We start from the raw sequence: 57,671 nt of genomic DNA on the forward strand, positions 1-57,671 counted from the left end.
CCGAACACCGTGTCGACCCCGACCTGCTCCAGCGCCCGCACGAGGGCCTGGGCACCTGTCATTTTCTCGGTCATCGGCTCGTTCCTTGTGGCTGAACCTGCATGGCAGTGACTGCGGGGGGAGAAATCCGGCGGTCGTGACCGCCGGGCCCCTCAGTCTCCCCGGCGAGCTTGCGAGGCGCATGGGGCGGCTTGCGGTGGCTTGCCGACCACCTCGCCCGACGCCCGCAAGTTCGCGGCAGCTCGTTTTGCGTGCCCTCGCCTGGCTTGAGATCCGTACGCCCCCGGCCTCTCCGAGCGACGCGGTCCTCGCGGTCCCCTGGAGCCTGTACGAAGAGTCCGGGACGACCAGGGGAGCCGGGTCGAGGTGGCGCCCGCGCGCAGACCGGAGGCGGGCGTCCAACCCCGCCCAACGCCCGGAAGGTGGCCCGCGGTCAACGCCGTGCGGCCCAAGCCGGGTTCAGGGCTTCGCGGCGGTGACCGGCTCGGCGGGGACGTCGTGACCGGCCGTACGGCCCGCCGGGCGTGCGGGGAGCGCCATGGTCACGGCGGCGGCGGCGAGGGCGGCGGCGCAGCCGATCAGCATCCCGGCGCGGAAGCCGCCCTCCGACGGCAGGACGTGCCCGCCCAGCCGGACGGTCATCTGCGACAGGACGACACCGACCACCGCGGCCGAGACGGTGGTGCCGATGGAGCGCATCAGCGTGTTGAAGCTGTTGGCGGCGGCGGTCTCGGAGCGGGGGACCGCGCCCATGATCAGGGCGGGCATCGCCCCGTAGGCCAGGCCGACGCCGACGTTGCAGACGCAGGTGACGACCAGCAGGCCCCAGGTGGAGCCCAGCAGGGCCGTCGAGGAGCCGTACCCGAGCGCCATGACCAGGCTGCCGGCGATCAGGGTGACCTTGGGGCCGCGGGCGGCCGACAGGCGGGCGCCCAGCGGCGAGACGGCCATCATCACCAGGCCGGAAGGGGCCATCCACAGGCCGGCCGCCAGCATCGACTGGCCCAGGCCATAGCCGGTGGCCGCGGGGAGCTGCAGGATCTGCATCACGATCAGCGCCTGGGCGTACATCGAGAAACCGACCACGATCGAGGCCAGGTTGGTCAGCAGCACCTGCCGCCGCGCGGTGACGCGCAGGTCGACCAGCGGGTCCTTGACGCGCAGCTCCCACCAGCCCCACAGCAGCAGGACGACCGGTGCGGCGGCCAGCAGGCCGAGCGTGGTGCCGCTCGCCCAGCCCCAGTCGGCGCCCTTGGAGACGCCCAGCAGCAGGCACACCAGTCCCGCGCCCAGGCCCAGCACACCGGCGACGTCGATCCGGCCGGAAGCCCGGGTGGGCGTGGCCGGGACCAGCAGCCAGATCAGCACCCCGACCAGCACGCTCAGCACAGCCGAGCCCCAGAACAGCACTCGCCAGCTCGCGTACTCGGCGACCGCGGCCGCGATCGGCAGGCCGAGCGCGCCGCCGATCCCCATGGACGAGCTCAGCAGCGCGATGGAGGGGCCGAGCCGCTCGGGCGGCAGCAGGTCGCGCAGGGCGCTGATGCCCAGGGGGATCATGCCCATGCCCATGCCCTGCAGGCCCCTTCCGATGATCATCGGTGTCACCGAGCCTGCCACCGCGCAGACGGCGCAGCCGGCGATCAGCGGCACCGCGCAGGCCAGCATCATGCGGCGCTTGCCGTACAGGTCGCCGAGCCGGCCGGTGACCGGAGTGGTGACCGCTCCCGCGAGCAGCGTGACGGTGATCACCCATGAGGCGTTCGACGCGGTGGTGTGCAGCAGGTTCGGCAGCTCGCCGACCAGCGGCACCACCAGGGTCTGCATGAGCGAGGCGACGATGCCGGCCACCGCCATCACGCTGACGATGCCGCCGGGGCGAGCGGCGGACGTGGAGCCTCCCACGTGGGTCTCCCTCAGGTCGATGGTCAAAGCGATGTGCACCATACACACCATGTGTTACACCCACAATTCGTGTAGGGTGCACACATCTGTACGAGAAGGAAGCAGCATGGACAAGCCCACGCATCTCATCGAGTTCGAGACCATGCTGCTCGGGCGGCACCGGCACCTCGACCGCAGCGCCTACCTGCTGCTCAATCGCATCCACGTCACGGGCCCGATGTCCATCGGCCAGCTCAGTGACGCCTTCGGGCTGGACGTGTCCACCCTCAACCGGCACACCTCGGCCCTGCTGCGCGCCGGGCTGGTCGTACGCATCCCCGACCCCGACGGCGGCATCGCCCGCAAGTTCCGCCTGACCGGGGAGGGCGAACGGTGGCTCGGCGAGGAGCGCGAGAAGAACATCCTCGGCCTGGAGAAGGTGCTGTCCGACTGGACGGCCGAGGAAGTCGCGGCCTTCGCCGCCTACCTGAGACGGTTCAACACCGACATCGAACGCCTCGCCGGACGGCCCTGGCCCCGTCCTTAGCAGCGAATACCCGTGCGGCGGATTCGCCGACGGCGGTCTCACTCACCAGGGAAGCCGGTCAGTTCTGCGACCGCCGTGTCCAGCGACCTGTCGACGCCCTGGGCGACCATCTTCCGGTACGCCGGGTCGCCCTCCGCCGCGAGACGCCGGATGCCGTCGGCGGAGGCGCCGGCCCGTTCCCGGACGATCTCGATGAACCGCCCGGCCGGGCCGTCCCAGCCGTAGGCGTCGAGGAACAGCCGCAGCCTCCGGGGCCGGTCGGCGAACGCGGTGAACCCTTCGGCCGCCACGACATGACGGGCGTGCAGCGGCACCCAGGAGAAGGCGGCGAAGGCGAGGTCCCACTCCGGTGTGACCGGGCCTGCGAAGTCCCAGTCGAAGAAACCGACGAGGCGACCGCCGGCCCACGCCGCGTTGTACGGCGCCGCGTCGTTGTGGCCGACGACCAGGCCGGGCCGCCAGGTCCCTCCCTCGCGCCAGACCGCGTCCGGCGGAGGGACGAAACTCGCCACCGCTGTGTGGAAGTTCCGCAGCCAGCCGGCCACCTGACGGAGCGCGTCGTCACTGTGCACCCACGCGGGCCACGGCCGCGCCGCCCCGACCACCTCTCCCGGAAGGTACGTGAGGACCTCCCGGCCCTGGTCGTCGAACCCCCGGGCGTGCGGGGCCCCGTCGAAGCCGGTGTCCTCCAGATGCCGGAGCAGTGCGTGCACCGCAGGCGTCCACGGACCGGGGACGCGGCGGACCGTGTCGCCGACCCGGACCGCTCCGTTCGTGTTCCCGCCGGGAAGGCGTCGTTCTTCGATCATGCGTCCCATCGTGGCCTCCTGGGCACCGTCCACGAGATCGTGTGAGCGGATACCGTGACGCCAGACTGCGGCCTGGGCGGTGCAACCTCGCCTCATCACAGCGACGACCCGGCAATCCGGACATCATCCACCAGGGTGAACGAGGGGCGGCACAATGGCTGGCATGACGACAGATCTTGCAGACCTGCTGGGAGACCGGGAGAGCACCGTCCTGGGGTTCAAGCAGTCCGCGTCCAGCCGGGACAAAATCGGGCAGGCCATCTGCGCGTTCGCCAACGACCTGTGTGGACGTGGCGGCGGAGACCTTCTCATCGGAGTGGACGACAAGGGCGAGCCCGTCTTGAACGTCAAGGCCGGTGATGAGGAGCTGCGAAGATTGACCGACTTTCGGGACAGCGGGCAGATCCTCGATCGTCCATCGATGACGGTGGAGACGGGCACCTTCAAGGGCAGAACTGTGATCCGAATCAATGTCAAAGCCTCGAAGACCCCTCCCGTCCGGTACGACGGCGTCGTCTGGGTTCGCCCGGGACCTACGACCCGGAAAGCGACCCGAGAGGATGAGCGGGTGCTGGCGGAGCGTCGCCGTGCGTTCGACGGACCCTTTGACGGCCGCAGCATTCCCGGGAGCACACTGGGCGATCTCGATTTGGGCCTATTTCGTTCGACCTATCTGCCGTCCGTGGTTTCCGCTGAGGTGATAGAGGAGAACGGACGGCCGGAAGAGCTCAAGCTTGCGAGCCTCCGCATCACTGATCTTGTGGGCATTCCTACCGTCCTTGGCCTGCTGGTCCTAGGTCTTGACCCGAGTGCCTTCATCCCAGGGGCATACCTGCAGTTCGTAAGGTATGACGGCACTGGTCATGACGCGCCGATTGCGGATGACCAGGAACTTCGGGCCAATATCGTCGATCTCGCTGGGCGGCTTGACGCGCTGCTGCGCGGGCATCTGCACACTCAGGTGGTTGAAGAGGAGGGATTCCGGGAGCGACACCGGCCGGATTATCCGCTCGCCGCTCTGCGCGAGGTCTGCATGAACGCCGTGATGCACCGTAACTACGAGACTTCCTACGCACCGACTCGTATTGCCTGGTTTGCCGACCGAATCGAGGTGACTAATCCGGGCGGACCCTACGGTCAGGTGCGCCGGGACAACTTCGACCGGGTCAACGACTACAGGAATCCCTCGCTTGCCGCTGCCATGAAGTCACTTGGGTATGTGAACAGGTTCGGGCGGGGGATCGGCCGGATCCAGGCGGCGCTTGCGGAGAACGGCAACCCTCTCGCGGAGTTCTTCATCGATGACCTGTCATGGTCGGTGACCCTGCGGAGGGCGGCATGATCTCGGTAGCCCTTTTCAACAACAAGGGCGGCGTCGGAAAGACGACGCTGACCTATCACCTGGCCCACATGTTTCAACGACTTGGCCGGAGGGTGCTCGCGGTCGATCTCGATCCGCAGGCCAACCTGACGTCGGCCTTCCTCGATGAGGACGATCTCGCCATACTGTGGGCGGAGCCGGAGAGCCCGGCATGGGGAGCGGCGCAACTCACCCTTTTCGGCCCGCTGGCCAGGAGAATCACCAGGCAATCCGGGACTGTGGCCGCCTCGGTTCGGCCGATTATGGAAGGGCTTGGAGACGTCAGGTTCTATCCACCTACGGAAATTGCCGACGGGCTGTGGCTGGTCCCGGGCGACCTGGAGTTGAGCGCGTTCGAGGACAAGCTCTCCGAGGCCTGGCCTCGGTGCCTGATGGGGGCACCGGACGCGCTCCGTACCACCACGGCCTTCTACCGGATCATCAAGGACGCCGCGCAACGTGTTGAGGCCGACGTCGTGCTTATCGACGTGGGGCCCAATCTCGGTGCGATCAACCGCGCGGCGTTGCTCGCCGCAGACACGGTTCTCATGCCGCTCGCCGCCGACCTGTTCTCACTCCGCGGCCTCAGGAATCTCGGGCCGGCGCTTCGTGAATGGCGGGGAATCTGGCGGACCGGTGTGCTCGACAAGGTGCCCGCTTCCATTCCCGCCCCTTCCGGAACGATGACTCCGCTGGGTTACGTGATCATGCAGCCGACCATGCGGCTGGACCGGCCCGTCAAGGCATACGAGCGCTGGCTGGAGCGCATCCCCTATGTTTTCGCCGACTCGGTCTTGGGTGAGTCCCGGAAGCCGGGAGACCGGTCGTACGAGATCGCGACATTGCGTAACTATCAGAGCCTGATGCCGCTCGCACATGACGCTCGTAAGCCCATGTTCGACTTGAAGGCCGCGGACGGCGCTCTCGGGAGCACGCAGACCTTCGTGCAGAGATGCCGCAGTGACTTTCAGCACCTCGCGGAGAAGGTGCTCGAACGGCTCACTGAGGTGCGCGATGAGCAGGCCGTACCTGACGGAAGAAGGGAGTCATGAGGGGGGTCACCCCGGACAACCTCGTGCTGCGCGCCGATGCCACGGTGAAGGTGGTCGACCGAACGACCGCTGTCGGAACTCATGGAGGGGGCGGAGGCGAGGCGGCGCTTCACAGGTGACGACGTCTCCTGCTTCCGGGCATTCATCAGAAGAGGGTGCCGTCGTGGTCGGAGCGCACTGGCGGCTTCGTCGCCCAGGACGGTGCGGGTAAGAGGCGAGCGGTCGTGAGATCGGCCGTCGTGATCAGAGGGCCATCGAGGACTTGATCGAGGAGGGCCTCCTGTAATGGGTGGAGGTCGGAGAGGAGCGTCAGGACCTGAACGAGATCGAGAAGCTCCTCGGTGAACCGTGTGGTCCAGCGGTCGTCCCGGATGTCGTCGAGCCGAGAAGAGGCGGTGCGCGTACCGGGGCGAGTGCACTGATGATAGGAGAACCAGGTTTTGTTGACGGGCTTGCCGCCGACGTCATAGGCGTAGGCACGAGGGTCGACCGGCGCGATGGCGCCGTCGCCAAGACGGAGCGTGCGCGTCGACGGGTCGTAGGAGATTTCGTCCGGCATGTTGTCCACGTCGTCCGGTACGGACACAACTCGTCGTGGCCGCCGGTCCGGGGGCAGCCGAGGCAGGCCAGGTGGCCGGCCGTGCCGGAAACGAGTTCCGAAGGTGTGGAGCCGTCCGGCCCAGGTCTGCCCGTGTCCGCGACGGATCGGATGATTTCGATGAGGAACGTGCCGGTTCCCATCGCCGGGTCCAGGGCGCTCCCAGGGGTCAGAGCTCTTCATTCACCATGAACGCGCCTGTCCCCGTGTCAACACTCGCGCAAGGGACTTCTGTATTCATGACACGCGGCGCCTGCCGGAACGACTGGGGAAAACGCCGGTAAGCGGTGACGGGGTCAGCAGCCGGGATACTTGCCGGAGATGAGGCGGCCGCCGGTGAACTGGGTGGTGAAGTCGCCGGCGAGCTCGATGACGGTGTCCCTGCCCTCCAGCCGGGACACCCAGCGGCGGGGGAGGGCCGTGTCGCCGTACACCGCGCCGAGGAGGTTGCCGCAGAGGGAGCCGGTGGAGTCGCTGTCGCCGGAGTGGTTGACCGCGAGCAGCAGCGCCCGCTCGATGTCGTCACCGCTCACCAGCGCGCAGTAGACCGCGATGGCGAGCGCCTCCTCGGCCACCCACCCGCCGCCGAGCGTCTCGACCGCCTCGGGCGACGGCTCCGCCGCGCCGGCCAGGGCGAGCGCCGCCTCGATCGCGGCGGTCGTCTCCTCGTGCGCGGGCCGCTCGCCGAGCAGGCCGAGGGTGTCGTGTACGGCCTCCGCGAGCGGCGCGCCCTGGACCAGGAAGCAGACCAGCGCGGCGAAGGCCCCGGCCGCCAGATAACCGGTGGGGTGCCCGTGCGTGATCTGGGCGCACTGGGCCGCGAGCGTGAAGGCGGCCCGCGGGTCGCGGGTGGCCAGCCCGAACGGGGCGGACCGCATGACGGTGCCGCAGCCCTTGGAACCGGGGTTGACGGGCCCGGGCAGGCCGGGGGCGGCGAGCGGGCCGAGGGCGGCGCGCAGCCCGGACAGGCAGGCGTTGCCCGGTGCGCGACGGGAGTACAGCCAGGTCTGCTCGCGGAGCCGGCCGGTGCGGACGAGGTCGTCCGCGGGCGGCGGATCACGATGCTCCTGCGTGTCCAGCCAGCGCAGGTAGGCGTGGCGGACCACCTGCACCTCGCCGCCGCCGATGCCCCTCTCCCTGACGCGTACGTCGGCGCGGATCAGCCCTTCGACGGTGAACAGCGTCATCTGGGTGTCGTCGGTGACCAGGCCGGTCTTGCCGCGCCAGTCGGGCGCGAGGTCGGTCAGCCCCGCCTTGCCGTGGTCACGGCGGATGACGGCGATCGAGTCGAACTCGACGGGCGCGCCGAGGGCGTCGCCGACGGCCCCGCCGAGCAGGCAGCCGTGCACCCGTGCCCCGAACGGAATGTCGCCCGTTTCGGCATGGCTCACGATGATCCCCTTTCCTCCTGTACTGAACCGTATCCCTCTTGTCGCCAGGTCGCCGATCGGATAGAAACGGGCTCACCCTGAGTAGGAAACTTTCCGACCTACTCGGATCGGGACGCGAGGTGAGCGTGAGCGGGAACTACCTGGCCGGGCCGCAGGGCCTGCTCTGGTCGATCAACGCCCGCGCCGTGCTCGACGTCATCGACCGCGAGGGGCCGCTGGGCCGACCGGAGATCACCAGGGCCACGGGCCTGTCCAAGACCACCGTCGCCCAGGCGCTGCGCGAGCTCGTCGCGCGCCGGGTCGTCGAGGAGGCGGGCGCCGACACCACCCGTCGCGGGCCCGCCGCGACCCTCTACCGGGTCGCCCCCCGCTGCGCGCTCGGGCTCGGCGTCGACATCGGCCACCTGCGCATCCGCGCCGTCCTCGTCGACGCGGTGGGGAAGACGCTCGCCCAGGCGGAGACCCGGGCGCCGCGCCGCAGGGTGGCCGACACGGCGGCGGCGGTGGCCGCGCTCGCCGCCGAATGCGCCGGACGTGCCGGCACCGATCCGGGCGCCATCGGCCAGGCCGTCGTCGGCGTCCCCGCGGTCGTGGCGCGCGACGGCCGCACGGTCAGGCGGGCCTACGGGCTGCCGCAGGGCGGCCGCGGCCTGGCCGAGGAGATCGAGCGCGACCTGCCCGTGCCCCTTCTCCTGGAGAACGACGTCAACCTCGCCGCCGTCGCCGAGCAGCGGTTCGGCGCGTGCGCCGACGTCGCCGACTTCGTCCTGCTCGGTGTCGGGGTCGGCCTCGGCGCCGGGATCGTGCTCGGCGGCCGTCTGCACCGGGGGTTCGCCGGGGGAGCGGGCGAGGTCGGGTTCCTGCCCCACCCCGCGACCGAACTCGGCACGGAGGTGCTCGGCGCCCGCCGCATCGCCGAACAGGCCAGGCAGGCCGGCATCGAGGGCACGCCGTCCCCGCGGGAGATCTTCGAAAGCGCCAGGGGCGGCGACGAGAGGGCGCTCGCCGTCGTCGACGCGACCGCTCGCAGGATCGCCCATGTCGCGGCCTCCATCGCCCTGGTGATCGAGCCGGAGCTGTTCGTGCTCGGCGGCGCGTTCGGCGCCAGCGCCGACCTGCTGCTGGGCCGCATCCGCCGCCACCTGGCCAGGGACGCCGCGCCGCTCCCGATCAGGATCATCGCGAGCGGCGTCCCCGAGGACGCGGTGTTGCGTGGCGCGGCCTGGCTCGCCCGCCATCGCGCGCGGGAACGCGCCTTCGCCGGCGTCGTGGGCGGGCCGCCGTACGACACCACGACCGGGAGGCCGTACGACGCGGACCTCGCCGGGTCAGGGAAAGGGGACATCACGTGAACCTCGCGCAACGGCTCGGCGCCGGGCCGGACGACCGGCTGCTGATCGTGAACGCCGACGACTACGGCATGTGCCGGGCGGCCAACACCGGCATCACCTCACTGCTGGCCGCCCGCGCCATCAGCTCGGCGACGGTCATGACGCCGTGCCCGTGGCCCCCGACGCGGTCCGTACGGCCGTCGCGGGCGGCTACGACGTGGGCGTCCACCTGACGTTCACCAGCGAGTGGGAGGGATACCGGTGGGGACCGGTGACCCGCGACCGGGCGGTGTCCTCGCTCGTGGACGACGCCGGCTACTTCCCCGCCGACTGCCGCACCGTGGAGGAGCGGGCCGACCCCGAGGAGGTCCGCGCGGAGATCGACGCGCAGATCCGCAGGGCCGTCGCCCTCGGCCTCGACCCGTCGCACGCCGACAACCACATGGGGAGCCTGTACGGCCTGGTCACCGGCCGTGACTTCCTCGACGTCGTCTTCAAGGCGTGCGCCGAGCACGGCCTGCCGTTCCGGCTGCCCCGGACCCTGGACGGCATGGGCCTGCCCGAGGAGCTGGAGCCGTTCGCGCAGGCAAGGGCCGAGGCCGCCGACGCGGCGGGCGTGGTGATCCTCGACCGGCTGTGGACGCTGCCCTTCGAACTGGCCGAGGGGGAGACGTACGAGAGCGTCAGAAGTGACATGATCGGGCTGATCCGGGCGCTGCGCCCCGGCGTCACCGAGATCTACATCCACCCGTTCGAGGAGACCGGCGAGCTCCGGCAGATCATGCCGCACCACGCGAAACGGGGTATGGAGCTGCGCCTGTTCACCGATCCGGAGGTCCGCCGCGCCATCGCGGAGGAGGGCGTCCGGCTCATCGGCTGGTCGGACCTGCGCACGGCCCAGAGGGCCCGATGAAGCGGGGCCGGATGCTGGCCTACGGGTCGGGCAACCTGTCGGTCAACCTGCTCAGCCAGGCGTTCGCGACCTTCGCCACCTTCTACTACGTGGACCACCTGGGCGTCGACCCGTCGCTCATCGGCGTCGCCATGGTGATCCACGGCATCGTCAACGCGGTGCTCAACCCGCTCGTGGGGCACGTCTCCGACCGGACCCGCACGCGCTGGGGCAGACGGGTGCCGTACATCGCGATCGGCATGGCGCCGCTGGCCGCGGCGTTCACCATGATCTGGATTCCGCTCGTGGACGGCGCGACCGCGAGGTTCTGGTACTTCCTGGTCGTGGTCCTCGTCTACGACGTCCTGTTCGTCGTCGTGGTGCTGAACTACGTGGCGCTGTTCCCCGAGATGTTCACCACCATCGTGGAGCGGGCCGCCGCCGCGTCGTGGCGGCAGATGTTCGCCATCGTCGGCATGATCGTCGGCGTCGCCGCGGCGCCCCTGCTGTACGGCGCCATCGGGTGGGCCGCCATGGGCGTGTCCTTCGGCGTCGTGGCACTGGCCTTCTTCGCGCTGTCGCTGCGCGGCTCGGCCGAGCGGGCCAGGGGAGAGCACGCGGAGCGCGAGAGCTTCGGGTTCCTCGCCGCGCTCCGTCACACGCTCGCCAACCGCGCCTTCGTCACGTACGTCACGGGCAGCTTCCTGCTGCAGCTGACCTTCGCCCTGCTGCAGGCGGGGATCCCGTTCTTCACCAAGTACGCCCTGGGCGAGCCCGACTCCGCCAACACCGTCATCCTGGGCGCGGTGTTCGTCACCGCGATCCCGATGGTCTACGTGTGGAGCCGGGTCACCACCCGGATCGGCCCGCGCCGCGCCGTCCTCGTCGCGATCGTCGTGTACGGCGCGGCGCTCGTGCCGTTCCTGCTCGTCGGGAACCTCGTCCTCGCGGCGGTCACCGGGGCCGCGGTCGGCGTCGGGATCGCCGGCATGCTGGTGCTCCTGGAGATCCTGCTCGCCGAGGTGATCGACGACGACGAGCGCAGGACGGGCGCCCGCCGCGAGGGGATGTATTTCGGGATGAACGGGTTCATCGTCCGCTGGGCGGTGTCCCTGCAGGCGGTGGTCATCACCGTCGTGCTGTCCCGATCGGGCTACCACAACGGGGCGGCGGTCCAGCCGGACTCCGTCGTGACCGGCGTCCGGCTGATGATGGGCGTGGTGCCCCTGGCCGTGCTGGCGGTGGCCTTCGGCTGCTTCCTCCTCTACCCGCTGCGGGCGGGCGCCGGCCGGAGCGACGGGAGCACCCCCGTGCCCGCCGTGAACTGACCGGCGACGCGGCCCGCCGTCATTCGGTCACGAGCGCCGTGGCCGAACGAGGGGTCCCCGTCTCGCCGGGCTCGGCGCCGCGAGAGGTCGCGGCGGGAATGAGCAGCGCCACGACGGCCGCGGCCGAGACGATGACGGCGCCCGTCCACAGCGCGGCCCGCAGCCCGGACACGAACGCCTGAGCCGAGCCGTACCCGCCCGCGGTGGCGAACACCCCGGACAGGACGGCGACGCCCATCACGATGCCGATCTGCCGCATCGCGTTGTTGACACCCGAGGCCACACCGTGCTCGGCGGCCGAGACGAAGTCCATCGTCTGCCGGATGCCGAGCGCGAAGAACAGGCCCATGCCGACGCCGGCGGCGACCAGGCCGGGCAGCAGTTCGAGGTACGGCACGGCGGAGCCGGCGACGATGGCGAACCACGCCAGCGCCGCCGCCTGCATGACGGCGGCGGCGACGAGCAGGCGGCGCACGCCCAGCCGCTCGCCGAACGCCCCCGCGAGCGGGGCCACCAGGACCGGCATGAGCGTGCAGGGCAGGGTACGCAGCCCGGCGTCGAGCGGCGGGTAGCCGAGCACGTTCTGCAGGAACTGAACGAACAGGAAGACGGCCCCCATCATGCCGCCCTGAAGGAGCAGGGCGAGCAGATTGGACAGCGCGAAGCCCCGTTTGCGGAACAGGTGCGGCGGCAGGACGGGGTGGGCCGCCCGGCGCTCCCACCGTGCGAACCACACGAGCAGCAGCACGCCGGCGGCGACCGGGCCGCCGACCTCGGGATGAGCCCAGCCCACCGAGGCCGCGCGGATCAGCCCGAACACGATGCCGAACAGCCCGGCCACGACGAGGAGCAGGCCTCGCACGTCCAGCTTCGCGTAGGGGCCGTGGCTCTCCGCGAGGAGGCGTACGGCGAGCGGCGTCAGCACCAGCCCGATCGGGACGTTGATCCAGAAGATGCCCTGCCAGTTGCCGTAGAGGATCACCGAAAGCGCCGCGGCGGCGGACGCCGCGGTGAACAGGACGAGTCCGGTGAGGAAGACGCGCCGCCGGCCGAACCGGTCGCCGATAACGGCGGCGGCGAGGAGGCAGACGGCGTAGACGAGCGTGTAGGCGTTCACCGTCCACTCCAGGCTCTCCAAGGAGGCGGAGAGTTCGGCGCGGATGGTGGGCAGAGCGGTGGTGATGACGAGAGTGTCGAGCGCGGCCATGAAGGCCGCCGTGCCGGCGATCAGGAAGGCGGCGGTGCCGCCCCCGCGCTTGCTCATCGAAAGCTCCTCGAGAAGTCGGCTGTCCTTCATGCGGCACGCGGCGGTCGCGAGAGCCGGAACGGCGTCAGCGCGGACCCGCCGGCGATCCGGAGGAGGCGGCGCCGGAACCGTCCGCGAGCGCGTTGTACTTGTTGACCGCGTCGATCCGGGAGACCGCGCCCAGCTTGCCGAAGATGTTGCGCAGGTGCCGCTTCACGGTGCCCTCCGTCACCGAGAGGCGGTTTGAATGCGGGAGGCCGGAGCCGCGCGAACGGCGTCCCGCGAATCGCCGGCGCACGCAGACGCGCGTGATTTCCGGTGGCGGCGAAATATGAGTGGCATTTAATGCTGAATGGCAGAACTGGAACGTTACCGGCCCGGCCCGGGGAACCCGGGGCCGGGCCGTGCTCCGTGGTCAGGCCGGAACGGTGGGGGTGGCCGGCGCCGGTGCCGGGCCGCTGCTCTCCTCGGGCAGCCCGTGCCGCCGCCACCATCGGGCCAGCGGCGCGGGCGACCACCAGGCCCATCGTCCGAGCAGCCGCATCGCCGCCGGAACCAGCAGGCCCCGCACGATGGTGGCGTCCACCACGAGGGCGACCACGACGCCGACGCCGACCATCTGCAGGACGGTGACGTCGATGGTGACGAAGGCCCCGACCACCACGCCGAGCAGCAGCGCGGCGGCCGTGACGATCCGTGCCGTGTGCTGCACGCCGAGGGCGACCGACTCGACCGTGTCTCCGGTGCGCAGGTACTCCTCCCGGATCCGGGCCAGCATGAACACCTCGTAGTCCATGGCGAGTCCGAACGTGATGGCAGCGATCATCAGTGGCATGTTCGCGTCGAGAAAGCCCGGCGCCGTGAACCCGAGCAACCCGGACAGGAACCCGTCCTGGAAGATCAGCACCATGGCGCCGAAGGCCGCCGACAGCGACAGCAGGTTCATGACGATGGTCTTGATCGGCAGCGTGATCGAGCCGAAGGCCATGAACAGCACCACGAACGTCACCAGCGAGATGATGAGGAGCATCCTCGGAAGACCGTCGGCGAACATGGACAGCATGTCCACGATCGCGGCGGGGCGGTTGGCGAACAGGGCGGTGGCCCCCGGCGGCGGCTCCTCGGCGCGCAGCTTGCGCACCACATCCCGGATCTCGGCGCCGTACGGGCTCATCGAGTAGCCCAGGGTGATCCGCGCCAGGTCGCCTCTGGTGCCGGTGACCTCCGCGCGGTCGATGCCGTCGATCCGGTCGAGCCGCTGGGCGAAGGCGTCGAGCTGGGCCTTGGCCTCCGGCGTGTCCGCCGGGCCGGGCATCCGGACCACCGTGGTGATCACTTTGGTCGGGTCGTAGGCGAACTCTTCGGCGAGCTGCTTGGTCACCACGACGCTGTCGGTGCCGGAGGGAAGCGCCCACTCGGCGGGACGCGACCACACCGCGCTGAGCAGCGGCGCGCCGAGCGCGAGGAGCAGCGCGCCGATCACCAGCACCGTGGCCACCGGACGCCGCATGACCGCGTGAGCCGTGCGGTACCAGCGGGTTCCGGTGGCGTGCCGGCCCCACGGCAGCGGGATGCGCAGCGCGTCGACCCGGTGGCCCACCTGGCGCAGCAGGGCGGGCAGCACGAACAGGGCGCTGACCACCGCGAACAGCACCACGCTCACACCGGAGTAGGCGATCGAAGGGAGGAAGCGGGACGGGAAGACGACCAGGCCGCCGAGAGTCACCGCGACCGTGACGGCGGAGACGGCCACCGTGCGGCCGGCGGTGGCGGTCGCACGGACGACGGCGTCCTCCACGGGCAGCCTCGCGGCCAGTTCTTCCCGGAACCTGTTGGCGATCAGCAACGCGTAGTCGGTGGCGAGCCCCAGACCGAGGATCACCACGACGTTGACGGCGGCGGTGGACAGGTCGACGAGGCCGCCGACCACGCGCAGCACCCCGAGCGAGCCGACCGCCACGACGATGGCGACGACCAGCGGCAGCGACGCGGCCACCACGCTGCGGAACACGATGAGCAGCAGGATGAGCAGCAGGGGGAAGGAGATCAGCTCCGCCCTCGACAGGCCGCGGTTGCTGATCTCGTTGAACTGCACGCCGACCGCGGTCAGCCCGCCGAAGCGCTCGGTCAGTCCCGGCGCGTCGAGCAGCGGGACCATCGACCGGTAGACGCCGACCTGTTCCTCCTCGACGGCGCCGGGGAGTTGCATGGCCACATAGGTCTTGTGCCGGTCCTTCGAGACGTAGTCCGCCGAGCCGGTGGACCAGTACGTCTTCAGCCAGGCGTAGCTGTTCTTGGGGAGCCGTGCGGTGGCCTGCTCGACGCTCTGCCGGAACCGCGGGTCGTCGACCGTCATCGTGTCGCTCTCGTAGACGACGACCACGTCCGCGACGTTCCGCCCGAGCGTGTCGGCCAGGATGCGGTTCGCCTGGGACGACTCACCGTAGGGATTGTCGAGGCCGGCTCCGCCGCCGAGGATGCCGCCGGCGCCGGAGCCCCACACGCCGCCGATGATTACGAACAGCACCGCGGCGACGAACACCCAGAAGCGTCGCCTGGCGCTGAACCGCCCAATTGCCGTGAACATCTCCATCTCCCTGGGAGTGGCGTGGAACGGATGTCACTCTCGGCCGGTGTCGGGTGGTTCTGGGGCTAACATCGGCAAGGTGAAGTGAATAGTGGTTGGTGCCACTATCTATAATCGGCACGCGGACGTCGCTGATCGCCATGACTTCCTCGTGAGGTGGGGGATCGGCCGCGGGGTCTAGCGGCGCCGCAGGGACGGGTCCGTCAGTGAGAGCGGCCGCCAGCCCGCGTCCGCCGGGTTGATCGTCAGGCCCGGCGGCACGATCTCGTCGATGCGGTCGAGCACGTCGTCGCCGAGCCGGACGTCGGCGGCAGGGAGGTGGCTCTCCAGGTGTTCCATGGTGCGGGGGCCGATGATGGCCGAGGTCACGGCGGGGTGCCGGATCACGAAGGCGAGGGCCATGTCGATCAGCGGGATCCCGCTCTCCTCGGCCAGCAGGGCGAGCGACTCGGTCGCGGCCAGCTTGCGCTCGTTCTCCGGCCGCGACATGTCGTACCGGTCGGCCACCAGCACGCTGCGCCGGCTCTGCGGCAGGTCCGCGCCCTGCCGGTAGGCGCCGCTGAGCCAGCCGCCCGCGAGCGGGCTCCAGGCGAGCACCCCCAGGCCGTACTGCAGGCAGACGGGGAGCAGGTCGGCCTCCACGCCGCGGGCGAGCAGGGAGTACGGCGGCTGCTCGGCCGCGAACCGCTCCCTGCCCCGGCGCTCGGCGACCCACTGGGCCTCCACGACCTGATGGGCCGGGAAGGTCGAGGTGCCGACGTAGCGTACCTTGCCGGCGCGGACCAGGTCGGTCAGGGCGCCCAGCGTCTCGTCGATGTCGACGGCGGGGTCGGGGCGGTGGACCTGGTAGAGGTCGATCCAGTCGGTGCGCAGCCGGCGCAGGCTGTCGTCGACCGCACGGGTGATCCACCGGCGGCTGTTGCCGCCCTGGTTGGGGTCGTCGCCCATGACGCCGTGCACCTTCGTGGCGAGGAAGACGTTGTCGCGCGTGCCGCTGTCGGCGAGGAACCTGCCGATCAGCTCCTCCGACTCGCCGCCGGAGTACACGTCGGCGGTGTCGATGAAGTTGATCCCGGCGTCGAGCGCGCGCTGAATGATCTTCGCGGTCTCCCCGTAGTCGTTCTCGCCCCACCAGCCGAACATCATTCCGCCCAGGCAGAGCGGGCTGACCTTCACCCCGGTCCGTCCGAACAGGCGATACTCCATGGGCGACTCCCCCCTTCGAGAAATGGATATAGGAACTTTCTACTATCCCCTTGTTAGACTGGCAAGATACCCGGAGGAGGAATGCATGCGGATCGCCGAGCTGAGCCGGCGTGCCGACGTGTCGGTGCCGACCATCAAGTTCTATCTGCGTGAGGGCCTGCTCTTTCCGGGGGAACGCACCAGCTACAACCAGGCGCAGTACACCGAGGCGCACGTACGCAGGCTCAAGGTGATCAGGGCGCTGATCGAGGTCGGCGGGCTCAGCGTCGCGGCGACCCGAGACGTCCTGGAGAAGATGTACGCCCCGGGGATGAGCGTCATCGACTCGGCGGGCAAGGCGCAGTTCGCCCTGACCACGCCGCGTCCCGTGATCGAGGACGAGGCGTGGGAGCGGGCGCTCAAGGAGACCGAGGCGCTGCTCGACCGGCTCGGCTGGCAGGTCCGCGCGAGCAACCCGGCCAGGCAGGCTCTGGCCTCGGCCGTCGCCACCCTGTTCCGGCTGGGGCAGACCTCGCAGCTCAAGTTGCTCGACGAGTACGCGGCGTCGGCCCGGCGCGTCGCCGAGGCCGAGCTGGCCCTGCTGGTGACGGAGACCGATCCGGACGCGCTGGTGGAGACCGCCGTCATCTGGACCGTTCTCGGGGACGTGGTCTTCAGCGCGCTGCGCCGGTTCGCCCACGAGGACGTCGCCTACCGCTCTCCGGGCGACGGCGGAGAGCACGGCGAGGAGGACGCGGCCGCGGGGCCCGGCGCGGCGGACGCCGCCGGGCCCGCCTGCTCCGGCCGGTGATCGCGGCGCGACGCCCCCGGGGCCGGCCGGGTCCTGTCCGCGGCCGTCGGGGCGGACGCCACGTTCACGGCCGAGGCGCTGATGGCCTTCCACGACCTGCGCGAGCTCCTCGACGAGGAGCTCGGTCTGGAACCCTCCGCGGACGCCCGTCGCCTGCAGCACAGGATCCTCGCGTCGGACGCCGCGGTCGCCGTGCCCCGTGTCCCGGAGGCGCCGCGTGTCCCGGAGGCGCCGCGTGTCCCGGAGGTGCTCGGCGCCCGGTGCTCGGCCTGAAAGTTTCACGATCCGCACGGCGGCCTTGACGGGCTCTCCGGGACTTCCGGAGCCAGGTGAGGACGCCGCGGGGACGAACGGAGGGAATGCCGGGGCCGTACGCCGATACGAAATGCGTTGACTTGTCCGCCACGTGTGAGTTGGCTCCACTGACGGTTCGCGACGACCGTACGTGAACAGGGCGGCATCCGGGATCGCCGGCGACGGCCTCACCGGCACGGGGGTCATGCATGACAGACGCTCGCATGGGCGCCTTCGGAGATCGCGTGGGCGGCCTCGCGTACGGCGGGGACTACAACCCCGAGCAGTGGGATCCGGCGGTGTGGCGGGAGGACGTCCGGCTCATGCGCGAGGCGGGGGTGAACGTCGTGTCGCTCGGCGTCTTCGCGTGGGCCTCGCTCGAACCGGAGCCGGGCACGTACGAGTTCGGCTGGCTCGACGAGGTCATGGACCTGCTCCACGAGAACGGCATCGCGGTCAACCTGGCCACCCCCACCGCCGCGCCGCCCGCCTGGCTGACCCACCGGCACCCCGAGGTCCTCCCGGTCATGGCCGACGGCGAGCGGTTCGGCTTCGGCAACCGCCTGCACTACGACCCCTCGTCCCCGATCTATCGGGAGCACGCGGCGAACATCACCAGGCGGCTCGCCGAGCGTTACTCCTTCCACCCCGCCCTGGCCATGTGGCACATCAGCAACGAGTACGGCCCCACGGCGTACAACGAGGCCGCCTCTGCCGGCTTCCGGCGCTGGCTCAGGCGCAGGTACGGCGACCTGGCGACCCTCAACGAGGCCTGGACCACCCGCTTCTGGGGGCAGGTCTACACCGACTGGGAGCAGGTCGAGGCGCCGGGCATCCCCCGCACCTGGATGAACCCCGGCCGCATCCTGGACTTCAAGCGCTTCACCTCCGACGCGCTGCTGGAGTGCTTCGCCGCCGAGCGCGACATCGTCCGCTCCTTCCGCGACGACATCCCGATCGTCACCAACTTCATGCGCTTCTACCGGAACGCCGACTACTGGAGGTGGGCGCCGGAGGAGGACGCGGTGGCCCTGGACATCTATCCCGACCCGGCCGAGCCGGACTCGCACGTGTCGTCGGCCTTCCAGTTCGACCTGTTCCGCTCGCTCAGGGGCGGGCAGCCGTGGCTGCTGATGGAGCAGGCGGCGAGCGCGGTCAGCCAGTGGAGGCTCAACGTCGTCAAGGAGCCGGGGCGGATGCGCCTCGGCTCGCTCCAGGCGGTCTCCCGCGGCGCCGACTCGGTGATGTTCTTCCAGTGGCGGGCGAGCCGGGGCGGGCACGAGCGCTTCCACTCGGCGATGCTTCCGCACTCCGGCCCGGACTCGCGCACCTTCCGCGAGGTCGCCGCGCTCGGCCGGGAGGTCGGGCTGCTCTCACCCGTCGCGGGAACCACCACGCGTGCCGAGGTCGCCGTCCTGTTCGACTGGCACGGCTGGTGGGGGCTGGAGGAGCTGTGGGGCCTGCCCCGCAACGACTTCAGCTACGTGGACACTGTCATGCGGCACTACCGGCCGCTGTGGGAGCACCACTACGCGGTCGACGTCGTGTCGCCCCACAGCGATCTCGCGCGATACAAGGTGCTGGTCGTGCCCAACGCGTACCTGATGGACGACGAGGGCGTCGAGGCCGTCACCGAGTTCGCCCGCAGTGGTGGGACGGTCGTCATGTCCTTCTTCTCGGGCGTAGTGGACCAGTGCAACCGCGTCCGGCCGGACGGCTACCCGGGCGCGTTCCGCCGCCTCATCGGCGCGAAGATCGACGAGTACTGGCCGGCGCGTCCCGGCGAGCGGTTCGCCGTCGAGTTCGCCGACGGCCGTACGGCGACGGCGGACTGGTGGCGCGAGGACATCCACCTCGAAACAGGGACGGCGCTGGCGACCTACGCGGACGGACTGCTGCGGGGACGGGCGGCGGTCGTCGCGAACGACTTCGGAGCCGGCCGGGCCGTCTACTTCGCCACCCTCCTGGAACAGGAGGCCTTCGACCGGGTGCTGATCGGGGAGCTGAGAGCGGCGGGTGTGGAGAACCGCTTCGACGGCCTCCCCGCTTATCTGGAGTGCGCCGTCCGCGAGGACGAGCGGCACGAGCACCTCTTCCTCCTCAACCACGACCCCGGGACGTCCGTCACCGTTCCTCTCGGCGACGAGGGTGTGGACCTGCTCACCGGCCTGCCGGCGTCAGGGGAGATCACCCTGCCTCCCCTCGGAGCGGCGGTCATCCGCCGGGCGCGGCGGGCGTGACCGTGGCCCGTCCCCGGGCGGCGCCGTGCTCTCGCGTACGACGAGCTCGTTCGCGAGGTCGATCCGGTTCGTGGCCACCTCCACGCCGCGGGCCAGGTCGAGCAGCATCTGGGTGGCGACCGTCGCCATGTCGCACAGCGGCTGGTCGACCGTGGTGAGGGCGGGCTCGACCCAGCCGGCGACCGGCACGTTGTCATAGCCGACCACCGACAGCTCCCCGGGAACGTCGAGGCCGAGCCGCCGGGCCGCGCGCAGGACGCCGAGCGCCTGCAGGTCCGACCCGGCGAAGATCGCGGTCGGCCGGTTCGGGCGCGTCAACAGGTCCATCGCGTGCTCGTATCCGGCGTCCACGTAGAAGTTGCCGTACCTGACCATGTCGGGATCGACGGCGAGCCCCGCCTCGTCGTGGGCGACCCGGAAACCGGCGACCCGTGCCCTGCTGCACAGCACGTCCTTCGGGCCGGAGACGACCGCGATGCGGCGGTGGCCCAGCTCCAGGAGGTGACGCGTGGCGAGCAGGCCGCCGTCCCAGTTGTTCGAGCCGACCACCGGCACGGACTCGGCGATCTCGCCGTCGGTGTCGACGACGACGAACGGGACCTGCGCCCGCCGCAGCTTCTGCTGCTGCGACTGGGACGGGCCGCACAGGACGAACAGCACGCCGAGAGGCCGGTGGTCGAGCACGTGGTCCAGCCACTCCTCCGGCGGCCGGTGCGCTCCTTTCAGCTGGGACAGGACGACCTCGATCCGCGCGGCGGCGGCGACGGCGTCGACCCCGCGGATGATCTCCATCGACCACATGGAGTTCATCTGGTGGAAGACGAGGTCGATCTGCCCCTTGAGCGGCCTGCGCCGGAGGCGGCGGCGGTACTGGTGGCGGGTGAGGCCGGCCTCGACGCGTTCTCGTGTGCCGGGGGCCACGTCGGGGCGGCCGTTGAGGACCTTGGAGACCGTGGTCACCGAGACGCCGAGCTCCGCGGCGATGGAGGCGATCGTCGCGGGGCGAGGGCGGCGGGCTGGAGAAGGGCTGGTCATCGTTCCGCTCGTTGTTTCCGAAACTTTCGCGAAACTCTAGCACCGAACTTTGCCGGGCATAAGCCGAGACCAGGTTGGGCACAGCTCATTCAATCCGGTGTGACAGCGGTTGACTACCCTCTTGACGGGGCTCTGGCCTGAGCCTATATTTCCGCAATATTACTGAGGATCACCGAAAATTTCCGTCGCGTCACCCTGGCGTATTCCGTCGGCGGGCGTGGGGTGACACGGCGGTGCCGCAGCCCCTCGCGGCCCCGGGCGCGGGGCCGGCCACGAGCGGTGGCCGCGGCCGTCGGCGTGATCCGCCGGAGTGATCCGTCGGAAGGCACCGGAGGCACAGGATGAGCACGACCAGAACGATCGACGTGTCACCGGACGCCGGGGATCCCGGCCGCGCGAGACCCGGCCCCTCCCGTGCGAACCGCCCGCCCGGCCGCACCTGGCGTCAGGCGCTGCGCCGTGACTGGCAGCTGTACTCGCTGGCGATCCTTCCGCTGCTGTTCTTCGTGATCTTCCGGTACCTGCCGATGATCGGCAACGTCATCGCCTTCCGGAAGTTCCAGCCCGGCGGCAGCGTGCTGGGCGAGGAGTGGGTCGGCCTGCGTTACGTGCGCATGTTCCTCGACGACCCGTCGTTCTGGCAGGTGTTCGCCAACACGGTGATCATCGGGGGGCTGACCCTGCTGTTCTGCTTTCCGACGCCGATCGTGCTCGCCCTGCTGATCAACGAGCTGCGCGGCCGGCGGGTCAAGCGGTTCGTCCAGTCGGTGTCCTATCTGCCCCACTTCCTGTCGATGGTGGTGGTGGCAGGGCTGGTCATGGAGATGCTGTCGGTGGACGGGCCGGTCAACCAGCTCCTGCGCGCGATGGGAAACGATCCCGTCGCGTTCCTGCAGGAGGCGGGATGGTTCCGGACGATCTACGTCTCCTCGGAGATGTGGCAGACGGTCGGCTGGGGGACGATCATCTACCTCGCCGCGCTCACGACCATCGACGAGCAGTTGTACGAGGCGGCCAGGATCGACGGCGCGAGCCGGTGGCGGCAGGTCTGGCACGTGACCCTCCCCGGCATCCGGCCGACCGCGGTCACCCTGCTGATCCTCAACATCGGCACATTCATGGCGGTCGGCTTCGAGAAGATCCTGCTGCTCTACAACCCGCTGACGTATCCCACCGCCGACGTGATCTCCACGTACCTCTACCGGATGGGCATCGTCTCCAACAGCTTCAGCTACGCCGCGGCGATCGGCCTGTTCGAGGCCGTGATCGGGCTGGCCCTGGTCATGTCGGCGAACCTCATCTCCCGGCGCACGGTGGGGACGAGCCTGTGGTGACCGTCGGCAGGACCCGGGGCCACCGGGTGTTCCGGGTGGTCAACGCGGTCATCCTGACCGGCGTCGTGGTCGTGACCCTCTACCCCTTCGTCAACATCGTGGCCCGGTCGCTCAGCGACGAGTTCGCCATCCGCGCCGGCAAGGTCAACCTCGTCCCCGTCGGGTTCACCTTCCGTACGTACGAGTTCGTGGCCTCCGACCCGACGTTCTGGATCAACTACCGCAACACGGTGGTCTACACGGTCGTCGCCACGGCCATCGCGATGGTCATGACCACCTGCTACGCGTACGTCCTGTCGAAGAAGCACCTCAAGGGCCGGACATTCCTGATCGGGATCGCGGTCTTCACGATGTTCTTCTCCGGCGGGCTCATCCCCAACTACATCCTCATCTCCAGCCTCGGGCTGAAGGACAGCATCTGGGCCATCGTGCTGCCGAACGCGGTCAGCGTCTTCAACCTCCTGGTGATGAAGGCGTTCTTCGAGGGCCTGCCGGCCGAGCTGGAGGAGGCCGCCGCGATCGACGGCATGAGCACCTACGGCATCCTGCTCCGGATCGTGCTGCCGCTGTCGAAGGCGGTGCTCGCGACGATGGTGCTGTTCTACGCCGTGTCGTTCTGGAACTCGTGGTTCGCGGCCTTCCTCTACATGAGCCAAAGCGACCTGTTCCCGGTGACCGTCTACCTGCGCAACCTCATCGCCGGCGCCACCACGGGCACCTCCGTCGGCGCCGACGCCACCGACATGACGGTGGCCACCAACATCAAGTCCGTGACGATGGTGCTCACCGTCATCCCGATCCTGGTGGTCTACCCCTTCGTCCAGCGGTACTTCGTCAAGGGCGTCATGCTCGGCGCGGTCAAGGGATAGCCCTTTCGTTCGCTATTCACCCAGCCCGTTACCAGCCCGTTCCCAGCCCGTTCGTAGCCCGTTCCCCAGCCCATTCACCAGGGAAAGGACCCCCCTTTCATGCATGAGATCAACCGGCGTCAGGCGATGGTCGCCGTGGGAGCCTTCCTCGCGCTCGCCGCCTGCAGCGGCGACGGCGATTCCGGCGGCAAGAAGAGCGGTGACGACTTCGCGGCGAACCGGGACGGCGCGATGGCCGACTACGCCTCCGGCAGGCAGTTCAAGGCCACTGTTCCCTTGTCGTTCAGCATTCTCTACAACAACCACCCGTTCTATCCGATCAAGAACGACTGGCTGTTCTGGTCGGAGCTGACGAAGCGCACCAACGTGACGCTGCAGCCGAACGTGGTGCCGTTGAGCGACTACGAGAACAAGCGCAGCCTGCTGATCGGCGCCGGCGACGCCCCCATGATCATTCCGAAGACCTATCCCGGTCAGGAGACCCCCTTCGTCGCCTCGGGCGCCGTCCTCCCGGTCAGCGACTACCTCGACCTGATGCCGAACTTCAAGGAGAAGATCGCCAAGTGGAACCTCCAGCCCGACCTTGACACGCTCCGGCAGTCCGACGGCCGCTTCTACGTGCTCCCCGGCCTCCACGAGGACTACTGGGTGGACTACACCATGGCCATCCGCGCCGACGTCCTCGACAAGCTCGGTCTGCAGATCCCGCAGACCTGGGACGACGTGCACTCCGTGCTGAAGGCGATCAAGGAGGAGCACCCGGACTCCTACCCCTTCTCCGACCGGTGGGGGACCGTCTCCACGACGGGCGGCGCCCTGATGAACTACCTCGGCACGGGCTACGGCGCCCCCTGGGGGTGGGGCTACACGAGCGGTGGTCTCCTATGGGACTCCACCGCGCAGAAGTTCGCCTACGCGGGCGCCATGGACCAGTTCAAGCAGGCGCTGCAGTTCCTCAACACACTCGTGGCGGAGAAGCTGCTCGACCCGGAGAGCTTCACGCAGCAGGACGAGCAGGCGATCCAGAAGCTGGTGTCCGGCAAGTCCTTCGCGATCAGCACCAACGCGCAGACACTGGTCAACGAGTACCGGCCACCGCTGAAGAAGGCGGACCCGAAGGCCAGGCTGGTCAAGATCCCGGTGCCCATCGGGCCGCTCGGCCCGATCAAGGCGGGGCCCAGCACCACCCGGCTGGAGAACGGCATCATGATCTCCAAGAAGGCCCGCGACAGCAAGAACTTCGTCGCGATGATGCAGTTCATCGACTGGCTCTGGTACTCCGACGAGGGCCAGGTGTTCGCCAAGTGGGGCATCGAGGGGACGACGTACACCAAGGACGCCTCCGGCAGGTTCCAGCTGGCGAAGGACGTCGACTTCGTCGGGCTCAACCCTGGCGCGCCCAAGCACCTGCAGAAGGACTTCGGTTTCTCCAACGGCGTGTTCGCCTACGGCGGCAGCACCGAGCTGCTCCAGTCGACCTTCTCCGACGAGGAGATCGAGTTCCAGAAGGTGATGAACGCCAGGAAGGCGATGCCGGTGGCGCCTCCCCATCCGCTCAGCGACGAGGAGCGCGAGCAGGCCTCACTGTGGGAGACGCCGCTCAAGGACCACGTCAGCCAGAACATGCTCAACTTCATCCTGGGCAAGCGGAGCTTCGACGAGTGGGACGCCTACGTCAAGGAGCTCGAGGCGAAGAACATGACGTCCTACGTCAACCTCGTGAACAACGCGTACGACCGCTACAAGAAGGAGCACGGCTGATGGGCCCGGGCCGGCCGTGCCTGTCCCACGGCCGGCGCGTGCTGTTCGGAACGGCGAGCGAAGGACGATGATGCGCGACCTTGTCCCCGGCATGCCGGACGAGACCCCGAGCCGGCTGCCGGACGCCTGGCGGTTCTGCGTCGGCACCGGCCGCTTCGACCTGGCCCTGCGCCGGGACTACCAGGAGTCGCTGGCGCTGGTCCAGCGGGAGATCGGCTTCCGGCACATCCGGGGGCACGGGCTGCTGAGCGACGGCGTCGGCGTCCACCGGCCGTACGAGTACGGGGGGAGACGGCACGTACGGCACGCGTTCACCTACGTGGACCAGGTGATCGACGCCTACCTCGACCTCGGGATCACGCCGTTCCTGGAGCTGGGCTTCATGCCCTCCGGGCTCGCCTCGGGCGACCAGACCGTGTTCTGGTGGCGCGGCAACATCACCCCGCCCCGGGACTGGCGGGAGTGGGCCGCGCTGGTGCGGGCCACGGTGACGCACCTGATCGACCGGTATGGGCTCGACCAGGTGCGCACCTGGCCGATCGAGGTGTGGAACGAGCCCAACCTCAAGGAGTTCTGGCTCGACGCGGACCAGGACGCCTACCACCGCCTGTACGAGGTGACCGCGACCACCGTCAAGGACGTCGACGCCGCGCTCCAGGTCGGCGGACCGGCCATCTCTCCCGGCTCCGACGACTGGCTGGTGCGCTTCGCCGACTTCGTCATCGGACGATCCCTGCCGATCGACTTCGTCAGCCGGCACGCCTACACCTCCGGTCCGGCCCGGCACGTGCCGTTCGGCGTGCACCAGACGCTGGCGCCGCCGTCGCGGCTGCTGGAGCAGTTCGCCACCCCCCGGCGGCAGCTGCGGGGCGGTCCGCTGGCGGACCTGCCCGTGCACATCACCGAGTTCAACTCCTCCTACCGGCCCGACAACCCGATCCACGACACGGCGTTCCACGCCGCGTACCTCGCTCCGGTGCTGGCCGCCGGGGGAGACCTGGCCGACTCCTTCTCCTACTGGACCTTCTGCGACGTGTTCGAGGAGGCGGGGGTGCCGACGTCGCTGTTCCACGGCGGCTTCGGCCTGCTGACCCACCGTCAGATCAAGAAGCCGGCCTATCACCTGTACGCCTTCATGGCGCGCATGGGCGAGGAGATCCTGGCGCGCGGCCAGGACCACCTGGTCACGCGGGACGACGCCGGCCGGGTCACCGCGCTGGCCTGGGCGCCGGTGGACGTCACCGGCGGCCCGCCGGTCGACGGGCACACCGTGCGGCTGTCGGTTCCGGTCAGCTCCCCGTCCGGGAGAGCCTTCCTGCTGCGCTCGTCGGTGAGCGAGGAGAAGGGCAACGCCTGGAGGGCGTGGCGCGAGATGGGCCGCCCGGCCTCGCCCCGGCCCCGGCAGTTCGACGCGCTCCGGGAGGCGGCGGAGCCCGTCCGCAGCCATCGCGGCCTGCCGATCGAGGACGGGCAGGTCGGCCTCGACATCACCCTCGACCGCCACGAGGTCACCCTGCTGGAGATCACGCCCGTGGTGGACGAGACCCCGCCTTGGGGGCACTCGTGGGACGACGGCCGCCTGCTCGGCCTGGACGCGCTCGCCCTGGACGAGGGAGCCGCGCCATGACCGAGACGACGATGCGGCGGTTCGGCCAGGGACCGCTCTCGCGCGCCTCCGCGCTGGTCTACACCCTGCTCGTGGTCGAGCTCCTGTTCCTGGCCACCACCGTGCCCGGCCTGATCGGGCTCGTCCTGCTCGACCGCGACGCCGCCAACGTCCCGCTGGCCGCGGCCTGCGCGCTCCCGGCCGGCCCGGCGCTGTCCGCCGCGCTGTACGCGGTGCACCACCGCCGCCTGGACCTTACGGATCTCCACCCGGCGGCGGCGTTCTCGCGCGGCTACCGGATGAACGTCCGCGGCGTGGTGAAGCTCTGGGTTCCGTGGCTGGCGTGGCTGACCGTCGTCGGATCGACGCTCGCGAACTTCGGCGCCGCCGGCGTCCCGGGATGGTGGGCGATCCTGCTGGTCCTCCTCGTGGTGGCGGCGGCCCTCTGGGGCGCGAACGCGCTCGTGATCACATCGCTGTTCGCGTTCCGGGCGAGGGACGTCGCCCGCCTGGCCGTGTACTTCCTCTTCTCCTCGCCCCGGGTCGCGCTGGGCGACGCCTGCCTGCTCGTCGTCGCGGCCGGTGTCACGCTGGTCGCCTCCGAGGCCGCGACGGCGCTGCTGGCCTCGGTGTTCGCGGCGGCGCTGCTGCTGAACAGCCGGCCGCTGATCGCCGAGGTCACGGCGAGGTTCACCACACAGGGCGATCCCGCGGAGGGGCCTCGTGACGACTCCTGATCCCGTCCATCCGGCGTGGCTGCCGCCGGAGGCGTTCCGGGCGATCGGTTCGCGCCGCACGCTCGTGCTCGGCGACGGACTCCTCGCCGGGACCGTGCACGACGAGGTGGCGCGGGCCTGCGCCCGGTACGGCGGACGTGTGCGTCGCGGCGCCGAAGACGGGCCGCACGATCTGGTGCTCGCGCTCACCACCGCGGAGCCGCTGCCGGGCCTCGCCGAGGCGGTCCTGGCCGACTTCCGGCGGGAGGCCGGCCTGACCGAACGCGCGATCGGCGCCGAGGGATACCTGGTCGCGCGGCGCGGCGGCGTCACGGTCGTGCTCGCCGACGATCCCGCCGGGCTGCTCTACGGCCTGTTCCACGTCGTGCGGCTCGGCGAGCGGGCGTTCGCCGCCGAACCGCTCCTTGTCCCGCGACGGGGGGCCGAGCATCACCGGCCCGCGATGCGGCGGCGCATGCTCGACCACTGGGACAACGTCGACGTCCACCCGGTGATGGGCCAGGTCGAACGCGGCTACGCGGGCGGCTCGATCTTCTGGCACGACGGCGCGCCGCGCGGCGACCTGACCCGGGTGCGCTCCTACGCGCGGCTGCTGGCCGCCTGCGGCGTGAACGCGATCTCGGTGAACAACGTGAACGTGCACGCCACCGAGGCCCGCCTGCTGACGGACCGGCTCGGCGACGTCGCCGCGATCGCGGACGTGCTGCGGCCGTACGGGATCAGGGTCCACCTGTCGGTCGGCTTCGCCTCGCCCGTCGTCCTCGGGGGGCTGCCGACCGCCGACCCGCTGGACGAGGACGTGCGCACGTGGTGGGCGTGCGTCACCCAGCGGGTGTACGACACGATCCCCAACTTCGGCGGCTACGTCGTGAAGGCCGACTCCGAGGGGCAGCCCGGCCCGTTCGCGTACGGGCGCGACCACGCCGACGGCGCGAACCTGCTGGCCGAGGCGCTGGAGCCGTTCGGCGGGGTCGTGCACTGGCGCGCCTTCGTCTACAACCACAGGCAGGACTGGCGCGACCGGACGACCGACCGGGCCCGCGCCGCGTACGACCACTTCGCCCCGCTCGACGGGCGGTTCCGCGACAACGTGATCGTGCAGGTCAAGCACGGCCCGATCGACTTCCAGGTGCGCGAGCCGGTGTCGCCGGTGATCGCGGCCATGCCCGCCACCCGCCTGGCCGTGGAACTGCAGGTGACGCAGGAGTACACCGGCCAGCAGCGGCACGTCTGCTACCTCGCCCCGATGTGGCGCGAGGTGCTGGGCTTCCGCCCCTGGGGTCCGGACGGAGCCGCCGTGGCCGACGTCGCCGCGGGAGCGGCGGGCGGCGACGGGGGGCCGCACGGCAGGGCGCCGGACGGCGGCGGGCTCGTCGGGGTCTCCAACGTGGGCGACGACCCCTACTGGACCGGCCACCCGCTCGCGCAGGCCAACCTCTACGCCTTCGGCAGGCTCGCCTGGGCGCCGTGGACGGACCCGGCGGCCATCCTCGACGAGTGGATCGACCTCACGTTCATGCCCGTCGCGACCGGGGATGCCGAGCGGCTGCGACGCACCCTGCATGCGATCATGGACGGCTCCTGGCGCACCTACGAGCGGTACACCGCACCGCTGGGCGTCGGATTCATGGTCCGTCCCGGGCATCACTACGGGCCTGACGTGGACGGATACGAGTACACCCCCTGGGGCACCTATCACTTCGCCGACCGGGACGGCGTCGGTGTGGACCGCACCCGCGCCACCGGGACCGGCTTCACCGGCCAGTACCCGCCGCCGTGGTCGGAGGTGTACGAGTCGCTCGACCGGTGCCCCGACGAGCTGCTGCTGTTCTTCCACCATGTCCCGTACGGGCACGTGCTGCGGGCCGGTTCGACCGTCATCCAGCACGTCTACGACACCCACTTCGACGGGGTCGAGCAGGTGGCCGAGGCCAGGCGACGGTGGGAGGAGGCCGCGGGACTGTTCGACCCGTCCCTGCACGCCCGGGTGAAAGACCTCCTCGATGAGCAGGTCCGCTGCGCGGTGGAGTGGCGTGACCAGATCAACGCCTACTTCTTCCGCAAGTCGGGCGTGCCCGACGCCCGCGGCCGCCGGATCCCATGACGGAACCAGGACGCCCAGGACGCCCAGGACGTCACGGCGTGCCCGGAGCCCCCGTGGTTCCAGGAACCGACGGGCACTGGGTCGCCACCTGGACGGCGATGCCGCAGGCCGCCGAGCCGGAGAACATGCCGCCTGCGCCGTTCACCCGGGAGAACCTCGTTCTGGCCGACACGACGTTGCGGCAGACGGTGCGGGTGTCGGTGGGCGGGCGGCAGACGCGCCTGCGGTTGTCGAACGCCTTCGGCGGTGCGGCGCTGCCCGTCACGAAGGCGACCGTGGCGCTGCCGGCGGGCGGGCGGGCCGGGGTGAGCGCGGTGCAGGCGGGAACCGTGCGGCCGGTGACCTTCCACGGCCGCCCGTCGACGACGATCCCCGCCGGGGCGCAGGCGGTCTCCGACCCGCTGAACGTCGAGATCGTGCCCCGGTCGAACCTGACGGTGACGGTGTATCTGGCCGAGGGGCAGCGCTCGGCCTCCATCACCTCGCATCCGGGCTCGCGGACCACCTCCTATCTGCTGGCCGGCGACCACGCCGACGCCGCGGACCTCCCGGATGCGACGGCGGTGGACCACTGGTACTTCCTGAGCGGGGTGGAGGTGTGGGCCAGGTCGTCGGTCGCGGCGGTGGCGGTGGTGGGCGACTCGCTGTCCGACGGCCGGGGCTCGACCACCAACGGCAACGACCGCTGGCCGGACCGCTTGCTTGATCGCCTGCAGTCGCAGCGGGCCACCTCCGATGTGGCGGTGGTCAACCAGGCGGCCGGCGGCAACCGGGTGCTCAACGACGGGCTGGGGCCCAGCGTGCTGGCCCGGCTGGACCGCGACGTGCTCGCCCACAGCGGGGTGGCCTGGCAGATCCTGTTCGAGGGCGTCAACGACATCGGCACCGCCGAGGCGAGCCAGGCCGCCCAGCGGCAGGTGACCGACGACCTGATCGCCGCCTACGACCAGATCGTCACGCGGGCCCACGCGCGGGGCATCCGCGTGTACGGCGCGACGCTGACGCCGTTCGGCGGCAACGTCTCCTATGACGACGCGCAGGGCTATCGGGAGGCGGCCCGGCAGGCGGTCAACCGGTGGATCCGCACCAGCCGCCGGTTCGACGCGGTGATCGACTTCGACCGCGCCGCCCGTGACCCGGCCGACCCCCGCCGGCTGCTCGCGGCCTACGATGTGGGCGACCACCTGCATCTGAACCCCGCGGGTTACCAGGCCCTCGCCGACGCCGTACCCGCCCGCCTGTTCCGCCGGGAGCCGCTGCCCCCGGGCTTCGGATTCCGCTGAATCGGCGGCGGCTAGAGTGGCGTCCTGCCGCGGTTGCGCGAGCACCCATGTCCCCGAGCAGCGAGGTCCCCGAGCACCGATGTCCCCGAGCACGTCCTGGCACCGATGGATGAACGAGCGTGATGAGAATCGTCGAGGATGACCTGTCCGGCCCGCAGATCGCCGAGTTCCTGCGGGAACACGTGCGCGAGATGCGGTCCATCACGCCGCTGGAGAGCAAGCACGCCCTCGATCTCGACGGTCTGCGCACGCCCGACGTCACGTTCTGGTCGGTGATGGACGGCGACACCGTCGTGGGCTGCGGCGCGATCAAGAGGCTCGACCCCGCGCACGCCGAGCTGAAGTCGATGCGCACCGCGGTGGCGCGCAAACGCAGTGGGATCGCGTCCCTGCTCCTGGGGCACATCATCACCGAGGCCGGGCGGATGGGCTTCAGCCGGCTGAGCCTGGAGACCGGCTCGGCCGACTTCTTCCTGCCCGCCAGGAGGCTGTACGAAAAGTTCGGGTTCGGCTACTGCGAACCCTTCGCTGATTACCGGCCCGATCCCCACAGCGTGTTCATGACCAGGCTGCTCTGACGACCTCGTCAGTACGCGTCGGGACGCAGGGCCCGCGCGCACACGGTGAGGCCCTCCCTGAGGGTCTCGCGCGTCGCGTCGTCGACCTTCGCGAGCATGACCGCCTCGATGTCGTCGAGCGAGCTGTCGCATCGCCGCAGCACGGACGCCCCCTCGGGAGTGAGGCGGGCGCACAGTGTGCGACCGCCGTCCGGGTGCGGGTCGCGGCGGATCAGGCCGCGCCGTTCCAGGTCGCGGATGACGAGGTTCATCGCCTGCGGCGTGACGAAGGCGATGCGGGCCAGTTCCGCCGACGACACCCCGTCGCGCGTGCGCAGCTCGCTGAGCGCCATGTATTCCGTCGTGGTGACGCCGTGCCGGGCGAGCGCGTCGTCCAGGCGGGCGCGGATGCGGCGCTCCAGGCGGAACACGAGGTAGCTGAGGCGCGCCGCGGGCGCGGACGGCGGGGCGGCGGGACGGGAACGGCGGGCGGTCACCGGACGACGATACCGCGCGATCCAGAAGATGTAAGTTTCGTGGTTCTGTATCAATGCACTTGATAGCAAGTGGCTTGATATGCAGGCGAAACTGATATTCGATCTCCATGCCCCTCCCGGCCTGTCTTGACCGCGGGCGGTGCCGCCCGTATACCGGCTGAACGTCACGACTTCCGAGCGGGCGGCGATTCCGGAACGTGCGCGGAAAAGGCCCACAGAAAGGCGTACGGGAAAGAGGAGACCGCCGCCGCCTGAAAAAAGGAGGAGCGGATGAAGCGATTACTCACGGCGCTCGCCGGCGCCGTCACCGCGGTGCTGTGCGCCGCCGCGGCCCTGGTGTCGGTGACGGTGTCCGCGCACCCCGCCGCCGCGGCCACGCTGACCGAGGTGACGAACTTCGGCGCCAACCCCGGCAACCTGCGCATGTACGTGTACGTGCCGAACAGCGCCCAGCAGAACCCGGCGATCGTGCTGGCCATGCACACCTGCGGCGGCTCGGGACCGGGCTTCTACTCGTCCACCGAGTTCGCGTCGCTGGCCGACCGGTACGGCTTCATCGTGATCTACCCGTCGGCGTCGAAGAAGATGAACTGCTTCGACAACTGGTCCGACGCGTCCAAGGTGCGCGGCGGCCAGACCGACCCGGTGTCGCTCATGTCGATGGTGACCTACGTCGAACAGCAGTACCACGGCGACCCGAACCGGGTGTTCGCGACCGGCGCCTCCTCGGGCGCCATGATGACCAACGCCATGCTCGCCCTGTATCCCGAGGTCTTCAAGGCGGGCGCGGCGTTCATGGGCGTGCCGTTCACGTGCTTCCCCAACGAGGCGGCCTACAACCCCGGGGGCAACTCCGCCCCGTGCGTGGGCAGGACCGCGCAGCAGTGGGGCGACGCGGTCCGCAACGCGAACCCCGGCTACCGGGGGCCGTGGCCGCGGATGCAGCTGTGGCACGGCACCGCCGACAACGTCGTCGCGTACGCCGAGCTGGAGGAGGAGGTCAAGCAGTGGACGAACGTGCACGGCCTGAGCCAGACGCCGACCGCCACCGACACGCCGCAGTCCGGCTGGAGCCGCCGCCGCTACGCGGACGCCTCCGGCACGGTACGGGTCGAGGCGTACAGCATCCAGGGCGCGGGCCACAGCCTTCCGGCGAGCGGCATGGCCGCCGTCGCCATCCAGTTCTTCGGCCTCACCGGTAGCGGCCCGAGCCCGAGCCCGAGCGCCACCGTCAGCCCGTCCGTCAGTCCGTCCGTGAGCCCGTCGCCGTCTCCAAGCCCCTCGCCGTCCGCGAGCCCGTCGAACCCGCAGCAGGGCGCCTCCTGCCGGATCGCCTACAGGGCCAATTCCTGGAACAACGGCTTCACCGCGGACGTCACGATCACGAACACCGGCACCGCTCCCGTCAACGGCTGGACCGTCACCTGGACGTGGCCGGGCAACCAGCAGATCACCAACGCGTGGAACGCCGGCGTGACCCAGTCCGGCGCCCAGGTCACCGCGCGCAACGTCGCCTACAACCCCGCCATCCCTGCCGGAGGCGGCACGAGCTTCGGCTTCCAGGCCTCCTACAGCGGCAGCAACACCGCACCGGCCGGTTTCGCCCTCAACGGCACGGCCTGCACCACCGCCTGACCGGCCCCGGGTCCGCCCGGCCGCGCCGCGTCGAGCCGTAAGGGGCCGGCTGGCGCGGCCGGGTGTCAGACGGCCAGCGTGTCCAGGACGGTGGCCGCCACCTCGGCGGCGGGCGGCTCGTACCTCTGCGCGAGCGTCTGGAAGGTCCGCTCGGCCTGGATCGCCGGCCAGTCCCCGGGCAGGTGCTCGGCCGGCAGGTGCGGATCCTGGCGGACGAGCTGCAGCCAGTCGGTGTGCAACAGCAACTGCCGCGCCAGGTCGTCGGGCGCGCCGGGAGCCGGCCGGGGGACGTCCCACTGGGCGAGGAAGGCCCGGTAGCGCGCGGCGATCTGCTCGATGTCGAACGCCTTGCCGACGAGGTCGGCCGCCTCGGTCGGCTTGAACGCCCTGGCGTTCAGCACGGTCACGTGGTCACCCAGATCGAGAGGGGCGAGGACGTCGGTGACGTCCTTGGCGCCCGGCGCGATCCACAGCCCGCTCTGCAGCAGGCCGAATCCGTTCCAGATGAGCCGGGACCGCAGGTCGTGCCGGGTGCTGCGGCGGCTGTCCGGGATCGAGAAGCCGACGAGCGTCCAGCTGCCGTCCCAGTCCCGGTTCACCGCGCCGGTCTCCCACACCCGTCTGCGCCCGTCCTCCAGGACCTCCACGGCATGCGGGGTGAGCCCGAAATACACCTTCCGTCCCCGCCGATGCCGTGCCAGCAGGTTCCGCTTCACCATCCGTGCGAGCGTCGACCGTACGGCCTCCTCGGAGACGCCGAGGCGGGCGAAGACGTCGATGACGCTCCCGGAGTAGACGGAGATGCCGCGATGCAGCACGTAGATGCCGAGGAAGCTGAACATCAGGGACTGCGGGCGCAGGGATGGCGCCGTCTGGTCGTCTTCGCCGCCGAGGGTCACATCAGCAGGGTAGACCGTTCCCCACGTCATGCAAATCTTTGACGGCCGTCACATTGCTGCCATGCATTCGACGATGCACCACGCTGCTGCCTCCCTCCTGGCCGGTTTGTTCTCATCCACAAACCACCCGCCGACTCTCCGTTGATGCGCCAATTGCCGGTTTAGTCCGTTTGCGTGCAGACTTGCCGATCCATAAGCCTCTGACCTGGGGCTTCGGGGTGGAGAGAAAGGATCAGGTATGACCGTGCCTCGGGGGCCCGTCGATTCCTCACGGGTTCCGCGGTTCGCCGGACCGGCCACGTTCGCGCGGCTGCCGCGGCTGGACGAGGTCGGGCACGCCGATGTGGTGGTGGTGGGCGTGCCGTTCGACAGCGGGGTGTCCTACCGCCCCGGCGCCCGGTTCGGCCCCTCGGCCGTCCGCGAGGCCAGCCGCCTGCTCCGGCCGTACCACCCGGGCCTGGACGTCTCGCCGTTCGCGGCGATTCAGGTGGCGGACGCGGGCGACATCGCGTGCAACCCGTTCGACATCCGCGAGGCGGTCGAGACCGTCGAGGAGGCGGCCTCCGGGCTGATGGAGGGCGGCACCCGGCTGGTCACGATCGGCGGCGACCACACGATCGCGCTGCCGCTGCTGCGGGCGGCCGCCCGGCGGCACGGCCCGGTCGCGCTGCTGCACTTCGACGCGCACCTCGACACCTGGGACACCTACTTCGGGGCGGAGTACACGCACGGCACGCCGTTTCGCCGGGCGGTCGAGGAGGGCATCCTCGACACCGAGGCGGTGTGCCACGTCGGCACCCGCGGCCCGCTGTACGGCAAGAAGGACCTCGACGACGACCGCCGGCTGGGTTTCGGCATCGTCACCAGCGCCGACGTGATGCGCCGGGGCGTGGACGAGGTCGCCGACGCGCTGCGGCAGCGGATCGGGGGCCGGCCGCTCTACGTCTCGGTCGACATCGACGTGCTCGACCCGGCGCACGCGCCCGGCACCGGCACCCCCGAGGCCGGGGGGCTGACCAGCCGGGAACTGCTGGAGATCCTGCGCGGCCTCGCGGGCGCCGGCCTGGTCGGCGCCGACGTCGTGGAGGTCTCGCCCGCCTACGACCACGCCGAGATCACCTCCGTCGCGGCCTCCCATGTGGCCTACGACCTGATCAGCCTGCTCGCACTCAAGGAGGAGCAGTGAGCGACACGAACGCTGCGAAGGGGCTTCCCGCCGCCTTCGCATGGTCCCCGAAGGGCTGGCCCTCGGAGCGTGCGTTCAGCACACCGGACGCGGCCGAGGTGTGGTGCTACACCGACCGGTTCTCGTACTTCCCGGGGGAGACCGTCCGCTTCCATCTCAGCGCGAGCGTCCCGTCCTTCGAGCTGGAGGTGGTCCGCGACGGGCTGGAGCCGCGCGTCGTCTGGTCGCGCGAGGGGCTGTCGGCGGGCCGGTTCGAGGCGCCGGCCGACGCCCACGCGGCGGGCTGCGGCTGGCCGGTGGGGCTGGAGCTGGAGATCCCCGACGACTGGCGGAGCGGCTTCTACATCGTCACCGTGCGCGCGGTCACGCCGTCCGGCGAACTGTGGGAGCGGGAGCACTTCTTCGTCGTCAAGGCGCCGGCCGGGCGGCGCGCCCCCGCCGCGCTCGTGCTGACCACCAGCACGATGCTGGCCTACAACGACTGGGGCGGCGCCAACCACTACCGCGGCCTGGGCGACGACCCGCGTTCCGACAACGGATCGCCGCTGGCCTCGACGCAGCGCCCGATCGCCCGCGGAATGATCCGCAAGCCGGCGGGCGCGCCGCGGGAGGCCAACCCCGGCACGCTGCCGATCAACGGCGCCCCCCGCTACCCCTCGTACGAGTGGGCGCGCCTGTTCGGGTACAGCCGCCACCACGCCGACGCGTTCTGGGCGACCTACGAGCGGCACTTCGCGGTGTGGGCCGAGCGCAACGGCTACGAGATCGACTACCTGACCCAGCACGACCTGCACTTCGACCCCCACGCGCTGGACGGGTACTCCTGCGCGATCGTCGTCGGGCACGACGAGTACTGGTCGTGGCGGATGCGCGACACGGTCGACGCGTTCGTCGACGCCGGCGGCAACCTGGCCAGGTTCGGCGGCAACTACCAGTGGCAGGTGCGGCTCGGCGACGACGGGACCACGCAGTACTGCTACCGGCTGCCGTCGCTGGACCCCGAGGCGGCCACGACGCCGCACCTGGCCACCACCGTGTGGGAGGCCAAGTCGGTCGGACGTCCCGGTGCCACCACCATCGGGCTCAACGGCCTCGGCGGGATCTACAACCGCTACGGCGTCGCCACCCCGCGCTCGTCGGGAGGCTTCACGGTCTACCGGCCGCACCATTGGGCGTTCGAGGGGACCGACCTCTACTACGGCGACCTGCTCGGCGGGCCCCCGTACTTCCTGGCGGCCTTCGAGCTCGACTCGGTCGAGTACACCTTCCGGCGCGGCCTGCCGTACCCGACGTTCGAGGACGGCGCCCCGGAGACGCTGGAGATCCTGGCTCTCGCACCGGCCGTACGCGGGGAGGAGGACCGCTTCGGCGGCCGGGTGCCGATCGGCGGTCCGGAGGAGGAGGTCTACAACTACAACGCGGACCTCGGCGACGACCTGCCCGGCTACGTGCACGAGGGCGAGATGCGGGGCGCCGGGATGATCGCGGCGTTCACCCGCGGCGACGGCGAGGTCTTCAACGGGGGCACCACCGAGTGGTCCCACGTGCTCAGCCTCGGCGACCCCTTCGTCGAGCGCATCACCCACAACGTCCTGCGCCGCTTCGGCCTACGCGGCCGCGTCGAGAGCAGCCACGCGAAGAACCACAGAGGAGCCGCATCGTGAGCGACGCGCAGAGCCGGACGGGCATCGACGCCGTCCGCGCGATCACGGCCGGGAACGGCGAGCGCTTCGTGCCCCCGCTGAGCGACTATCATCTGCTGTCCGCCGAGTGGACGGAGGAGGAGTTCCGGGTCTTCGGCGGCGGCGCGAGCGCGTTCACCGGCGGTTTCTGGAGAGGCGAGCCCGGCGCCGTACGGTTCGACTCCTGGCCCTATGACGAGATCTGCTTCGTCCTCAAGGGCCGCGTCGCCGTCCAGGACGACTCCGGGCGGCGCAAGGAGTTCGGCCCGGGGGAGTCGTTCCACATCCCGCAGGGCTTCCGCGGCGACTGGATCACGCTGGAGCCGAGCGAGAAGGTCTTCGTCGCGGTCACCCGCTGACCGTTCCCCCTTCCTGTCCCCTTCCTGCCTTCGGGCCCATCCGCCTTCAGCCCCGAGCCCGCGGGCGGTCGCCCGCCTGCCCGCGGGCCGCCGACCCCGCAGTGAGGAACACCATGCCAGCTCATCCCCCCGGGAGCTCCGCGAACGCGCCCGGCTCCCTGGCCAGCAACGCGATGGGGACCAAGGACCTCGTCTTCACGGTCCTGGCCGCGCTGGCCCCGCTGACGCTCATCGTCGCGGTCGCCCCCCTGCACTTCCTCAAGGGCGGCGCCGCCGTCCCCGGCGGCTACCTCGTCGCCGGCGTGGTCATGGCGCTGTTCGCCGTCGGTTTCATGACCATGAGCCGTTACGTCCGCAACGCGGGAGCCTTCTACGCCACCATCTCGCGCGGCCTGGGCAAGCCGGCGGGTTCGGGCGCGGCGATGCTCGCCGTGGTCGCCTACAACGCCCTGCAGATCAGCACGTACGGCGCCCTCGGTGTGTACGCCAACGAGACGTTCAAGAACTACTTCCACCGTGACGTGCCGTGGTGGGTGTTCGCGATCGTCGGACTGATCTTCGTGGGATGGCTCGGATATCGGGGCATCCACACCAGCGCCCGGATCCTCGGGACCCTGCTGGTGCTGGAGACGGCCGTGCTCGTCGTGCTGGCGGCCTACGTCCTGCTCAAGGGCGGTGCCGGCGACTGGTCCGCCGAGTCGTTCGCGCCCGGCAGAGTCTTCGACCCGGGCAACGGGGCGATGTTCGCCCTGGTCGCCGGGGCGTTCATGGGCTTCGAGGCCACCGCGATCTTCAGCGAGGAGGCGCGGGGCGGCATCCGTACGGTCCGCCGGGCGACCTACATCGCGGTCGGGTTCATCGCCGTGTTCTACGCCTTCATCACCTGGGTCATCGTCATGGCGTACGGCGTCGACAAGATCGGGCCCGCGGCCGAGGCCGACCCGGTCAACCTCGTCGTCGCCGTCTTCGACAGGTACGTGCCCGCCCCGATCACCGAGGTCATGCACATCCTGCTGCTGACCAGCGCGTTCGCCGCCCTGCTCGCGCTGCACAACGCGGCCAACCGCTACTTCTACGCCATGGGCCGCGAGGGACTGCTGCCCCGGGCGCTCGGCCGCACCCACCCGCGGACCAAGGCCCCCTTGACGGCGGGCCTCGTGCAGACCGTGCTGGCCGCCGTGGCCGTCGTGGTGTTCGCGGTCTTCGGGATCGACCCCTACCTGGGGCTGCTGCTGTGGGGCAGCGCGCTCGGGTTCCTCGGGATCATCTGCCTGTGGGCGTTCTGCTCCCTGGCGATCATCCGCTTCCTGCGCAGACAGGCGCCCGAGGCCGGGATCTTCCGGACCACGATCGCCCCCGGGCTCAGCTTCGCCGCCCTGGCCGTGGTGCTCTTCCTCGTCCTGAGCAACCTGCCGCTGCTGACCGGCGCCGGCACCACGACCAACATCCTGATCGTCGGCCTCGGCGTGGTCGCCGTCGTGGCCGGAGTGGTCAGGGCCCTTTACCTGCGGGCCCGCGCACCCCGGCTCTACGCCGGACTGGCCCAGACGTCCGTCGACGAGCCGCCCGCGGGGCGGAGAGAGCCCGCCATCGGAAATGCCTGATCACGACACGTCCTCGCCCGGCGGCTGCCGGGGCTACCTGCCGCTCGACCTGGCCGGTGTGCTGAACGCGCCGCGTTCGGTCCTCGACGACGGCGACTCCTATCCGCTCGGGCCGCGTACGCTCTACGGCCTGCCGTTCCTGTTCGGCGACGAAGGGAACGACGAAGGGAACACGGGCGCGGCGCTGCTGCGCGTGGGCGGCCCGGACCCGGCGACCGTCACCGTTCCGGTGAACCGCGCGTTCACGTGGATGGTGGTCGCTCACGCCCTGGAGTCCCCCGACCTGTTCGACGGGCAGACGGCCGGTCAGCTCTGCGGGCACTACACCCTCGTCTACGACGACGGGACCACCGAGCGGCTGCCGGTGCGCCAGCGCCTGGAGATCGGGCCCACGCCCCGGCTGTGGAGCGACCGCGCCATTCCTCTCGACTGGGGGCAGACCCCGTTCCTGGCCGTCCCCGACGCCCAGCACCGGCTGATGCCGCGCACCCACGGGCGTTTCGACGCCGCCGGGGCGCGCTTCGTGGACATCGACGACCCGCAGGCCCGGTCGCCGTACGTCCTGCCCTACCGGTTCTACCTGTGGCCCTGCCGCAACCCCCGGCCGGACCTGACGGTCCGCGCCCTGGAGATCCACTCGGCGGGCCCGGCCATCCTCGTCGGCGCGCTGACCACCAGCGAGCTCGACGAGGACCCCTTCGGGCGTACGGTGTGGCGCGACGTCCTGCTCGACCTCGACCCGTCGGCGGGGCCGGTCACGGAGGACCTGGCGGTGACCGTCGACCGGGGATCGGCGACCTACGTCTACCGCACGGTCGGCTCCGGCGACGCGGCAGCCGGGGACACACCGGCCTGGGGGACGCCGGTGGGGGAGCACCACCAGGGCTACGTACGCGTCACCGCCACCCCGTCGGCGCGGCTGACGCTCACCCGCGGGGAGACGGTGATCAGCGCCTGCGGATGGGAGGAACTGCTCGCCGCCGGGCGGCACGGCGACGGCGGGGTCACCTGGCGCGTCCCCGACGCCGGGCGGGCCTGGGTGCGCACCACGGTCAGGGACGCGGCCACCGGCGAGCCGGTCCCGTGCCGCATCCACTTCCGCTCCGCCGACGGCGTGCCCTACCCGCCGCACGGCCATCACGGGCACATCAACTCCGACGGCAACACCTGGAACCTCGACATCGGCGGCGACGTCCGCCTCGGCACCACGACCTACTCCTACGTCGACGGCACCTGCGAGGGCTGGCTGCCGCTCGGCGAGGTCACGGTCGAGGCCGCCCGCGGGTTCGAGTACGAGCCGCTGCACACCACGGTCACCATCCGGCCGGGCCAGACCGAGCTGGAGCTCACGCTGGGCAGGGTGACGGACCTGGCCGCCGACGGCTGGTACAGCGGCGACACCCACGTGCACTTCGTCTCGACCCTCGGCGCGGAGCTGGAGGCCCGCGGCGAGGACGTCCGGGTCACCAATCTGCTGCTCAGCCAGTGGGGACACCTGTTCACCAACACCGAGGAGTTCACCGGGCGCCCGCACACCTCCCACGACGGGCACACGCACGTGTTCGCGGGGCAGGAGAACCGCAGCGGCATGCTCGGCCACATCAACCTGCTCGGCCTGCGCCGCCCGATCATGCCGTGGTGCACCGGCGGCGCCGAGGAGTCGGAGCTCGGCGGCGGTCTGGAGACCACCCTGTCCCACTGGGCCGACGAGTGCCACGAGCAGGGCGGCACCGTCGTGCTGGCGCACTTCCCCGTGCCCAACGGCGAGGCCGCGGCCCTGCTCGCCACCGGCAGGCTCGACGCCGTCGAGATGATCGCCTACGACCCCTACAACATCCAGGAGTACTACCGCTATCTCAACGCCGGCTACCGGATCACCCTGGTGGGCGGCACCGACAAGATGAGCAGCGAGGTGCCGATCGGCCTCATCCGCACCTACGCGCACGTGCCGCCGGACGAGGAGTTCGACTACTGGGCCTGGTGCCGGGCCGTCCGGGCGGGCGCGACCTTCGTCACCAGCGGCCCGCTCCTGTGGCTCGACGTGGACGGCCGCCGGCCGGGCCAGGACACCCGCGTGCCGGCGAGCGGAAGCGTACGCGTCGGGGCCCGCGTTCAGTCGATCTTCGACGTCGACCGGCTCGAGATCGTGGTCAACGGCCACGTCGTCGCCGAGCGCCGGATCGACACCCCCGGCCGCGTGCTCGAACTGACCGCGGACGTGCCCGTGGCCGAGGACAGCTGGATCGCCGCGCGCTGCTACGGACCGGGCGCCGGCGTCGCCCGGCACCACGACGTGTGGGCCAGGCCGATCATGGCCCACACGTCTCCGGTCTACCTGCGCACGGGCGAGGAGTACGCCCGGTTCGACGCGGCCACGGTCGATCACATGCTGAACCTCATCGACGGCTCTCTCGCCTACATCGACGAGCGCAGCCGGCGTCTGTGGCCCGGCCAGGTCTGCCACCGGCACGGGCAGGAGGATCACCTGGCCTTCCTGCGGGCGCCGTTCCTGCAGGCGCGCGAACTGCTGCGCGAGCGCAAGGCGGCCGTCTGAGGCCGCGCCGCCGGCGCGATCCCGTACGGCTCCCGCCCAATCCCCTCGACGGGCGGGCGGCAGCCGTCCTGGTCCATTCCGCCACCGGCGTTCATCGCAGGGTGAGCGGGGTCTCGGATTCGATGCGGGTCAGCTTCTGCGGGTTGCGGACGTAGTAGAGGCCGGTGATGCGGGCGTCCTCGACACGGATCGCGATGACGCCGTCGATCTCGCCGTCCACCCGGAGGATCAGTGCCGGGCTGCCGTTGACCACGGTGGGCTGACCGTTGATCGTGACCTCGGCCTTGCCGATGCCGCCGAGAATGAAGCGGGCCACCTTGCCGGCGCTGATGACGGGCCGCGGCGCGGCCTGCTTGACGCCGCCGCCGTCGCTCACCAAGACGACCTCGGGGGCGAGCACGTCGAGCAGGCCCTGCAGGTCGCCGGCTTCGAGCGCGCGCCGGAACGCCTCCAGAGCCGCCCGGGTCTCATCGGCGGAGACAGCCTCGCGAGGGCGGCGGGCATCGACATGCCGCCGGGCGCGGTAGGCGATCTGGCGGACGGCCGCCGGGCTCTTGCCGACGGCGGCCGCGATCTCGTCGTAACCGACATCGAAGGCCTCGCGCAGCACGAAGACGGCACGCTCGGTCGGCGACAGCGTCTCGAGGACGAGCATGAGCGCCATCGACAGACTCTCGGCGAGCTCGACGTCCTCGGCCACGTCCGGCGCGGTCAGCAGCGGCTCGGGCAGCCAGGGGCCGAAATACGCCTCCTTGCGCTGCTTCATGCTGCGCAGGCGGTTGAGGGACTGCCGGGTGGTGATCCTGACCAGGTAGGCGCGCTGGTCGTGCACCTGCTCCACGTCGGCCTTGACCCATCGCAGCCAGGCCTCCTGGAGGACGTCCTCGGCGTCGGCCGCCGATCCGAGCATCTCGTACGCGACGGTGAAAAGCAGGTTGCGGTGGGCGAGGAAAGCCTCGGTCGCCGGGTTGCCGGCGTGGGCGCTCATATCTCGGTCCTTCTCCTTCGCGGCCGGCCCCGGTGGCCGGAGGCTGGGAAATCTCGGATCGGGGATCACCGATCTTCCCGATGGAGATTGCCGTGAGCCTCCATCGAAAGATCCTGCCAGTCGGCCCAGGTCTTGAGCCGGTCGGCGTAGACCTGCTGGAGCATCGGGTAGAAGCCCTGGCCGAAGAGCACCCGCAGGGGCGGGTTGTCGGAGTCGACGATCTTGAGAAGTGCCTGGGCCGCGGCGGCCGGGTCGCCGGCGGGCTGCTTTCCCATGACCCCGGCGAGGCGCCGGCGGAGGCCGTCGTAGACCGGGTCGGCCTCGGCCACGTGGCCGTTGTCGAGTGGGTCGGGGTTCTTGCCGGACCTGGTGGCGAAGCCGGCGGGCTCGATCACGGTCACCTTGATGCCGAAGTCGGCGACCTCGTGGGCGAGGGTCTCGTTCAGGGCTTCCAGGGCCCACTTGGATGCCTGGTAGGCGCCGCCGAGCGGCATCGCGATGAGTCCGGCGGCCGAGGACAACTGGATGACGTGTCCCGCGCCCTGCTCGCGCAGGTAGGGCAGCGCGGCCTGGATCACCCACACCGCGCCGAACAGGTTGGTCTCGAACTGGTCGCGCAGGTGCTGCTCGGTCAGCTCCTCGATCGCGCCGATCCGCGCGTAGCCGGCGTTGTTCACGATGACGTCGAGACGGCCGAAGTGCTCCTTGGCCTGCTTCACACTCTCGAAGACGGCGGCCTTGTCGGTCACGTCCAGCTCGAGTGGAAGCACCGCGTCGCCGTGGGCGGCGACCAGTTCGTCGAGGCTCGTGGTGTTCCGGGCGGTCGCGGCCACCTTGTCCCCACGGGAAAGGGCGGCCTCGACGAAGTTGCGGCCCAGGCCGCGGGACGAGCCGGTGACAAACCAGACCTTGCTCATGATGTTTTTCCGTTCTCGCTACGGTTGTCTGCTGTTTCACCCCCTAGACACACAAGCGGGCGCAGACGTAACACCCGCCGAATGTGACCTCTGTCTCTCCTGTGGGCGCCGCGGCGGGCAGGGTACGACGGGGGTGATGGAGACCGAGGCCCGGGCGTCAGGACCGGTCCGAGGGCATCCATATTGGGCAAAGTATTGACCTCCGTTAGGAATCTGCCTAACCTCCGGACGAGAAGGCGAGAGTCTCAGCTCGCTCCCGGACGAGGAGCTCGGTCATGCCGAACCTGTCAGTCACACCCCCCAGCCCAGTTCAGCTCCGCCGCGCGGTGACCTCCGGCTTCCTGGGCAGCGTCATCGAGTACTACGACTTCCTGCTGTACGCCACGGCCTCGGCCGTGGTCTTCAACAAGGTCTTCTTCTCCTCCCTCGACTCGCTCACGGCGACGGTGGCCAGCTTCGGCACGTTCGCCACGGGCTACCTGGCGAGGCCGCTCGGCGGCGTGATCTTCGGTCACTACGGCGACCGGCTGGGACGCAAGCGCATGCTCGTGCTGACCATGACCCTGATGGGCGTCGCCAGCTTCCTCATCGGCCTGCTCCCCACCTACGCGCAGATCGGCAGCCTCGCGCCGATCGCGCTCGTCGCGCTCCGGATCCTGCAGGGCGTCGCCGTCGGCGGCGAGTGGGGCGGCGCCGTGCTGATGTCGGCCGAGCACGCCACCAGCAGGCGCGGCCTGTGGGCGAGCTTCACCAACGCCGGAGCCCCCTCCGGCATGGTGCTGTCCACGGCGGTGCTCAGCGGCACGGCCGCCGTCATGGACGAAAAGGCGTTCCTGACCTGGGGCTGGCGGGTGCCGTTCCTGATCAGCATCCTGCTGCTGGCGGTCGGCCTGTTCGTCCGGCTGCGGGTCGAGGAGACTCCCGTGTTCGAGGCCGCCAGGCAGCGCGCGTCCCGGCTGCCGCTGCTCGACGTGTTCCGCGACCACCCCAGGGCCCTCCTGCTCGGGGTCGGCGTCGGACTGTCCGCCTTCGTGGCCCAGGGCACCCTCACCACCTATCTCATCGCGTACGGCGTGCGCGCCGGCTTCGCCCGGCAGGCGGTGCTGAACGCGCTCACGCTCTCGTCCGCGCTGGCGGTCCTGGGCATCGTCGGCTGGTCGGCGCTGTCCGACCGGGTCGGGCGCCGCCCGGTGGTGCTGGCGGGCGCGGTGCTCATGGCGGCGTACGGCTTCGCGCTCTTCCCGATGGTGGACTCCGGCAGCACGGCCGTGCTCGCCGTCGCGCTCGTGCTCGGCCAGGCGATCGTCCACCCGCTGATGTACGGCCCGCTCGCGGCGTTGTACACCGAGCTGTTCGCCACCGGGAGCCGCTACACGGGAGCCTCGCTCGGCTACCAGATCGCCGGGCTCGGCGCCGGTCTCGCGCCGCTGCTGTTCGCGCAGCTCGACGCGTCGACCGGCGGCGGGACGACGACGATCTCGGTGATCATCGCCGCCTGCTGCCTGCTGACCGTGGCCTGCGTCCTGGCGCTGCGCGAGACCAGCCGCCGCGACCTGACCTCGCTCGCTCCCGCCGTGCCCGAGTCCGGCCGCGTCGCGGACACGGCGAAACCGTCCTCCGCCTGACGACGAGGGGTGACATCGATGCGCAACGCCGGACTGGGGGGCTGGCCTGCCCGCCGGGCCCAGATGAGCCCGGACCGCACCGCGTTCGTCCACGCGGACCGGCCGGTCAGCTACGCGGAGGTCCACGAGCGGACGACGAGGCTCGCGTCGCGGCTGCGCGAGGCGGGGGTGCGGGCGGGGGACCGGGTCGCCTACCTCGGCCCCAACCACGTGGCCTTCGCCGAGACGATGTTCGCCACCCACGTGATCGGCGGGATCTTCGTCCCGCTGAACTTCCGGCTGGCCGTGCCCGAGATCGCGTACATGCTGGAGCACTCGGGCGCGTCGGTCCTCGTGTACGCGCCGGAGTGCGCGGCGGTGGTGCGGGGCCTGCCGGACCTGCCAGGACCGCGCACGGTCGTGGCGCTCGAGTCCCCGGTGGAGGGGGAGCGACACTACGAGACCTGGCTCTCGCAGGGCGATCCCACGCCGATCGACACCCCGGTGGCGCTCGACGACATCGCCCTCATCCTCTACACGTCCGGCACCACCGGGCGGCCCAAGGGCGCCATGCTCAGCCACGCCAACCTGGTGTGGAACTGCTTCCACGTCCTGATCGGCGTGGACGTGGCGAGCACCGAGGTCACGCTGATCAGCGCGCCGCTGTTCCACGTCGCGGCCCTGAACCAGACCCTGCTGCCGACCTTCCTCAAGGGCGGCACCTCGGTCATCATGCCGTCGTGGGACGTCGACCGGTGCTACGACCTCATCGAGAGGCACCGGGTCACCTGGATGTTCGGGGTCACCGCGATGTTCGCCGCGCTGGTGCGGTCGCCGCGGTGGCCCCGCGCCGACCTGTCCTCGCTGCGCACCCTCATGTCCGGGGGAGCGGCCATCCCGGTCGCGCTGATCCGCGCCTACCAGGAGCGGGGCCTGGTCTTCTGCCAGGGCTACGGGCTGACCGAGACCTCGCCGGGCGCGACCTTCCTGGAGGCGGGCGAGAGCGTGCGCAAGGTGGGCTCGGCCGGGGTTCCGGTGTTCTTCGCCGACGTGCGCGTGGTCCGGCCCGACCTCAGCCCCGTGGCGCCCGGCGAGCCGGGTGAGGTGCTCGTGCGGGGGCCGAACGTCACCCCCGGCTACTGGCGCGATCCGGGGGCGACCGCCGCCGCGCTGACCGAGGGCGGCTGGTTCCGCTCCGGCGACATCGCCACCCTGGACGACGAAGGCCACCTCTACATCGTCGACCGGGTGAAGGACATGTACATCTCCGGCGGGGAGAACGTCTACCCGGCGGAGGTCGAGGGCGCGCTCTTCGAGCACCCGGCCGTGGCGGAGGCCGCCGTGGTCGGGGTGCCCGACGACACGTGGGGCGAGGTCGGCCGCGCCTTCGTCGTGCCGTGCCCCGGCACCGCCGTCACCCCCGGCGAACTGCGGGACTTCCTCCGTCCCCGGCTCGCGAAGTACAAGATCCCGGTCTACGTCGACGTCGTCGACGCGCTGCCGAAGACCGGTTCCGGCAAGATCCGCAAACCCGACCTGCGCAGGCGGCCTCTGCCCGCCTGCCCCGAGGAGTGACCTGTGATCGTCACCGAGTTCGCGCGCAACCAGTGGTACGTCGCCGCCTACGGCCACGAGGTGGGCCGCAGTCAGCTCGGCCGCACCATCCTGAACGAGCCGATCCTGCTCTACCGCACCGAGGACGGGCAGGCCGTGGCGATGGCCGACCGCTGCGTGCACCGCCGGTTCCCCCTGTCCGAGTCGCCCAGCCACCTGGTCGGCGACCGCGTGGTGTGCGGCTACCACGGCTTCACCTACGGCCCGGACGGCGTCTGCGTCGCCGTGCCCGCGCAGCGGCGCGTCCCGCGCACCGCGCGGCTGCGCACCTATCCCGTGGTGGAGCAGGACTCGTTCGTCTGGGTGTGGATCGGCGACCGCGAGCCGGGCGGCACGCTGCCGCCGCGCGCCCCCTGGCTGGTCTCGCCCGAGTACGCGACGGTGTGCGGGATGGAGCCGCTGAACGCGCGGTACGGCCTGCTCGTGGACAACCTCCTCGACCTGTCCCACGAGACGTACCTGCACGGCGGTTACATCGGCACTCCGGAGGTGGCCGAGACCCCGATCACCACGGAGGTCGACGAGGACGCGGGCGTCGTCTACGTCAGCCGTCACATGGACGACGCGGCCTGCCCGCCGTTCTACGCCGAGTCGACCGGCATCAAGGGCCGGATCACCCGCTGGCAGGACATCGAGTATCACCCCCCGTGCCTGTATCTGCTGCACAGCCGGGTCGCCCCGGTCGGGTCGCCCCCGCCCGCCGCCGACGGCACGGACCCGCACGCCTTCCACGTCGAGGTCGTGTACGCGATAACCCCGTCCACGGAGAGCAGCACCTACGACTTCTGGGCGGTGGCGCGCGACTTCGCGCTCGACGACGAGAAGGTCTCCGACTTCCTGCGGGACAGCAACCGCACCGTCGTGCTGCAGGACGTGGCCGCGCTCAACACGCTGGAGCGGGTCCTCGCCGCGGAGCCGGACCGATACCAGGAGCTGTCGGTGAACATCGACACCGGCGGGCTGGCCGCCCGCCGCCTGCTCGCCCGGATGGCCGGCCCCCTGCCGGCCGACTCCGTGCCGGCCGACTCCGCGCCCTCGCAGACCACCGTCCGATGAACGAGGACGACTCCGGTGCGCGGGCAGGCCGCACCGTCTACCGCATCCGCTGGCTGCCGGGGACGGACCGGCTGCACGCCTCCTGCTTCTGCGGGGCGGAGCGGGAGTTCGAGGATCCGGTGGCCCTGTGGGACTGGCTGCTCGGCCACCCCGAGGGCCACCGGCCCCGCCCCGCGGCGGGGCCCGGCTCCCCGGCCCCGGCCGCCGCGCTCGTCTGAGACGGACACCCACCAGGAAGGAAACCTCGGCGACCATGCCCGTCACGGAGCCGGAGCTCGACCTGAAGGTGGCGGGCAAGGTGCCCGCCGCCGAGGGCGTCGTCCTCCTGCGTCTCGTCCGTCCCGACGGCGGCCCGCTGCCCGTCTGGACGCCGGGCGCCCACGTCGACCTGCTGCTCGGCCCGGGACTGGTCAGGCAGTACTCGCTGTGCGGCGACCCACGCGATTCCTCGGTCTTCCAGGTCGCGGTGCTCCGGGAGCCCGGCGGGCGGGGCGGCTCCGCGTACGTGCACGACCGGCTCGCCGAGGGCGACACGATCCGGGTGCGGGGTCCCCGCAACCGCTTCGGCCTCGCCGAGTCGCCCCGCTACCTGTTCGTCGCCGGCGGCATCGGCATCACCCCGATCCTGCCCATGATCGAGGAAGCGGCGCGGCGCGGGGCCGGCTGGCGGCTGGTGTACGGCGGGCGCACCCGGACCTCGATGGCGTTCGCCGACCGGCTCGTGCGAGAGCACCCGGGCCGGGTGGAGCTGTGCCCGCAGGACGAGACGGGCCTGCTCGACCTGGACGCGGTGCTCGGCGTCCCGCGCGCGGACACCCTGGTCTACTGCTGCGGACCCGAGCCGCTGCTGGCCGCGGCGCAGGAGAGGTGCGCCTCCTGGCCCAAGGGGGCGCTGCGGGTCGAACGCTTCGTGCCCGCGGCCAGGAACGGCGCGGGCGCGGCGGGGGGCACGGCGGAGGGCGCGGCGGGGGGCACGGCGGAGGGCGCGGCGGAGGGCGCCTTCGAGGTGGAGCTGGCCCTGACCGGCAGGACGCTGACCGTGCCGGAGGGCCGCTCGATCCTGGAGGTGGTCGAGGAGGCGGGCGTCGCGGTGCTGTCGTCCTGCCGCGAGGGCACCTGCGGCACCTGCGAGACGGCGGTGCTCGACGGCGTCCCCGACCACCGCGACGACCTGCTGACGGAGGAGGAGCGCGAGGCCGGCGACGTCATGTTCATCTGCGTGTCGCGGGCCCGGTCCGCCCGCCTCGTCCTCGAACTGTGACCGCGCTCCTTGCCGCCGCCCGGAAGGCGGGCTTCCCCAAGGCCGGCCGCGGTGACGGAGGCGTGCCCCACCTGGTGCGGCGGCGCGGCCGGCTCCGGCGGGGATTCACCGGCGGCGCTGGTAGTAGTCGAGGGAGATCTTCGCGGCGTAGTTGCCGTCGTCGGTCTCGATCACCCTGATCAGGGCGATCGCCCCGGTCCCGCGTGAGCGCAGGCAGAAGAGCGTCCCCGGGGGAACCCGCCGGAAGCGCACGCCGTACGACGGGGCGGGGGAGGCCTGCGCCGCGCACCGGTCGGGGGTCAGGGACGGTTCCGGGGAGATGTAGACGTCGGTGCCGTCGGGAATCTCGAAGGCGCCGTGACCGTCCCCTCCGCTGTTGGTGCTCATCGACCAGGGGCCGTCCCCCTCGGCGACCACGCCGGTCTGGAGATCGAAGTAGAAGTTGTAGTCCGGCAACGGCAGCCGCCGGTCGAGGTAGACGGGGTCGTAGGCCGACGTCGGCGAGGGGGCGGCGCTCGAAGGGGGAGCGACCCGGTGCTTCGCCTCCGACGACCACGGTGATGCCACGGCGAGGGCGACGGCGGCGGCCAGCGCGGCGACCGCGGCGACCACGAGCAGCCGGCCTCCGGTGACCCGGCCCGTGGCCGCACCCGCTGCGGCGGTTCCTCCGGTGGCCGTGTCGTCCGGGGGCGTGGGCTCGCCGGGTCCGTCGGCCGCGTCCCTCGGCTCGTCCGCTTCGCTGATCAGGTCGGGGTAGGCGCGCTGGAGCGTGACGTGCAGCCTGGTCCAGCGTCGGCGCCACTCCTCGACGTCTCCGCCGCAGGCCGCCACGAAGGCGAGGGTGACGTCCAGGGTCGGCAGGGTGTGCCCGGCTGCGGCGCGGGAAAGCACCGAGGGGGAGTAGTTCGCCTTCCGGGCGAGCTCGCGATAGGTCGGGGTCCCGGGCGCGTTGGTCCGCAGTTCGCGCAGGTCGGCGGCGAACTCCCGGAGCGGCCCGTCCGGAACCGGTGTCTCCCGCCTGCCCATCACCACCTCGATCGCGCAGTCGAATCCCGCCCGCCCCGTGACAGGCGGCGTGACTCGCAGTATCAGATCTTGGATGAGATCGGTCAATCCGCCCGGACCGCCATCGCATGCCATCGCACGCCGTCCCGCGTCATGCCCTCGTCCATGCGGGAAGCGGCCTCGGCCCTCGACTCTGACCGGTAGCCGGACCGGCCGCGACCAGCTGTGCGCGGGCGCCGGGGCGATACCGGGCGATGCGAGCAGTCGGTCTTCCGACCTCATACCGGCGCGACCGGCCTGGACGTCGCCGTGCTCAAGCCCCGAGGTCCTGGCCTCGTGTGGTCGGTTGAGGCCCGATGCCTACTCCCTTCGGTGTAGCACGTACCGAGAATGGTGCACGGTCAAGTGACGAACAACGGATGACGCGCTTCTGCTGCGGCCCGGCCTAGCGTTTCCCGTCGAGTCAAACCAGACGAGAACTGGAGGAATCGCCATGAACAAGAGAGTGATCAGTGCGATCGCCGGGCTGAGCTTGACGGCCGGTGTGCTGGGGTTGGCGGGTGCGCCGGCTGGTGCCCAGGCCGGCGCCGCCGGCGAGACCGTCGCCGCGACAGCCATGAAGAAGCCGCCGAAGGGTGCCAGGGCGGTGGTTCAGGTCAGCCCCAACCCCACCGCCAAGCGAGGCCAGGAGGTGACGATCACCGGCCACTGCGGGGGCGGTAAAGGGCTCAAGGCCGTGCTTTCCGGGTTCGACAGGGAGCACCCGGTGCTGCAGAACGTCCGCATAATCGACGACAATCCGAAGAAGTTCGTGGCGAAGGCGACCCTCGCCCCTGAGATCGGTAACGGCGTCGGTCCTGTTTTCGTCGACTGCGGCGGTGAGGCGGGCGTGACCCTCCTGGTCACCCACGTCTGATCCGAACCTTCCCACCCGGCTCGGTGAACAGGTCCAGAGTTCCCTCGGTCGCCTGAGCCCGCCGGCTCAGGCGACTGGGGCAGGACGTGTTCTCGTGGACGGCCATGGGCCCCGACCGGCACGGCTCGTTCTACGAGCCGTCGCACCACTCGGCCGCGACCACCGCGACACGCGCGCCACCTCGCAGCGCGAGCGTCCGCACCGGGACTACTCCGTGCCGTCCGCCGGCAGGCGCTCCGGCAGCCCGAGCCGCGGGAACCGGTCGTCGTGGAAGGTGACGATCTCGGTGATCGCCCCGCCGGTGATGCGCAGGACGTCGATCGTCAGCGGCAGGTAGGCGCCCTCCCGCTCCCGCCAGAGGTAGAAGGCGACGGCGGGCTGCCGGTTCACGGAGGTTTGGACGGCGCGCAGGTTCTTCATGCCCGCGAAGCCGCCCTCGACCCAGTCGTTCACCACCGCGTCGCGGCCGACGCACAGGCCCGGAGTGGGCGGCATCGAGCAGCGGACGTCGTCCCGCAGCAGTGCGGCGAGTGCGTCGATGTCCGTGGCCACGCTGGCGTCGGTGAAGCGGCGCACCAGCTCGCGCGTCCCGGCATCCTCCTCGCCGCCGGTCCAGTCCTGCCGCTCGGCGGGCAGGTGCTCCCGCATGCCGGCGCGGGCCCGCTGCAGCGCGCTGTTCACGGAGTTGACGGAGTCCCCGAGGAGCTCCGCGACGTCCTTCGCCGGCCAGCCGAGCACGTCCCGCAGGATCAGCACGGCCCGCGGACGCGGCGCGAGGTGCTGGACTGCGACCAGGTACGCCAGCTCGATCGTCTCCCGCGCGACGGCGACTGTCTCCGGCTCGTCCGCGTCGCCCGCGGGCAGCTCGTCGAGCAGCCGGTCCGGGTAGGGCTGCAGCCACAGCACCTCGCCGCCGGTCGCAGGCTCCGGGCGGCACTTGGCGAGCAGGTCCAGGCAGGCGTTGGTGGCGATCCGGTACAGCCAGGCCCGGAACGTCGACCGCCCCTCGAAGGTCTCCCGCCGCCGCCAGGCACGGAGGAACGTCTCCTGCACGGTGTCCTCGGCGTCCTCGAACGACCCGAGCATCCGGTAGCAGTGCACGTGCAGCTCCCGCCGGTGCCGCTCCGCCAGCCCCGAGAACGCCGGCTCGTCGACCTCGCCCAGACCGCTCACGCCCAGACCGCTCACGCCCAGCTCCTCCAGCCGTGTGTCCGCACTCACCAGGTCATCCTTCCGCCTCGTCGTGTCCCGTCGTAGGTGTGACGGGTGTGGGCGCGACAACTCATCACCAGGGTCGGTCGGCGTGGCCGGTCCAGTGACGGATCCGATGGCGGAGCCCGGAGCGCGTACGTGAACTCCTGGCCACGAGCCGGGGCTGAAGGCGGTTCGGTTCGCCGCCGCGAAACCAGTGGCGGGCGCGTGGTTCCTTCCGCTCGGCGGTGTCGCAGGGCGTCTGCGCCGTACAGGCGGCGCGTGTGCCGGGGCGCGTGCGAGGCGGGAGCGCGTGCGGGCTCGCGAACGGCGGCTCGCAGGCGCTCGACCGCTATGCCTTCCGGACATCCGGGCATCCTCGCTGGTGAGCGAGTTATTTGTTAACAAACTTGACAGATGAGAGCGTCGGTCCCGACCATGGGATCACGGATCCGTACTGTCCAGTGGCTCGCTGGTGAACCGACCCACCGGTGACGTCGCCGGCGCGCCATCACCCCCCGCGATCGGCGCCATGGCTCCGATCACTCCTGGTTCAGGAGACCTCCATGCGAAAGCGCACACCCCGCCTGCTGGCATCGGCAGCATCGCTGCTGCTCGCGGCCACGGGCGCCGTCCTCGTGCAGACACCGGCCAACGCGGCCAATCTGCTCGTGAACTCCGACTTCGAGACCGGAACCCTCTCCCCGTGGTCCTGCACCGGCGGCCTGGGATCGGTGGTCAGCTCCCCGGTGCACGCCGGCGGCAAGGCGCTGGCCGGGGCGGCCAGCGGCTCGGACACCGCGCAGTGCACCCAGACCGTGTCCGTGAAGCCGAACACCCCCTACACCCTGACCGCATGGGTCCGCGGAAGCTACGTGTACTTCGGTGTGAACGGCGGATCGTCCACCTGGACCTCGTCGCCGTCCGCCTACACGCAGCTCCGCGTGTCCTTCACCACCGGTGCCAACCAGACGAGCGCGGTGGTCTACCTGCACGGCTGGTACGGCCAGGGCACCTACTATGCCGACGACGTCAGCTTCGACGGCCCCGGCGGACCGTCGCCGTCCCCTTCTCCGTCATCTTCGCCGTCACCCTCTCCGTCACCCTCTCCGTCACCCTCTCCGTCGCCGTCGCCGTCCCCTTCTCCGTCCCCTTCACCCTCCGCCTCTCCCTCGCCGTCGCCCGGAGACACGACGTGCCCGGTGAAGGGGCGGCCGGTCGGCAAGGTCCTCCAGGGATACTGGGAGAACTGGGACGGCTCGTCCAACGGCGTGCACCCGCCGTTCGGCTGGACGCCGATCAACGACGCCCGCATCCGGCAGCACGGCTACAACGTGATCAACGCGGCGTTCCCGGTCATCCGCTCGGACGGCACGGTCCTGTGGGAAGACGGCATGGACAGCACCGTCAAGGTCTCCACGCCGGCTGAGATGTGCCAGGCCAAGGCCGACGGCGCGACGATCCTGATGTCCATCGGCGGAGCCACCGCCGGCATCGATCTCAGCTCCAGCAGCGTCGCCGACCGCTTCGTCGAGACCATCGTGCCGATTCTCAAGAAGTACAACTTCGACGGCATCGACATCGACATCGAGACCGGCCTCAGCGGCAGCGGCAGCATCAACCAGCTGTCCGCCTCCCAGTCCAACCTCATCCGCATCATCGACGGCGTGCTCGCTCAGATGCCGTCCGACTTCGGCCTGACCATGGCCCCCGAGACGGCGTACGTCACCGGAGGCAGCGTCACTTACGGCTCGATCTGGGGCGCCTACCTGCCGATCATCAAGAAGTACGTGGACAACGGCCGCCTGTGGTGGCTGAACATGCAGTACTACAACGGAAGCATGTACGGCTGCTCGGGTGACTCCTACTCCGCCGGGACGGTCCAGGGATTCGTCGCCCAGACCACCTGCCTGGACAAGGGCCTGGTCATCCAGGGCACCACGATCAGGGTCCCGTACGACAAGCAGGTCCCCGGCCTGCCCGCCCAGCCCGGCGCCGGAGGCGGCTACATGTCGCCGTCTCTGGTGAGCCAGAGCTGGAACAGCTTCAACGGCCAGCTCAAGGGGCTGATGACCTGGTCCGTCAACTGGGACGGGTCGAAGGGCTGGACATTCGGCGACAACGCCAGGTCGCTCCAGGGCCGTTAGACCGGGCACTGACCTGGAGCAGGCCGGACCTGCCGAACGAGCGCGAAGGCCGCTCCCTCCTCATCGGGAGCGGCCCTCGCCCGCGTCGAGACGCCGATGTCCCGGCCAGGACACCCCACGCGTACGTTCGAAAGCGCGACCGCGGAGCGACCACGACGACGTGCGTCACATCGCCGGGAGGCCCTCAGTGCTCCCGTGGGCGTCTTCGCAGGTCACAGAGTTAATTGTTAAGAACCTTGACAAATGGGCTCGGCGATCCCGACCATGGGATACGCGGATCCGTGTGCTCGTCCAGCAGTTCGCTGCAGCAGCAAATCCACCGGCGGTCTCGCCGGTGCACCATCACCCCCCACGATCGGCGTCAAGGCGCCGGTCACTCCTGGTGCAGGAGATCTCATGCGACCACGCACACTGCTGCGCGCCGCCGTGGCCCTGATCGCCACCGCCACCGCGACGCTCGGCCTCGCCGCGACCCAGACCGCCACAGCGCAGGCGACGACCACACCCGCGACCCCACCGGCGACCGCCGCGCGGGCCGCGGCCGGCCTGCCCGCGCACGTCTTCGCGCCCTACTTCGAGGCGTGGACCGGCGAGGACCCCGCGACGCTCTCCCAGCAGTCCGGGGCGAAACATCTGTCCATGGCGTTCCTCCAGGCCGCGACGAAGGGCTCGTGCACGGCCTACTGGAACGGCGACACCGGCATGCCGATCGCCTCTTCGACGTTCGGCGCGTCGATCACGAAGATCCGGAACGCCGGCGGCGACGTCATCCCGTCCTTCGGCGGTTACACGGCGGACAACACCGGCACCGAGATCGCCGACAGCTGCAACAACGTGAACTCGATCGCGGCCGTCTTCCAGAGCGTGATCACCACGTACGGGGTCACCCGGATCGACCTCGACATCGAAGACAACTCACTGAACAACAGCGCCGGGATCGACCGCCGCAACAAGGCGATCAAGCTGACCGAGGACTGGGCCGCCGCCAACGGCAGGACCATCCAGTTCTCCTACACGTTGCCGACGACCACGCACGGCCTCGCCGACAGCGGCCTGGCCGTGCTGCGGAACGCCAAGACCAACAACGCCAGGATCGACGTCGTCAACATCATGACGTTCGACTACTACGACGGCGCCAGTCACAACATGGCGACCGACACCCAGACCGCGGCGACCGGGCTCCACGACCAGCTCGCCGCCCTCTATCCGGACAAGACGTCCGACCAGGTCTGGAACATGATCGGCGTCACCGAGATGATCGGCGTCGACGACTACGGCCCGGCCGAGACGTTCCGCACCGCGGACGCCGCGCCCGTGCTGAACTGGGCCACCGGCAAGGGCCTCGCGATGATCTCGTTCTGGGCGCTCCAGCGCGACAACGGCGGTTGCCCCGGCGTCGGCGGTTCGGACAGCTGCTCGGGCATCGAGCAGAGCACCTGGTTCTTCAGCCAGACGTTCGCCCCGTTCTCCGGCGGCGGCCAGCAGCCCCCGGACAACGACTTCTCGGTCTCCGTGTCGCCCTCGTCCGGCTCGGTCGACCCCGGCGGGACGGTGACGGCCACCGTGAGCACCGCGGTGACCAACGGTGACGCGCAGACCGTCGACCTCACCGCCGCCGGGGCGCCCTCCGGGGTGACCGCGACCCTCAGCCCCGCCTCCGTCACGGCCGGTGGTAGCTCGACGCTGACCCTGGCGACCACCTCGGCGGTCCAGCCGGGCACGTACCCGATCACCGTCACCGGCACCTCACCGTCCGGAAGCCACACCACGACCTTCAACCTGAAGATCAACGGGTCGACCGGCGGCGGCGCGGTCGGCAACCCTGGCTTCGAGTCCGGCGGCCTCAGCCCGTGGGTCTGCCAGTCCGGCAGCACGGTCGTCGGCACCCCGGCGCACTCCGGCTCGCACGCCCTGCGGGTCACCCCGACGCAGAGCCAGACCGGACAGTGCACCCAGTCGCTGACGCTCGAGCCCAACCACCAGTACACGCTGAAGGCCTGGGTGCAGGGCAACTTCGCCTTCCTCGGCGTGTCCGGCGGCGCGACCGGGTCCACCTGGACCTCGTCGGGTGGCTGGAAGGAGCTGTCCCTGTCCTTCACCACCGGCTCGTCCGGCGCCGTGACCGTCTACGTCAACGGCTGGTACGGCCAGGGCGACGTCTACGCCGACGACTTCTCCATCGCCTGATCGGTAGGCGTCGATCTCGCGGCGGCCGCCGTACTCCGTTCGACCGGGGTGCGGCGGCTTCCGCGGCGGCGTCCCCGTGTGCCAGAGCACCGGCCGCCGGTCCTTCGGTCATCCCGCCCTTCTCCACAGCGCGACCGCGGCGAGACCGGGAACACACGGAAGCACCAGCAGCCAGCCCAGCAGCGGCGCCAGACCGACATCACCCGAGGTGTCCTGGACGGTCAGTGCGGCGATCGCGATGCAGAGCGCGATCGCGAGCAGCCCGATCGCCAGCGGGGACGTCCAGCGCTTGCCGGCGCGGGCCGCCCAGATCGTGCCGACCCAGCCGAGGAGTCCCAGTGCCCCGACCGCGGACAGGATGACCAGATACGCGGTGACAGCGGTGTCGATCGCGCCGGGCTCGTAGGCCGGATAGCCCGCCTTGATGTGGTCCGCCAAGACGGTCGTGGTGGCCCGGTCGACGAACGGAAAGAGGGCGGCGATCGCGGTGAGTCCCGCCCCGATGCACATCAGCGCCACCGCGGTCCGGTTATGCGATCTCTGCTTCGGTGTCGTCACGGCATGAGTCCTTCCGGGGGAGTTCGGGCCGGTGGCGGGCGGGAGGCGGCAGCGCGTCATCGGGCCCCGGGGCGTCCGCGCACGGCCGCCGTCGAGATCGCCCGCTTGGCCGCAAGCAAATGAGACAGTCACTGTCTCTGGCAGCTGACTCTAGGGAGCTGTTTTCAGACAGTCAATGTCTCAACGACAGTCACACTCTTGAGAAAGCGGCTTTCTGGTACGGTGAGCGCATGAGCGGGCTTCGTGAGCGCTGGCGGCTCAGGGCCATGCGCGCCATCCAGGAACGCGCCCTCGACCTGTTCGACGAGAGAGGGTTCGGTGCCGTCACGATCGAGGAGATCGCGGCGGCGGCCGAGGTCTCGCCGTCGTCCGTGTACCGCATCTTCGGCACGAAGGAAGGGATCGTGGTCGCCGACGTCGAGTTCGACACCATGAGCCCGGAGGCGCTCGAAAGCATCCTGGACCCCGCCGATCCCGTCGGAAGCCTGCTCCGAGCCGTCAGCGCCTACGAATCCCTGCCAAAAGACACAGACGGTTCCCACGACGCGGGCGAAGGCCCTCCGGCCGGCAGGAGCCCGTGGCGCAGGGTCCGTTACTTCTTCGCCGAACCGTCGGTGCGCATGGCCGTCTGCGCCACGCTCGACCGGGCCGGCCGGCGGATCGCACCGCTGTTCGCGGCGACCGGAGAGGTGAGCGAAACCCAGGCTCGCGTGATCGCGAACGCCCTCGCCTTCGGCTACTTCGCCGCGCTCGAGCAGTGGTACCTCGACGGCGGCAACCGCCCAATCGCCGACTACGTCGAGGAGGGCATGCGACCACTACGCGGCATCTGGAGCGCACCACCTCCGTCCTCCCAGCGCGATCATTCCGCGTGACAGTTGCGCGCGGCACCGCTCGAGTGGCCGAGGACGATTTACCGGCCGGGCGGGTGAGGAGGACTCGTAGGCCGCCTGCACGCGGTCACGCAGGC

Annotated in this window: 47 protein-coding genes and 1 pseudogene; 32 read left to right on the forward strand and 16 right to left on the reverse strand. The window is 70.6% G+C overall.

Going from position 1 to position 57,671, the window contains the following annotated elements:
- Positions 1–459 precede the first annotated feature (459 nt).
- Positions 460–1,932, reverse strand: coding sequence for an MFS transporter (locus ABZ857_RS36980; RefSeq protein WP_357053097.1), 1,473 nt, complete (start codon positions 1,930–1,932; stop codon positions 460–462).
- Between the two features lie 79 nt (positions 1,933–2,011).
- Here ABZ857_RS36980 and ABZ857_RS36985 point away from each other — a divergent pair, with 79 nt between their 5' ends.
- Complete coding sequence (locus ABZ857_RS36985) at positions 2,012–2,431, forward strand: MarR family transcriptional regulator (RefSeq protein WP_357053100.1); 420 nt, start codon at positions 2,012–2,014, stop codon at positions 2,429–2,431.
- Positions 2,432–2,469: 38 nt separating this feature from the next.
- Here ABZ857_RS36985 and ABZ857_RS36990 read toward each other — a convergent pair whose 3' ends face one another.
- Entirely contained in the window at positions 2,470–3,240 is a 771-nt protein-coding gene (locus tag ABZ857_RS36990) for a phosphotransferase (RefSeq protein WP_357053103.1), read from the reverse strand.
- Positions 3,241–3,403: 163 nt separating this feature from the next.
- On the opposite strand from ABZ857_RS36990, the gene ABZ857_RS36995 reads away from it, so the two are divergent.
- The gene (locus tag ABZ857_RS36995; protein WP_357053106.1) at positions 3,404–4,582 is read left to right on the forward strand and encodes an RNA-binding domain-containing protein; all 1,179 of its coding nucleotides are present in this window, start codon (positions 3,404–3,406) and stop codon (positions 4,580–4,582) included.
- Positions 4,579–5,652, forward strand: coding sequence for a ParA family protein (locus ABZ857_RS37000; RefSeq protein WP_357053109.1), 1,074 nt, complete (start codon positions 4,579–4,581; stop codon positions 5,650–5,652). Before ABZ857_RS36995 ends, ABZ857_RS37000 begins: the two co-directional genes overlap by 4 nt.
- 145 nt (positions 5,653–5,797) lie before the next feature.
- Here the strand turns inward: ABZ857_RS37000 and ABZ857_RS37005 are convergent, their stop codons facing one another.
- Both ABZ857_RS37005 and ABZ857_RS37010 read right to left on the reverse strand, forming a co-directional pair.
- Positions 5,798–6,433: a type ISP restriction/modification enzyme gene (locus tag ABZ857_RS37005; RefSeq protein ID WP_357053112.1), complete on the reverse strand. Its 636-nt coding sequence runs from the start codon at positions 6,431–6,433 to the stop codon at positions 5,798–5,800.
- A gap of 113 nt (positions 6,434–6,546) precedes the next feature.
- Positions 6,547–7,641, reverse strand: coding sequence for an ADP-ribosylglycohydrolase family protein (locus tag ABZ857_RS37010; RefSeq protein WP_357053115.1), 1,095 nt, complete (start codon positions 7,639–7,641; stop codon positions 6,547–6,549).
- Positions 7,642–7,766: 125 nt separating this feature from the next.
- Between ABZ857_RS37010 and ABZ857_RS37015 the strand changes: the two genes are divergently transcribed.
- The 3 genes and pseudogenes from ABZ857_RS37015 to ABZ857_RS37025 all read left to right on the forward strand — a co-directional run bounded on the left by ABZ857_RS37015 (position 7,767) and on the right by ABZ857_RS37025 (position 11,192).
- Entirely contained in the window at positions 7,767–8,993 is a 1,227-nt protein-coding gene (locus ABZ857_RS37015) for an ROK family transcriptional regulator (RefSeq protein ID WP_357053118.1), read from the forward strand.
- Between the two features lie 68 nt (positions 8,994–9,061).
- Positions 9,062–9,885: pseudogene (locus ABZ857_RS37020) on the forward strand (polysaccharide deacetylase family protein).
- Complete coding sequence (locus ABZ857_RS37025) at positions 9,882–11,192, forward strand: MFS transporter (RefSeq protein ID WP_357053121.1); 1,311 nt, start codon at positions 9,882–9,884, stop codon at positions 11,190–11,192. Before ABZ857_RS37020 ends, ABZ857_RS37025 begins: the two are co-directional and overlap by 4 nt.
- Before the next feature lie 19 nt (positions 11,193–11,211).
- On the opposite strand, the gene ABZ857_RS37030 is transcribed toward ABZ857_RS37025, so the two are convergent.
- The 4 genes from ABZ857_RS37030 to ABZ857_RS37045 form a co-directional block, all read right to left on the reverse strand.
- The gene (locus tag ABZ857_RS37030) at positions 11,212–12,456 is read right to left on the reverse strand and encodes an MFS transporter (RefSeq protein WP_357053124.1); all 1,245 of its coding nucleotides are present in this window, start codon (positions 12,454–12,456) and stop codon (positions 11,212–11,214) included.
- A gap of 67 nt (positions 12,457–12,523) precedes the next feature.
- The gene (locus ABZ857_RS37035) at positions 12,524–12,736 is read right to left on the reverse strand and encodes a helix-turn-helix transcriptional regulator (protein ID WP_357053126.1); all 213 of its coding nucleotides are present in this window, start codon (positions 12,734–12,736) and stop codon (positions 12,524–12,526) included.
- Positions 12,737–12,853: 117 nt separating this feature from the next.
- Positions 12,854–15,025, reverse strand: a complete 2,172-nt coding sequence (locus tag ABZ857_RS37040) for an MMPL family transporter (RefSeq protein ID WP_357053129.1) — start codon at positions 15,023–15,025, stop codon at positions 12,854–12,856.
- A 177-nt stretch (positions 15,026–15,202) separates the two neighbouring features.
- Positions 15,203–16,231 (reverse strand): aldo/keto reductase, encoded by a 1,029-nt coding sequence (locus ABZ857_RS37045; protein ID WP_357053132.1) that lies wholly within the window; start codon positions 16,229–16,231, stop codon positions 15,203–15,205.
- 85 nt (positions 16,232–16,316) lie between these two features.
- On the opposite strand from ABZ857_RS37045, the gene ABZ857_RS37050 reads away from it, so the two are divergent.
- The 3 genes from ABZ857_RS37050 to ABZ857_RS37060 all read left to right on the forward strand — a co-directional run bounded on the left by ABZ857_RS37050 (position 16,317) and on the right by ABZ857_RS37060 (position 19,555).
- Positions 16,317–17,021 (forward strand): MerR family transcriptional regulator, encoded by a 705-nt coding sequence (locus ABZ857_RS37050; RefSeq protein WP_357053135.1) that lies wholly within the window; start codon positions 16,317–16,319, stop codon positions 17,019–17,021.
- A 78-nt stretch (positions 17,022–17,099) separates the two neighbouring features.
- Positions 17,100–17,294 carry a BTAD domain-containing putative transcriptional regulator gene (locus tag ABZ857_RS37055; protein ID WP_357053273.1) on the forward strand — a complete coding sequence of 65 codons (195 nt, stop codon included), beginning with the start codon at positions 17,100–17,102 and terminating at the stop codon, positions 17,292–17,294.
- Between the two features lie 230 nt (positions 17,295–17,524).
- Positions 17,525–19,555 carry a beta-galactosidase gene (locus tag ABZ857_RS37060; RefSeq protein ID WP_357053138.1) on the forward strand — a complete coding sequence of 677 codons (2,031 nt, stop codon included), beginning with the start codon at positions 17,525–17,527 and terminating at the stop codon, positions 19,553–19,555.
- Here ABZ857_RS37060 and ABZ857_RS37065 read toward each other — a convergent pair.
- Positions 19,493–20,590, reverse strand: a complete 1,098-nt coding sequence (locus ABZ857_RS37065; protein WP_357053141.1) for a LacI family DNA-binding transcriptional regulator — start codon at positions 20,588–20,590, stop codon at positions 19,493–19,495. The genes ABZ857_RS37060 and ABZ857_RS37065 overlap by 63 nt on opposite strands.
- Before the next feature lie 341 nt (positions 20,591–20,931).
- On the opposite strand from ABZ857_RS37065, the gene ABZ857_RS37070 reads away from it, so the two are divergent.
- The 8 genes from ABZ857_RS37070 (at position 20,932) to ABZ857_RS37105 (ending at position 30,862) form a co-directional block, all read left to right on the forward strand.
- On the forward strand, positions 20,932–21,924 hold the full coding sequence (locus ABZ857_RS37070) for an ABC transporter permease subunit (RefSeq protein WP_357053144.1): 993 nt from the start codon (positions 20,932–20,934) through the stop codon (positions 21,922–21,924).
- Positions 21,921–22,793, forward strand: coding sequence for a carbohydrate ABC transporter permease (locus ABZ857_RS37075; RefSeq protein ID WP_357053146.1), 873 nt, complete (start codon positions 21,921–21,923; stop codon positions 22,791–22,793). The genes ABZ857_RS37070 and ABZ857_RS37075 overlap by 4 nt, the downstream gene beginning before the upstream one ends.
- A 99-nt stretch (positions 22,794–22,892) precedes the next feature.
- On the forward strand, positions 22,893–24,554 hold the full coding sequence (locus tag ABZ857_RS37080) for an extracellular solute-binding protein (RefSeq protein WP_357053149.1): 1,662 nt from the start codon (positions 22,893–22,895) through the stop codon (positions 24,552–24,554).
- 70 nt (positions 24,555–24,624) lie between these two features.
- Positions 24,625–26,181 carry a hypothetical protein gene (locus tag ABZ857_RS37085; protein ID WP_357053152.1) on the forward strand — a complete coding sequence of 519 codons (1,557 nt, stop codon included), beginning with the start codon at positions 24,625–24,627 and terminating at the stop codon, positions 26,179–26,181.
- Positions 26,178–26,897: a hypothetical protein gene (locus ABZ857_RS37090; protein ID WP_357053155.1), complete on the forward strand. Its 720-nt coding sequence runs from the start codon at positions 26,178–26,180 to the stop codon at positions 26,895–26,897. Before ABZ857_RS37085 ends, ABZ857_RS37090 begins: the two co-directional genes overlap by 4 nt.
- The gene (locus tag ABZ857_RS37095; protein ID WP_357053158.1) at positions 26,884–29,001 is read left to right on the forward strand and encodes an alpha-glucuronidase; all 2,118 of its coding nucleotides are present in this window, start codon (positions 26,884–26,886) and stop codon (positions 28,999–29,001) included. The genes ABZ857_RS37090 and ABZ857_RS37095 overlap by 14 nt, the downstream gene beginning before the upstream one ends.
- A 53-nt stretch (positions 29,002–29,054) precedes the next feature.
- Positions 29,055–30,284, forward strand: coding sequence for an SGNH/GDSL hydrolase family protein (locus ABZ857_RS37100; protein ID WP_357053160.1), 1,230 nt, complete (start codon positions 29,055–29,057; stop codon positions 30,282–30,284).
- 122 nt (positions 30,285–30,406) lie between these two features.
- Positions 30,407–30,862: a GNAT family N-acetyltransferase gene (locus ABZ857_RS37105; protein WP_357053163.1), complete on the forward strand. Its 456-nt coding sequence runs from the start codon at positions 30,407–30,409 to the stop codon at positions 30,860–30,862.
- An 8-nt stretch (positions 30,863–30,870) separates the two neighbouring features.
- Here the strand turns inward: ABZ857_RS37105 and ABZ857_RS37110 are convergent, their stop codons facing one another.
- Entirely contained in the window at positions 30,871–31,338 is a 468-nt protein-coding gene (locus tag ABZ857_RS37110) for a MarR family transcriptional regulator (RefSeq protein ID WP_357053166.1), read from the reverse strand.
- A 270-nt stretch (positions 31,339–31,608) separates the two neighbouring features.
- Here ABZ857_RS37110 and ABZ857_RS37115 point away from each other — a divergent pair, with 270 nt between their 5' ends.
- Positions 31,609–32,973: a PHB depolymerase family esterase gene (locus ABZ857_RS37115; RefSeq protein WP_357053168.1), complete on the forward strand. Its 1,365-nt coding sequence runs from the start codon at positions 31,609–31,611 to the stop codon at positions 32,971–32,973.
- Positions 32,974–33,038: 65 nt separating this feature from the next.
- On the opposite strand, the gene ABZ857_RS37120 is transcribed toward ABZ857_RS37115, so the two are convergent.
- Positions 33,039–33,872 (reverse strand): PaaX family transcriptional regulator C-terminal domain-containing protein, encoded by an 834-nt coding sequence (locus ABZ857_RS37120; protein WP_357053171.1) that lies wholly within the window; start codon positions 33,870–33,872, stop codon positions 33,039–33,041.
- A 238-nt stretch (positions 33,873–34,110) separates the two neighbouring features.
- Between ABZ857_RS37120 and speB the strand changes: the two genes are divergently transcribed.
- The 5 genes from speB (at position 34,111) to ABZ857_RS37145 (ending at position 41,257) form a co-directional block, all read left to right on the forward strand.
- Positions 34,111–35,058 (forward strand): agmatinase, encoded by a 948-nt coding sequence (gene speB, locus ABZ857_RS37125; RefSeq protein ID WP_357053174.1) that lies wholly within the window; start codon positions 34,111–34,113, stop codon positions 35,056–35,058.
- Positions 35,055–36,722 carry a N,N-dimethylformamidase beta subunit family domain-containing protein gene (locus ABZ857_RS37130; protein ID WP_357053177.1) on the forward strand — a complete coding sequence of 556 codons (1,668 nt, stop codon included), beginning with the start codon at positions 35,055–35,057 and terminating at the stop codon, positions 36,720–36,722. Before speB ends, ABZ857_RS37130 begins: the two co-directional genes overlap by 4 nt.
- Entirely contained in the window at positions 36,719–37,099 is a 381-nt protein-coding gene (locus ABZ857_RS37135; RefSeq protein WP_357053180.1) for a cupin domain-containing protein, read from the forward strand. The genes ABZ857_RS37130 and ABZ857_RS37135 overlap by 4 nt, the downstream gene beginning before the upstream one ends.
- A 113-nt stretch (positions 37,100–37,212) precedes the next feature.
- Positions 37,213–38,703 (forward strand): APC family permease, encoded by a 1,491-nt coding sequence (locus tag ABZ857_RS37140; protein ID WP_357053183.1) that lies wholly within the window; start codon positions 37,213–37,215, stop codon positions 38,701–38,703.
- The gene (locus tag ABZ857_RS37145) at positions 38,696–41,257 is read left to right on the forward strand and encodes a CehA/McbA family metallohydrolase (protein ID WP_357053186.1); all 2,562 of its coding nucleotides are present in this window, start codon (positions 38,696–38,698) and stop codon (positions 41,255–41,257) included. Before ABZ857_RS37140 ends, ABZ857_RS37145 begins: the two co-directional genes overlap by 8 nt.
- Before the next feature lie 91 nt (positions 41,258–41,348).
- Here ABZ857_RS37145 and ABZ857_RS37150 read toward each other — a convergent pair whose 3' ends face one another.
- The gene (locus tag ABZ857_RS37150) at positions 41,349–42,245 is read right to left on the reverse strand and encodes an RNA polymerase sigma-70 factor (protein ID WP_357053189.1); all 897 of its coding nucleotides are present in this window, start codon (positions 42,243–42,245) and stop codon (positions 41,349–41,351) included.
- 65 nt (positions 42,246–42,310) lie between these two features.
- Complete coding sequence (locus ABZ857_RS37155; protein WP_357053192.1) at positions 42,311–43,162, reverse strand: SDR family NAD(P)-dependent oxidoreductase; 852 nt, start codon at positions 43,160–43,162, stop codon at positions 42,311–42,313.
- Between the two features lie 275 nt (positions 43,163–43,437).
- Between ABZ857_RS37155 and ABZ857_RS37160 the strand changes: the two genes are divergently transcribed.
- The 5 genes from ABZ857_RS37160 to ABZ857_RS37180 are packed head-to-tail and all read left to right on the forward strand — an operon-like array spanning position 43,438 to position 48,697.
- The gene (locus ABZ857_RS37160; RefSeq protein WP_357053195.1) at positions 43,438–44,787 is read left to right on the forward strand and encodes an MFS transporter; all 1,350 of its coding nucleotides are present in this window, start codon (positions 43,438–43,440) and stop codon (positions 44,785–44,787) included.
- A gap of 18 nt (positions 44,788–44,805) precedes the next feature.
- Positions 44,806–46,341, forward strand: coding sequence for a long-chain fatty acid--CoA ligase (locus tag ABZ857_RS37165; RefSeq protein WP_357053198.1), 1,536 nt, complete (start codon positions 44,806–44,808; stop codon positions 46,339–46,341).
- A gap of 3 nt (positions 46,342–46,344) precedes the next feature.
- Positions 46,345–47,436, forward strand: a complete 1,092-nt coding sequence (locus ABZ857_RS37170; protein WP_357053201.1) for an aromatic ring-hydroxylating dioxygenase subunit alpha — start codon at positions 46,345–46,347, stop codon at positions 47,434–47,436.
- The gene (locus tag ABZ857_RS37175) at positions 47,433–47,654 is read left to right on the forward strand and encodes a hypothetical protein (RefSeq protein WP_357053204.1); all 222 of its coding nucleotides are present in this window, start codon (positions 47,433–47,435) and stop codon (positions 47,652–47,654) included. The genes ABZ857_RS37170 and ABZ857_RS37175 overlap by 4 nt, the downstream gene beginning before the upstream one ends.
- Before the next feature lie 35 nt (positions 47,655–47,689).
- Positions 47,690–48,697 carry a PDR/VanB family oxidoreductase gene (locus ABZ857_RS37180; RefSeq protein WP_357053207.1) on the forward strand — a complete coding sequence of 336 codons (1,008 nt, stop codon included), beginning with the start codon at positions 47,690–47,692 and terminating at the stop codon, positions 48,695–48,697.
- A gap of 105 nt (positions 48,698–48,802) precedes the next feature.
- Here ABZ857_RS37180 and ABZ857_RS37185 read toward each other — a convergent pair whose 3' ends face one another.
- The gene (locus ABZ857_RS37185) at positions 48,803–49,723 is read right to left on the reverse strand and encodes a helix-turn-helix transcriptional regulator (protein WP_357053210.1); all 921 of its coding nucleotides are present in this window, start codon (positions 49,721–49,723) and stop codon (positions 48,803–48,805) included.
- A gap of 472 nt (positions 49,724–50,195) precedes the next feature.
- On the opposite strand from ABZ857_RS37185, the gene ABZ857_RS37190 reads away from it, so the two are divergent.
- Positions 50,196–50,618 (forward strand): hypothetical protein, encoded by a 423-nt coding sequence (locus tag ABZ857_RS37190; protein ID WP_357053213.1) that lies wholly within the window; start codon positions 50,196–50,198, stop codon positions 50,616–50,618.
- A 207-nt stretch (positions 50,619–50,825) separates the two neighbouring features.
- Here the strand turns inward: ABZ857_RS37190 and ABZ857_RS37195 are convergent, their stop codons facing one another.
- Positions 50,826–51,839 carry an RNA polymerase subunit sigma-70 gene (locus ABZ857_RS37195; RefSeq protein ID WP_357053216.1) on the reverse strand — a complete coding sequence of 338 codons (1,014 nt, stop codon included), beginning with the start codon at positions 51,837–51,839 and terminating at the stop codon, positions 50,826–50,828.
- A gap of 536 nt (positions 51,840–52,375) precedes the next feature.
- Between ABZ857_RS37195 and ABZ857_RS37200 the strand changes: the two genes are divergently transcribed.
- Both ABZ857_RS37200 and ABZ857_RS37205 read left to right on the forward strand, forming a co-directional pair.
- Positions 52,376–53,956: a glycosyl hydrolase family 18 protein gene (locus tag ABZ857_RS37200; RefSeq protein ID WP_357053219.1), complete on the forward strand. Its 1,581-nt coding sequence runs from the start codon at positions 52,376–52,378 to the stop codon at positions 53,954–53,956.
- 396 nt (positions 53,957–54,352) lie between these two features.
- On the forward strand, positions 54,353–56,143 hold the full coding sequence (locus tag ABZ857_RS37205) for a glycosyl hydrolase family 18 protein (protein ID WP_357053222.1): 1,791 nt from the start codon (positions 54,353–54,355) through the stop codon (positions 56,141–56,143).
- 108 nt (positions 56,144–56,251) lie between these two features.
- On the opposite strand, the gene ABZ857_RS37210 is transcribed toward ABZ857_RS37205, so the two are convergent.
- Positions 56,252–56,701: a hypothetical protein gene (locus ABZ857_RS37210; protein WP_357053225.1), complete on the reverse strand. Its 450-nt coding sequence runs from the start codon at positions 56,699–56,701 to the stop codon at positions 56,252–56,254.
- A gap of 230 nt (positions 56,702–56,931) precedes the next feature.
- Here ABZ857_RS37210 and ABZ857_RS37215 point away from each other — a divergent pair, with 230 nt between their 5' ends.
- Entirely contained in the window at positions 56,932–57,576 is a 645-nt protein-coding gene (locus ABZ857_RS37215) for a helix-turn-helix domain-containing protein (RefSeq protein ID WP_357053228.1), read from the forward strand.
- Positions 57,577–57,671 lie beyond the last annotated feature (95 nt).

Source organism: Microbispora sp. NPDC046933 (assembly GCF_040644635.1).
Classification (GTDB): domain Bacteria; phylum Actinomycetota; class Actinomycetes; order Streptosporangiales; family Streptosporangiaceae; genus Microbispora.

Excerpts from the sequence above, each read along its gene's own strand:
- ABZ857_RS36985 (WP_357053100.1), top strand. The coding sequence starts at position 2,012 with ATGGACAAGCCCACGCATCTCATCGAGTTCGAGACCATGCTGCTCGGG.
- ABZ857_RS36990 (WP_357053103.1), bottom strand. The coding sequence starts at position 3,240 with ATGATCGAAGAACGACGCCTTCCCGGCGGGAACACGAACGGAGCGGTC.
- ABZ857_RS36995 (WP_357053106.1), top strand. The coding sequence starts at position 3,404 with ATGACGACAGATCTTGCAGACCTGCTGGGAGACCGGGAGAGCACCGTC.
- ABZ857_RS37000 (WP_357053109.1), top strand. The coding sequence starts at position 4,579 with ATGATCTCGGTAGCCCTTTTCAACAACAAGGGCGGCGTCGGAAAGACG.
- ABZ857_RS37005 (WP_357053112.1), bottom strand. The coding sequence starts at position 6,433 with ATGAAGAGCTCTGACCCCTGGGAGCGCCCTGGACCCGGCGATGGGAAC.
- ABZ857_RS37025 (WP_357053121.1), top strand. The coding sequence starts at position 9,882 with ATGAAGCGGGGCCGGATGCTGGCCTACGGGTCGGGCAACCTGTCGGTC.
- ABZ857_RS37030 (WP_357053124.1), bottom strand. The coding sequence starts at position 12,456 with ATGAGCAAGCGCGGGGGCGGCACCGCCGCCTTCCTGATCGCCGGCACG.
- ABZ857_RS37040 (WP_357053129.1), bottom strand. The coding sequence starts at position 15,025 with ATGTTCACGGCAATTGGGCGGTTCAGCGCCAGGCGACGCTTCTGGGTG.
- ABZ857_RS37045 (WP_357053132.1), bottom strand. The coding sequence starts at position 16,231 with ATGGAGTATCGCCTGTTCGGACGGACCGGGGTGAAGGTCAGCCCGCTC.
- ABZ857_RS37050 (WP_357053135.1), top strand. The coding sequence starts at position 16,317 with ATGCGGATCGCCGAGCTGAGCCGGCGTGCCGACGTGTCGGTGCCGACC.
- ABZ857_RS37060 (WP_357053138.1), top strand. The coding sequence starts at position 17,525 with ATGACAGACGCTCGCATGGGCGCCTTCGGAGATCGCGTGGGCGGCCTC.
- ABZ857_RS37065 (WP_357053141.1), bottom strand. The coding sequence starts at position 20,590 with ATGACCAGCCCTTCTCCAGCCCGCCGCCCTCGCCCCGCGACGATCGCC.
- ABZ857_RS37070 (WP_357053144.1), top strand. The coding sequence starts at position 20,932 with ATGAGCACGACCAGAACGATCGACGTGTCACCGGACGCCGGGGATCCC.
- ABZ857_RS37080 (WP_357053149.1), top strand. The coding sequence starts at position 22,893 with ATGCATGAGATCAACCGGCGTCAGGCGATGGTCGCCGTGGGAGCCTTC.
- ABZ857_RS37085 (WP_357053152.1), top strand. The coding sequence starts at position 24,625 with ATGCGCGACCTTGTCCCCGGCATGCCGGACGAGACCCCGAGCCGGCTG.
- ABZ857_RS37090 (WP_357053155.1), top strand. The coding sequence starts at position 26,178 with ATGACCGAGACGACGATGCGGCGGTTCGGCCAGGGACCGCTCTCGCGC.
- ABZ857_RS37105 (WP_357053163.1), top strand. The coding sequence starts at position 30,407 with ATGAGAATCGTCGAGGATGACCTGTCCGGCCCGCAGATCGCCGAGTTC.
- ABZ857_RS37115 (WP_357053168.1), top strand. The coding sequence starts at position 31,609 with ATGAAGCGATTACTCACGGCGCTCGCCGGCGCCGTCACCGCGGTGCTG.
- speB (WP_357053174.1), top strand. The coding sequence starts at position 34,111 with ATGACCGTGCCTCGGGGGCCCGTCGATTCCTCACGGGTTCCGCGGTTC.
- ABZ857_RS37140 (WP_357053183.1), top strand. The coding sequence starts at position 37,213 with ATGCCAGCTCATCCCCCCGGGAGCTCCGCGAACGCGCCCGGCTCCCTG.
- ABZ857_RS37145 (WP_357053186.1), top strand. The coding sequence starts at position 38,696 with ATGCCTGATCACGACACGTCCTCGCCCGGCGGCTGCCGGGGCTACCTG.
- ABZ857_RS37150 (WP_357053189.1), bottom strand. The coding sequence starts at position 42,245 with ATGAGCGCCCACGCCGGCAACCCGGCGACCGAGGCTTTCCTCGCCCAC.
- ABZ857_RS37155 (WP_357053192.1), bottom strand. The coding sequence starts at position 43,162 with ATGAGCAAGGTCTGGTTTGTCACCGGCTCGTCCCGCGGCCTGGGCCGC.
- ABZ857_RS37160 (WP_357053195.1), top strand. The coding sequence starts at position 43,438 with ATGCCGAACCTGTCAGTCACACCCCCCAGCCCAGTTCAGCTCCGCCGC.
- ABZ857_RS37165 (WP_357053198.1), top strand. The coding sequence starts at position 44,806 with ATGCGCAACGCCGGACTGGGGGGCTGGCCTGCCCGCCGGGCCCAGATG.
- ABZ857_RS37175 (WP_357053204.1), top strand. The coding sequence starts at position 47,433 with ATGAACGAGGACGACTCCGGTGCGCGGGCAGGCCGCACCGTCTACCGC.
- ABZ857_RS37180 (WP_357053207.1), top strand. The coding sequence starts at position 47,690 with ATGCCCGTCACGGAGCCGGAGCTCGACCTGAAGGTGGCGGGCAAGGTG.
- ABZ857_RS37185 (WP_357053210.1), bottom strand. The coding sequence starts at position 49,723 with ATGGGCAGGCGGGAGACACCGGTTCCGGACGGGCCGCTCCGGGAGTTC.
- ABZ857_RS37190 (WP_357053213.1), top strand. The coding sequence starts at position 50,196 with ATGAACAAGAGAGTGATCAGTGCGATCGCCGGGCTGAGCTTGACGGCC.
- ABZ857_RS37200 (WP_357053219.1), top strand. The coding sequence starts at position 52,376 with ATGCGAAAGCGCACACCCCGCCTGCTGGCATCGGCAGCATCGCTGCTG.
- ABZ857_RS37205 (WP_357053222.1), top strand. The coding sequence starts at position 54,353 with ATGCGACCACGCACACTGCTGCGCGCCGCCGTGGCCCTGATCGCCACC.
- ABZ857_RS37215 (WP_357053228.1), top strand. The coding sequence starts at position 56,932 with ATGAGCGGGCTTCGTGAGCGCTGGCGGCTCAGGGCCATGCGCGCCATC.